This window comes from Gilliamella sp. B14384G10 (genome assembly GCF_016101685.1).
Taxonomy (GTDB): Bacteria; Pseudomonadota; Gammaproteobacteria; order Enterobacterales; family Orbaceae; genus Gilliamella; species Gilliamella apis_A.
Genome location: NZ_JACFQA010000002.1, coordinates 692,057 through 749,727, shown reverse-complemented (window position 1 = coordinate 749,727; position 57,671 = coordinate 692,057). Strand labels below are relative to the sequence as shown.

The window sequence follows — 57,671 nt, the reverse complement described above, 5'->3', positions numbered from 1 at the left end:
CCACAACAGATATTCACTAAATATCCTAAACTTGCCATAGTTATGGTGGACCGGACACCATTTAGTGCTCTTTATGATATTATAAAGGATCATTCTTTATATGGTGCTACTTTAGCTACCAATTATCTCATTGAACAAAATTATAAAAAGATCGCGTGTATTACTGGGCCATTGAATAATAACCAATCTCAATTGCGTTTAAAAGGCTTTAGAAATGCTCTGCAAGCCGCTAATATAACCATACTTGACGGCTATGAAGTACAAGGGGATTTTCACTTTTCATCTGGCGTGATTGCTATGCAGCAATTATTAGATTTACCGATTCCGCCGGAAGCGGTATTTTGTTTTAATGATGCCATGGCAATTGGTGCTTACCAAACTCTATATCAAAATGGTCTTGAAGTTGGCAAAGATATCGCTATTATTGGTTATGATGATATTGAAATTGCGCAATACATGACTCCTTCTTTGACAACTATCCATCAACCAAAAGAAGAATTAGGCCAGTTAGCAGTCGAAACTTTACTAAATCGTATTCAAAATCCTCAAGAGTCGCGACAAATATTGACTTTAACTCCTACATTAATTAAACGTTTTTCAGCGTAAATAACATCTAATTGATATATTGAGAACAAAAAAAGCGTCCTCCAAAGAAGACGCTTTTAAATAATCCTATAATATGGTTTTAGAGATTTAGACTAACTCATTCCATATTGTTTTAATTTTTTGCGTAGAGTACCACGGTTGATACCAAGCATATTTGCTGCTCGAGTTTGATTGCCACGAGTATATTGCATAACCATATCAAGGAATGGGTGTTCAACTTCAGCTAACACTAATTCATATAGATCAGTAGGATCTTCACCATTTAATTGTGATAAATAGTTTTTTAAAGCTTGTTTTACCGAATCTCGCAAAGGTTTTTGTGTTATTTGGTCTTGTGAGTTTACAGTTGTAAATTTAAGTGCTGCAGCTGTAACGCGTTGTTCTGACATAGTATATTTAACTCTTTTATTTGTTTCTAATTTGACTAAAAAATGCTTTTAGTGTTTTTACTTGCTCACATGAATTGCTAAGTACACTAAATAAGCGCCTGAATTGATCGCTGTCAGCATAGTTCTTGGTATACCAATTTACATGCTTTCTGGCAATCCGTAATCCTTTGTATTCTCCATAGAATTGATAAAGTTCTTCAAGGTGTGTTAACACTATTTGCTCAACTTCATCAATTGACTTATTTTTCTTTAACTGTCCGTGTGTTAAATAGAATGCAATTTCTTCAAATATCCAAGGTCGCCCTTGTGCCGCTCGGCCGATCATTATACCATCAGCTTGCGTATATTTAAAAACATCTTTTGCTTGTTCTGGGGTACAAATATCACCATTTGCAATTACCGGAATAGTTACCTTTTCTTTAACTGCTTTAATGGATTCATATTCAGCCTTTCCATTGAATAAGCATGCACGACTCCGCCCATGAATAGTAATGGCCTTTATGCCACAATCCTGCGCAATTTGTGCGATTTCAATGCAATTTCTATTATTTTTATCCCATCCAGTCCGAGTTTTTAATGTTACTGGTACATCAACAGCACCAACAACTTTCTGCAAAATAGTTTTTATTAGCTCTGGATACTGCATTAAAGCAGAGCCAGCTAATTTTTTATTCACCTTTTTAGCCGGACACCCCATATTGATGTCAATTAACTGAGCTCCATGTTTGACGTTAAATTCAGCCGCTCTCGCCATTTCGTCGGGGTCTGAGCCAACTATTTGAACTGCACGTATACCGACATCATCATTTGAAATCATTCTTAATGCTGATTTATCAGTATGCCAAACATCAGAATTTGCTAAAAACATTTCAGAGACAGTCATTCCAGCACCAAAGCGGTGACATAAATTCCGAAACGGTTTATCACTGATTCCTGCCATTGGAGCAGCAATCAGATTATTTTTTAAATTGACCTTGCCGATACTAAGCGAATTAAGGCCGGCTATATTACGCATTTTTTCTCGAAGTTAAAAGGGGTAATGTTAATTTTTTATAATTTTTTACCGGTTATACGGCACCATTCATCCTGTTCAATAACCGGATCAAGGACAAACTCAGTTTGATATGCTTCACATACGCTTTGCGATTGATTCGCTAAAATTCCAGATAGTCCAAGTTCTCCTGATGGCTTTACTAATTTACTAATCTGGGGTTTAAGTTCTTTCAACGGGCCGGCCAAAATGTTAGCTACTACCACATCCGCTTGTAAATTATCGGGAATATCTTTTGCCAAATAAAGCTCAATCTTTTCACTTACTTTGTTACGTTCAGCATTGTCACAACTTGCTTGGATTGCTTGAGGATCAATATCAATGCCTATAACTCTTGCTGCACCTAATTTTAACGCCGCAATGGCTAAAATACCTGAACCACATCCATAATCGATCACAATTTTGTTATTAAGATCGAGACTGTCTAGCCAAGTTAAGCATAAAGCTGTCGTAGGATGAGTACCTGTACCGAAGGCTAAACCTGGATCTAACATTACATTAACCGCATTGGGATCGGGTATTTCACGCCAGCTGGGGCAGATCCACAATCGTTTACCAAATTGCATTGGATGGAAATTATCCATCCATTCTCGTTCCCAGTCTTTATCTTCCAATTGTTCGATTTTATAAGAATATTGCTCAAGATTTAAAATTGATTTTAACTCGTCAATATCTGTTTCAGCATCATATAATCCGACAACATCGGTATTCCCCCAAAGTTTTGTTTCACCAGGTAAAGGTTCAAAAACAGGGTTATCAAAAGTATCTTGAAAAGTGACTGACACTGCCCCTGATTCTTCTAATTGTTCGCTAATACTTTCAGCTAAATCACTAGTTGTGTTAATTCTGAGTTGAATCCAAGGCATAATATTTTCCCGTCTGGCCAAAATGATTGGCAATAATAAATATAACTAATCCAATAAGTAATGATGGCACTATTGGATGGAAAGCATAAATTTTAATGTTATAAACAGCAAGTAATGTGTAGCTTATAGCACCAGCAAACATCGAGCAAAAAGCACCTGTTGAATTAGCTTTTTTCCAATATAATCCTAGTACTAGAGGCCATAAGAATACTGCTTCAAGTCCACCAAAAGCTAATAAATTAAGCCATATGATCATTTTTGGTGGGTTCCATGCAGCGACAATTAATAAACCACCAAAAATAAAGGTGATGATAATTGATATGCGAGTAAGCATTTTATCACTAAATTTAGTATTTGGTCTCATCGTTAAGAACAGGTCTTTAATAATTACAGATGAAACTTGTAATAATTGTGCATTAATGGTGGACATAATTGCTGATAATGGTGCTGCCAAAAAAATTCCTGCGGCTAAAGGAGGTAAAACCTTTATAATTAATGTTGGTACAATTTGGTCTGGAATGGTTAAATCACTTATTATTGCTCTTCCAAGTGCGCCAGATAGATGCATTGTTAACATGATGATTGTCACAACAGCAGTACCAATAATAATGCCTTGATGAACAGCCTTACTATCTTTATAAGCCATACAACGAACAGCGGTATGAGGTAAACCAACAACTCCAAAACAGACTAAAACCCAGAATGATGCCATAAATGGAAAGTCCATAAAATTGTCAGGGCCTTGAGGTGTTAATAAAGCAGGATCGATCTGATTTAAACGATCAACTATATTTGTAATGCCACCGCCAGCATAAATAATGGCAACTAATAACAAAATGGCGCCAATCATCATTACCAACCCTTGAAATGCATCATTTAATATGCTGGCTCTAAATCCGCCAAAAGCTGTGTAAATTACGGTACCAATACCAAAAATAAGTAATCCTATATCATAGGGAATACCTACAGATGATTGTAGTAATCGGGCTCCACCGACAAATTGTACGGTCATAGCACCAATAAAAGCCGCAATAAGCGCAATACTGGCAAAACATACAATTAGTTTGCTTTTATAATGAGAATAGAGCATATCACTTAGCGTTATTGCATTGTATTTACGCGCTAAAATTGCGAATTTTTTGCCAAGAATACCAAGTGATAATAATACGGTAGGAACTTGAATCATCGACAACAGAACCCAACCGAGACCATATTTATAAGCAGCACCTGGACCACCGATAAAAGAACTGGCACTAATATAAGTTGCAGCTAAAGTCATTGCCAGTAAAAAACCGCCCATAGTCCGATTACCAATAAAATAATCAGTAAATTGGTTTACTTTTTTTCGTTTTGCATATGCATAAATTGATAATGCAAATACAAATATAAGATAAATAACAAGAGGAAGAATAATATCTAATTGCACGGTTTAATGACCTATTCTAGTGAAATATTTTTAAATTGTTTTTTTACTATAACAAAACACAACAAGATAAAACCCAATGGTACAAATATACAGGATAGTTCAAACCATAATGGTAAACCCAAAAATCCGGTTTGATTTTTGACAATATAAGCAGTAATTACCCATGCAGCGAAGTAAATGATAGTCAGTAGCAATGAAAGTTTTGCTTCTTTATTAGCTTGCTTGTAACGAGTATCCATAATAAATAAATGGTTAAGTTATCTGGGGTGGCTTAGAGTAAAAGAAAGTAGTTAACTTAGCAAGTATATTGCAATTTATGCAACATAATATTCTAAATATATCAATTTCCGCAATTATGCTTTTACGGTATAGTGCATACAACTTAATTATCAGAAATTCAACTCATGGAGAGAATAATGTCAAATTATTTTAATACACTAAATTTACGCGAAAAATTAGAACAATTAGGTCAATGTCGTTTTATGGCGCGCGATGAATTTGCATCAGAAGCTAATTTTTTAAAAGGTAAAAAAATTGTCATCGTAGGTTGTGGTGCACAAGGTCTTAACCAAGGGCTAAATATGCGTGATTCTGGTTTAGATATTGCTTATGCATTACGTAAAGAAGCTATTGATGAAAAAAGAGCATCATGGAAAAAAGCTACTGAGAATGGTTTTAAAGTAGGAACTTATGAAGAATTAATCCCAACAGCTGATTTGGTTATCAACCTTACTCCAGATAAACAACATTCTGCTGTGGTACAAGCAGTACAACCATTAATGAAAAAAGATGCGGCATTAGGTTACTCACATGGTTTTAATATCGTTGAAGTTGGTGAAAAAATCCGACCAGATATTACTGTCGTTATGGTTGCGCCAAAATGTCCAGGAACAGAAGTTCGTGAAGAATATAAACGTGGATTTGGTGTACCAACCTTGATCGCTGTACATCCAGAAAACGATCCGAAAGGTGAAGGTCTAGCAATTGCTAAGGCATGGGCGGCAGCAACAGGTGGTCATCGTGCCGGTGTGTTACAATCTTCTTTTGTTGCTGAAGTTAAATCAGATCTAATGGGTGAACAAACTATTTTATGTGGTATGTTACAAACTGGATCATTACTTTGCTTTGATAAATTGGTTGCTGATGGCGTAGATCCAGCATATGCGTGTAAATTATTACAATTTGGTTGGGAAACGATCACTGAAGCATTAAAACAAGGTGGTATTACCTTAATGATGGATCGTTTATCAAATCCAGCTAAGTTACGCGCTAATGCGTTAGCTAAAGAATTAAAAGTAATTATGACCGATCTTTATCGTAAACATATGGATGACATTATTTCTGGTGAGTTTTCATCTACTATGATGAAAGATTGGGCTAACGATGATGTTAACTTATTGAAATGGCGTAAAGAAACAGGTGAAACTGCATTTGAAAAAGCGGCAGAATACCAAGGTAAGATTGATGAACAAGCTTATTTCGATCAAGGAGTTGTAATGGTTGCTATGGTTAAAGCTGGTGTTGAACTAGCATTTGAAACCATGCTTGAGTCTGGAATTTTACCTGAATCGGCTTATTATGAATCATTACACGAATTACCACTTATCGCAAATACTATTGCCCGTAAACGTCTGTATGAAATGAATGTTGTTATTTCAGATACCGCTGAATATGGTAACTATTTATTTGCTAATGCAGCTGTACCATTGTTAAAAGAGAAATTTATGCCAATGTTACAAGCTGGTGATTTAGGGAAAGCAATCCCTGAAGGAAGTGTTGATAACGCACAACTACGTGATGTTAATGAAGCTATTCGTCATCATCCAATCGAAGTTATTGGACGTAAACTTCGTAGCTATATGACTGATATGAAACGTATTAATGTTGCAAGTTAATTCTATTAACTGATTATAAAAAGGTGCTAAATAGCACCTTTTTTTATGCTAAAAATTTGTTATTTATAATTATATATACATGCTATTTTCATTAAAATTAAATTTGATTCGAAAGGATCATTAAGATCTAAATTTAGATCTAACTTAGATCATTTTGATCTTGAGTGGATCGACATAAAATTTTTAAAAATTAAATAATTAAAATTTTCTTATTTTAAATTTTTATTTATTTTTTATATAAATTATGATATATTTTGTTCAAATTTAGTTCAATTTGAAAGGATGAAATATCAATGAAAATGGCTTTTCGACCAACAGACAGCTGGCGTTGGTATTTTGATAATGAATATGATAGTTTAATGCTTGAAATTTCATCAGAAATGCTATTTCGTTGTAATTATGCTAGCAAAATATTAATTCCAGATGTATTTAATGAGTTTTCTTTTTCAGTTGATGATGCAACAGCTTATTACCAGTTTTATGATAGCTGTCAATCGTTGGCGTTAACTGACTCTCAAAAAATTGAATTATCCATTAATGCAATTGTTGCAGCAAATTTTTTAAAGCCACAAATGCCTAAAAGCTGGTATTTTTCTCAACAGCCAATGTTTTACCAACCTAAAGTAGCTGATGTTGTTAGCGTAAATATGCAAGAGAATGGCCAAAAAGTATGTTTATTAGTTGTTGAAGCGGGTGAAAACGCCTCACTTTGTATTATTGCACAACCAACATTTGTAGCGATGAATAAAACTTTTTATTTTTCAGAAGCAATCAAAGTGATGAATGACAGATTAGCTTTAGTTAACTCATTAGCAAAAACAGAAAATTCAGTAGTTTCTGAGAATGAGCAATTAGCATTAAAAGCTATTTCTTAATTAATATAATTTTATTCTAAATGAGTAGCAAGTTTCTACTCATTTATTAATCTATTCTCTTTTAACTTAACAATTCCGTTTAATAAAATAATTTTACTTTCAATTTAATATTATTGAGAAAAGTTTAAATCGCTGCGTTTACTACGATTCAAAATTAGTCTCAGTTCAGCTGAGCTATGACCTTGTTTGGCTGCTTTTTCAAGTAAATCTACCCCTATTTCATACAATGTTGTATGTTCAATAAACATTGAACCTACTTTGTACTGGGCCTCCATATCACCATTATCTAATGCACGTTGTAATTGAGGATCTTGTTTTAATTTATTTAAAGCAATACAACTTCCCCATGTATATCCATCTTGTTCATCGAAACAGTATCTTTGATGCCAGTAAATTGCTTTGTCATAATTTTGAGTTACATAATCGCCTTTCATATACATTTCGGATAATGTTTGTTTAGATGAAAAACTACCCGCATTTGCAGCCGCTTCTAACCAATAAATTTTTTGATCAAGATTTGAATCATCGTCATACTTGAAAGCAATCTTTTCCATGATTTTAGGACTTTTAACATAATTCACGTACTTGATATAATTTTTCAATATTTCTGCATCTTTTTCGGAGGTAAAAAGCTCTGTTTTAGGATATAAATCAGCTATATGAAGGAATAATTGAGGATTGTTATCAGCAACATGTGAATAGAAATAAATTGCAGCTAAATACTTGTGATGTGATTCACACCATTTAGCAATGGCAATGGCTATTTCAGGATCAAGTGTATCTTTATCAAATTTTTCTAATAAAGTGTAAAATTCTCGATTTTCTGAAAGCTTGAACTGTAACTGATACATTTCACATGCTCGTGAAGACGCTAGTGAGCAAGCTTGATTAAAATACATCAAAGCTTTACTTAGCTTTACTTCGTTTACATAATATTTGCTCAAATAAAGTAGGGATTTTATATTGCCTCGAGAAGCTTTCTCTTGAATATTTTCTAAGGTATCTTTATCAATTATTTTGTTTTCATGTTTATAATCTTCGTCACTAAAACTGTATTTATTATCTAATAAATCCTCAATTAGCTTTTCAATTTTAGCGTAAGCAATAAAATAGGATAAAGATGGATCATCAATGTCTGTTGCATTAGCAAATTGTTGCAATGCGCTTGTTGGATCAATCTGTGGGGAGGTAAGATACTCTTGCCCAATTAAAAATGATGCATATTGATTAACATTTATCTCATTATCTGTTTTTAAACATTCAATTAAATTAATGACATAACCGTATGGTATTTTATCTGAATCTTTTAAATCTATTAATAATCTAACTGCGTTTAAATCACCATTCAGGATTGCTATTCGAATTAGTGATAATCCTTTATCCACTAATTTAGGTTTAATAAAATAATTTATGTCTGCATAATCTACTTTTTTACATCTATATGATAAGGAGTCATTATATTCTTTTTCCTCATCATATTCGTTATAGTAGATATCTTCGGTCAAAACAAAATGATCCTTCCAACTAGACACCAACTCATTAATTTTGTAAAGTTTTTTACAATTTTTTAAGCTAAAATTATGCGCTAATTCGATATAATTCATACCTAATTGTGAAAGGGTACTGAGGTTTGTTGTATTGCCTTCATTTAGTTCTTTAAGAATTTTAGCTTCTTTTCCTTCCTTTATATCATCAAACACCATTTTATAATGATCCAAAGAAAATACAGCTGTAGAAAGCGAACAGAGAAATATAAATAAAAATAATTTTCTAAACATCCATGATAACCTTTTATCTTTCTTATAATTTTAATAAATTTTACGTCCTGCAATAAAAGTTATTTTCATTTTACCAATTCTATCGTGATATCCCCTTTAGGTATACAACTACAAGCAAGAATATGTTTATTTTGTTTGACCGCTGATTGAGTTAAAGATTTTACATTTCCTTTTTTTAATAATACTGAGCAACGGCCACATACGCCAGCTCGACAAGAATTAGGGAGTGAAATATGATGTTGTTCGAGTTGTTCTAAAATTGTTTGCTGATTATTACCGACAATTTTTTTATCTTCGAATGTAATTGTACAAAGTTGAGAGTCTTTTGTTGTTTGTTTAGGGAAGTTTTTTATGTAATTTTTAGCAGGTTGCCGCTCAAGTATCTCAATGTTATCGCCAATAGATACACTGCCATGATTGCGAGCAATCATATTTATGCCAAAATCGATTTTCCCTTCTAAATCAGCTCTAAAGTAACCTAAAGTTCTTAAAGGTTCATTATTCGGTAATGCTTTGGCCGAATTAACATTGAAGGTGGTTAGTACACAACGGGTACAAGGTTTAACGATATCAAAAATTACTTCGCCTATTTTAATCGTTTTCCATCCATCTTCAGCAAACGGAAGAGCACCATCAATAATAATATTGCCACGAAATTGCTGAATATCCAATGTTTCAGGACATTGCTGTTGCAGATAATTGAATGAAGCTTGATTTAATAATAAATAGGGATAACCATCGGCAAAACTTACCGGTACGTCTGGGTAGCGTTTAGTTCTTCTGGTTAGTTGTTTGCCTATCCAGCGCATTTGTACATCTTTTTCGAGAATATGACTAAAAAATTGATTAACTTTTATTGGTGCAATATGTGAGGTGAAGTGATTTCCCCAGACCTCTGTGGCTTCATTGCTTAATGAAAACTCATCAAAATCAATAGTTATTGATTGGTTAGTTGGCAGCGAAACCCTTATTTTATTATTTTGTAAAGTAGTTTTAAGTTTTAAAAGTACTGGATATTGTCTAGCCGTAATAAAGGTGCCATCTGGTTCACTTATCATCAAAATACGGTCATATTCAAAACCACCATCAATACTATTGGCGGCTGTTAATGCTATACCTTGCATCGATTTAATAGGATAGATAAATAGTTGGTTAACTTTGATCATTATGTTTAAAAACTTAAATTTATTATTAAATAAAATTATATAGCCAATTTCTTATAGTGGGAGAATAATATGGTAAATTATTTTGGTTTGCTTAATCATCTTATTTTTTTATAACTGATATCAACAATAACATAATATGTTTTACCATTTGGTGTTAAAACTGATATTTCATCATCAATTTTATGACCTATTAAGGCTCTAGCAACAGGACTATTAATTGATATCCAATTTTTTTTCGGATCAAATTCATCAGCACCAACAATACGATAAATATGTAATTCTCCAGATTCATCTTCAAGTTTTACCCATGCGCCAAAAAAAACCTTACCTTCTTGACGTGGATCTGGATCAACGATGGTTAGCGTCTCTAAACGTTTAGTTAGAAAACGAACTCGTCTATCAATTTCGCGTAACCTTCTTTTTCCATAAATGTATTCGGCATTTTCACTACGATCACCGAGTGCTGCGGCATCAGATACTGCTTGAGTTACTCTAGGTCTTTCTTCTTTCCATAAATATTTCAACTCACGATCGAGTGCCAAGTAGCCTTCTCTTGTTATATAATTAGCTTTTTGCATGATGAATATAAATTCCGTTAATCGACAAGATATACAGAGATACCATGATAAATAATCAAATAAGCCATATTATAGCGGGTGAATTAACCGTAAAACCAGAACAAGTTTTAGCTGCCATTCAATTATTAGATGATGGCAGTACCGTGCCATTTATTGCTCGATATCGTAAAGAGGTAACGGGAGGACTGGATGATACTCAGTTACGTACTTTAGATAGCCGTTTAAGTTATTTGCGAGAACTTGAAGATCGTAAACAAACGATTTTAAAATCAATTGAGGAACAAGGTAAATTAACCTCTGAATTAAGTCAAAAAATTACCAATACCCTTAGTAAGACCGAATTAGAAGATCTCTATCTCCCTTATAAACCAAAACGTCGTACTCGTGGGCAAATTGCAATCGAAGCAGGTCTTGAACCACTTGCTGATGATTTATGGCAACGCCCGGATCTCAATCCAGAAGCAGAAGCTGAAAAATATATTGATCCAGAAAAAGGTGTAGCTGATACTAAATCAGCATTAGATGGTGCTCGTTATATTTTAATGGAGCGCTTTGCCGAAGACGCCGCTTTACTAGCTAAAGTTCGTCATTATCTTTGGAATAATGCCCACCTTGTTTCTCAAGTTATTACCGGTAAAGAGGAAGAAGGTGCTAAATTTAGAGATTATTTTGCCCAAAGTGAACTTATTTCCAAAGTACCATCACATCGAGCTTTAGCGATGTTCCGTGGTCGAAATGAAGGATTTTTACAGTTATCATTAAATGCTGATCCACAGTTTGAAGAAGCACCTAAAGAGAGTTATTGCGAGCAGATTGTTACTGAACATTTAGGTGTGCGCTTCAACGATCAGCCAGCTGATAAGTGGCGAAAAGCAGTGATCAACTGGACATGGCGCATTAAAATCTTAATGCATATGGAAACTGAACTTATGACTACGCTGCGAGAACGAGCTGAAGAAGAAGCTATCAACGTTTTTGCGGCTAACCTTCATGATATGTTAATGGCCGCACCGGCTGGTATGAAAGTTACCATGGGTATGGATCCGGGTTTACGTACCGGTGTTAAAATTGCTGTTGTTGATGGAACAGGAAAATTAGTTGCTACCGAAACTATTTATCCACACACCGGTCAGGCGGATAAAGCGGCAATGGTTGTTGCGGCGTTATGTATAAAATATAAAGTTGAACTTGTCGCAATCGGTAATGGTACGGCTTCACGAGAGACAGAACGTTTTTATCTTGATGTACAAAAGAAATATCCAGAAGTAAAAGGTCAAAAAGTGATTGTAAGTGAAGCTGGTGCATCTGTTTATTCGGCTTCAGAACTTGCTGCACAAGAGTTTCCTGATTTAGATGTATCAATTCGGGGAGCAGTTTCAATCGCTCGACGCTTACAAGATCCATTAGCTGAATTAGTGAAAATTGATCCAAAATCGATAGGTGTTGGTCAATATCAACATGATGTAAGTCAAACTCAATTAGCTAAAAAACTTGATGCAGTAGTTGAAGATGGGGTAAATGCGGTAGGGGTTAACTTAAATACAGCCTCTATGATGTTACTTGCTCGTATTGCTGGCCTTAATAAAGTGATCGCCCAAAATATTGTCGATTGGCGTAACCAAAATGGTCAATTTACTGATAGAAAACAATTATTAAAAGTGTCACGATTAGGTCCCAAAGCTTTTGAACAATGCGCCGGTTTTTTAAGAATTATGGAAGGTGCAAATCCGCTTGATGCATCAGCGGTTCATCCGGAGGCCTATCCTGTTGTTGAAAGGATTTTAGAAAAAAATCATAAAGCCTTAAAAGATATTTTAGGTGATTCGAATTATCTTAAATCACTAAAAGCTATCGATTATGTTGATGGCCATTTTGGTGTGCCGACAGTAACTGATATTATTAAAGAATTAGATAAACCAGGACGAGATCCAAGGCCTGAATTTAAAACAGCGCAATTTGCCGATAACATTGAAACAATGGAAGACCTAAAAATCGGTATGGTTATGGAAGGGGCTGTAACTAATGTGACAAATTTTGGTGCTTTTGTTGATATCGGTGTGCATCAAGATGGTCTAGTTCATATTTCAGCATTATCAGATCGATTTGTTGATGATCCGCGAAGCATTGTAAAAGCAGGCGATATTGTTAAAGTGAAAGTAATAGAAGTTGATATTGCCCGAAAACGTATTGCTTTATCAATGCGTTTAGATGATACAGCTACGCCGAAACAAGATAGTAGCAGATCGGCTAACAATAAGGTATCTAATAAAAATCAATCTGCTGCAACGCTGACTAACAGTGCTATGGGTAATGCATTTGCTGCCGCATTTAAAAAAGGCAAGTGATTATATATCAAATTAAAAAGAGGGGGAATTATCCCCTTTTTGATTATTGAGATATAACTTAATTAATATCATTACTTTTAAATTCTTCAATGAATTAGTATTAATAAACGGAAAATAATTTTTTTTTACTATTCCCTTATCAAAGTATAATCATATATAATAATACTATTACTAAATTTGAATTAATTAGTAACTGTTTTCAAATTCAGTTTCTTTATTGAGTCTTACCTTTACAGCTTTTCCAAATTTTGTCTGATGTTCTTATTTTACAAGTTTTAAAATTTAGGATGTTACGATTTAAGTCTTAAACAACAAACAAATTGTTGTAGTCAAATTATTTTGTTCGAGCCGTATATTAGATATGGATGAATTTCTGTTAGAAAAATAACGATTTTAATTGTCTTAGCTCTGATATTAACGGGTAACAATTTTTGAACAACTTATAAAAATTGTTAATTCACTAATGCTTCAAATCAATAATCTTATTCGAATAGGCGGAGAAGTTTATGAGTAGAGGAGTAGCGATGAATAATTGTACTGTTGTTTTAAAAAAAATTTTTTTGAAATTATTTTTCAAAAAGAGATTATTGCTATTAATGTTATTGATTTTTTCCAATAATCTATTTGCAATTTTATCATTATCCGTGACTACGCAAATGTATATTCATGGTAATGCTCCTGAAATTAAAATGTCAGGTAGTACAAAAGCGCTTAATGGTATTCAACTAAAATTGCAGGTACCAAATAATGCTCCTCTAGTTATTACCCCAGGTTCGTCTAATGAAATATCTGTTGCCTATGATACCTCACCCAGCATGTATTCATTTGATGTTGATTTTTCAGCCATGAACGATGATGATATTATTGATGTTGATGGTGATTATTTGGGAAGTAGCAAAAATTTTAAAGTGGATAGTGTAACAGCTGAATGGCGTGATAGTAAAAATAATATAATTTCTTCTGATTCAACAGCTCCATTAGGTAGTAATATTTGTAATTCAGCTACTTATAAAGGTGATTCAACACTAAAACTTACTTTTAGTATTTCTGCTAAAACTCAGTATGGTGTTCCAACTGAATCTCAGCCTAAAGAAGTTTCCAAAATATTTACCGTAAAAGCTAACGATGGTATTTGTTTTATAAGACCTGGCGTTTTAGCAGTTAACACCCTTTATCCAACTGGCTGGCCGGAAGGCAATAATAATGCATGGTGGGGGAGTAACGTTGTTAATCGAGCCGATCCTTATGATCCAAATCAATTTGTTAAAGGTACTGGTTTTATAGCCTCGGCTGTTGATGCTTCCGGTAATCATTTCCCAAGCACTGCATTTCCATATGCTCGCTTCAGAATTGTGCCAGTTAATTCGATATCACAATATACATACAAAATACTTAAAAATCCAAATTCATCCCTAAAAAATGTACCACGCAGTTCGGTTGCAGACTCAAAAAGTGAATTTATCTTTACTAATAATGTTCCTAGTAAAGGAGATAAATTTGTAATTCAACTTACCAACACGCAAACAAACGCAACCTTCTTCTATCAATTCTCGATACAACATTGGTTTTATGTACATAAAGGCAATCTTGGCTTCATCTCTTTCAATAATGCGGAAACCTTATGCCGAAACAGTGGTGACCGCTTACCAACGCGAGCAGAACTAACTAATTCACCTCTTGCTTATGATAATAACACTAATACCGAATGGTATCTCCAAGGAAATGGATATAAACGTGCTATTGGCAATAGTTTAATGGGAGAGTGGGGTAAAATTTTCTATTATGCGCCAATAAATGGTGACTTGCGCGATATGATGGCTGGTATCAGTGATTCTGATTACGAAAAATTATTTAATTATGATTTTTATTTCACCAATGAATTGACTTCTGTGGTTGACTCCGATGGATTTATCCATCGCTATAGTGTAGGAAATTCTGAGGGTAATGTCATTGTCGAACCAGATAATGCCTATACAATGTGTACCAAATATTAATTAAAATTGATGATTTGCTAAAGTTGGTAAAAAATATTACCAACTTTCAGCAAGTTTATTTTGTCAGGAAGGATAATTATGCTTATCAGTCGTTTCGTATTGATTAAAGATAATTATTTTTGCATTTGCAATATGACTACCATCACAATTACCGGTTAGCAAGTACCTGTAAATAATCCGACCTTATAATTAATGTGACTATAAAGATATTATAAATAAACACTCGGCAAAGTAATATTCTGCAATCCATAATGTTTTAATTCAGCAGCAAAAGATTCGATTTGCTGTTGTGTTGCCAATGGCCATGTTTTGGCTACGCCATGTACGCCGTGATTGTGGAATGCATTTATTCTGACTTTAATTTCTGGATTGAGTGTTATTAGAAAATTAGCAAGTTGTTTAGCACTGTTTTGCAAATCAGTATGCTCGGGAATCACTAAAAATCTGACTTCATATAGTTTTTCTATTTTGGCTAGATATTCAATGGTCTGTTTGACGCGATCATTATCCCGACCTGTGAGTTTTTTATGAACTTGAGTATCCCAAGCTTTTAGATCGATCATCGCACCGTCCATAACCTTTTCAACTTTTTGCCAGCCAGTTTCAGCTAAGTAACCATTACTATCAATAAAACAAGTCAGGTGTTTTAAATCATCTGCTTGTTTAATTACTCGAAATAATTTTTCAATAAAAGGTAATTGTAATGTCGCTTCACCACCGCTAATTGTAATGCCATTTAGAAAAGGTAAGTATTTACGAATTTCGAGTAGAATATCTTCAACATTGTAGTTATAGGTCATTGGTGTGGATTGATAACTACAAGTATTAATACAGGTATCACATTGCTGGCAATTTGAAGATTGCCAAATCACTTTGTTATTGATAAATGTTAATGCTTGATGTGGACAGGTAGTAACGCAATCACCACAATTCTTACACCGTGAAATGGTGTAAGGATTATGGCAATTTAAACATTTAAAATTACAACCTTGTAAAAAAATGACTAACCGGTTTCCCGGTCCGTCAACACAAGAAAAGGGTAAAAGTTTATTAACGATTGCCCATGACTTGTTCATGACTAATTACTCGAGGTGTTCGGCATAAGTAACTATTGTTATCGGTATCTTCGGCTGCTTCACTACCTAAAAATGTGGTATTAATTCGTGAACCTTCTTGTTTATATTTTTTGATATCTGACAATCTCACCATATAGCCAGTTACACGGACCAGATCATTGCCACTGATATTAGCGGTAAATTCACGAAAACCAAATTTAAATGCCGCCTTACAAATCTGTACTAAGGCTAATGGGTTATTTTTAATCGTTTCATCAATGGTTAAAATATCACTAATGCCAGAGGTATAATACTTATGGTGTTTGAATAATGCCATAATATGGGTTACTGGATCTGGTTCATGACCATAAGGAATACGTAAACCTGGCGTAGCGCCTCTATCTGAACTGATGCCAGATTGAGCATGTAACATTGCTTTACCTTTCCAAGCATGCTTAATTGTATGGCTGTCAATAAAGTCAGCTAGCTGTTTAGAAATGGTTGTTGCCAATTCATTCGCATCTTCGTCAACACCATAACGTCCGGTTAAGTTAGATTTTTCTTGTAAAATATTGACTGCTTCAGCCATGGCATAAATACCGAACATTGGTGCAAATCGGGTAGCGTCAATTAATCCTTCCTTCACTAAAAAACTATTTTGGAAGAAATTAGATTTTTCATAAAGGAATTCCGATCTTGCTTTGATCAAATTTAATTGCAATTGACAATAATAAGGTAAAGTATTTTGTAAAAAGTCGGTGATACTTCTACTTTTTAACGCAACCTCTTTTAAATTGATTCTTGATAAAGTGCTACCACCACCAGCCACAGGAAGAGAGTTATAACAACTCACAACACCATAACCTTTTTCATCAAAATCTTTTTTAATCATCATATTATTAGCAATATGTGGTTTTGCTGTTTCACAAATGTTTCCAATTGCGGTATTTAGTAAAGATTCTGGTGTGATATCTTCATCATAAATAAAAGTTAAATTAGGGGCAACTTGTTTAAGTTCGCGATCAACACGTAAAATAACCCGACAGATCACATTATCGGTTGGCCCAATATTGGCATGCATAAATGCATCAGGAAGATTGCGATCCAGCATAATCCAAAAACGCTTTAATCGTGGATAAAGTTCTTCTTCTGTCAAATCACCAACATAAGGAAGTAACACTTGATCTAAACAGCCTAAATAAACCGGCATACCAGTGACCGAAGGTACGTGATGATAAGCAATAGTGAGCATATTTAATGCATCATCAAAGGTTTTTGCTGGTTCGAGTTCTAAGTATTCAGATCCTTGTTTAAGAAATTTTGCATAATCAGGTAACACATAACGAGGTTTATACGGTGCATGTCCTTCGTACATATCACAAATTACCCGTTCATTGAGCGCATTTTGCGTTTCACTATCTAAATCAACATAAGGTAAATTATTTTCTGCGGCTAATGCGAGAAGGTTCGCTTTTTGTTTGGGTGACAAATTGGCATCGGTCACTATATCGTAACAATTTTTTTGAAATTCTGTCATGTTCATAAATACCTCTATATTACCTATATGCTGAAAGCAAAGATTAAATCTTTATGTCTAATCATTTAGTTATTAGCACTGAGAATTATGATTATCAGTGCCATTAGTTTTTATATTTCTGTTTTAAAACGTGAAATTATTTTTCTAAAATAAAATTAGACGGTTGATAATCGGCTGCATTAATTGGTGAATGCGCTTCAAAATATTGTTTTACTGCGTCCGCATCTCGATAACCTGTATCTACATAAGTTGGCGAGTTGTTGACGATAGGGTAACCATCTCCTCCAGCGGCTAAAAAGTCTAATGTTGCGATTCGATATGATTTTTGCAAATCAATTGGTTCATTATTAATTTTAATGTCGCTGATAGTATCGCTAGTTTTAGTTAGGCTAATATTTTTTAAATGAGTATAACCACCCGAACCCGGTTTTTTACCTAATGCAACCTTAAGATAATCGATTAATTCATTACCCGTTAATTCAAAGTAAACAACACTATTACCAAATGGTTCAACTTTCAAAATATCACGATAAGTAATATCGCCTTCTATAAGTGAGTCACGGATCATACCTCCGGACATAATACCAATATCGGCATTTGTCTTTTCAATAAAGGCGCTAAGTAATAATTGTCCCATATTACTTTGTTGATATCTAACTACGTTACGATCGCCCTCTAAACGACCGGTTAACTCACCGCTTTTAATGAGTAATTGTTGTTTACCTTGTTCTTGATAAGGTTTTAGTGTTTCCAACAGTTTTTTATTCTGTTCGATTTCACTGGTGTAATATTCAAGACGTTTGGTATCGTTACCGTTATCAACTTCTTTTTTCAAATTAATTGGAATTAACTGATAATTTTTGAGGCTAATTTTACCATTTAAGAATACGAAGTCAGCACGACCAACATATTTCCCCCATTCATGAGCTTGAACAATCCACGTACCATTTTGTTGATCTGGAGCACAAGGTGTTCCTGGGACATATTCGGTAATACGTTTGTTAGGACTAGCCATACATACTGGGTTTTGTGAGTGGCCACCGACGATCATATCTAATTCACCAGCTTTTAATCCTCGGGCTAGTTCAACATCACCTGGAGCCATTGAACCATGCTCACCATTTTCATAATGCCCCATATGAGTAACCGCAATAATCATATCTGGACGTTCATTGCTTTTAATTTGGCTAATGACTTTTTCCGCTTCTGGTAGTGTTTTACGAAATTCAACACCATCGGTATTTTTAGGCGAAGCAAGGAAAATAGTGTCATCAGTAGTTAAACCAAATACTGCAACTTTAATACCATTTAAATCAAATATTTTATAGGCATCAAAAACACGATTATCGGTATTTTTGAAGTAAGTATTTGCTGATAAAAATGGAAAATGAGCCCATTTTTGTTGTTCACGAATAATCGCTAACGGATGATCAAATTCGTGATTACCTACTGCCATTGCATCATAGCCAATTTCATTCATACCAATAAAATCGGGCTTTGCTTGTAACACATCGGATTCAGGAACACCAGTATTAATGTCTCCGCCAGAAAGCAGAAGTAATTTTCCGCCTTTTTCTGCTACTTCTTTTCTTATTTGGTCAACAACTGTTTTTTGTGCTGCTAACCCATATTCACCAATATCATTTTGCCAAAAACGGCCATGATGATCGTTAGTATGTAAAATAGTAAAAGAATAGGACTTGTCTTTTTCCCAAGCAGGTGCCGTAGACTGTTTGGTAGCAACAGCTGCGAATGAATTGACTGAAAACAAACTTAAAATAACAAGTAGTGACAGTTTTTTGTTTAATTTTAAACGATGCATGATGTCTCCTGAATCCGTATTTATTAAAGCTATTCCGTAATTACTTTAAAAATTAATTGTGGCTGTTCAGCGCTATCACTAATAGTAATATTGTCATATAGTTTTTGTTTTATTGTATCAATACGATCACTACTTGCGTGAATAGTTAACAGTGTTTCACCTACTTCAACTTTATCACCTACTTTTTTATGTAGTACGATACCAACAGCAGGATCGATAACATCTTCTTTAGTTGCTCGACCTGCACCCAGTTGCATCGCTGCAATACCAATTTGGTCAGCAATAATGCGTGATACATAACCTGCTTTTTGCGCTGGTAGATCAATTTGGTAAGGCGCATTAGCTAATTTCTCCGGATGATCAACCACTGAACTATCACCACCTTGAGCTTCAATTAATGTTTTGAATTTTTCAATGGCCTTACCATTTTTAATCACTTCTTGTAGTTTTTCTCTTGCTTCATCTAGTGTTTCAGCTTTATTCGCTAACACCACCATTTGACTGCCAAGTGTTAATACCAGTTCAGTTAAATCAGCAGGACCATGGCCGTTTAATGTATCTATGGCTTCTTTAACTTCTAACGCATTACCAATCGCATAACCTAAAGGTTGAGACATATCAGAGATAATCGCCATGGTTCTACGACCAATTTGATTACCAATATTAACCATTTCATGAGCTAATTTTTCTGAGTCTTCCATGGTCTTCATTAAAGCACCGTCACCTGTTTTAACGTCTAAAACAATAGCATCTGCACCAGCTGCGAGTTTTTTACTCATAATTGAGCTAGCAATAAGAGGAATAGAGTTAACCGTACCTGTTACGTCACGTAATGAATAAAGTTTTTTATCGGCAGGGGTTAGGTTGCCGGATTGACCAATAACAGCGACACCTTTTTGATTAACTTGATCAATAAATTCTTGTTTATCTAATTCAATTTTAAAACCCGGTACTGTTTCAAATTTATCAGTCGTTCCACCAGTATGGCCTAATCCACGACCTGACATTTTAGCTACTGGAATATCTAATGCAGCAACTAATGGTGCTAACACTAAAGTAGTTGTATCACCCACACCACCGGTTGAATGTTTATCAACTTTAATGCCTTTAATTGATGATAGATCAACGGTATCACCTGAATACATCATCGCACTAGTTAAATCAGCACACTCTTTTGAAGTCATGCCTTGATAATAAATCGCCATAAGTAAGGCACTGACTTGATAATCAGGAATAGAACCATTGGTATAGTTAGTTATAAAAAATTGAATCTCTTCGGTTGTTAAAGCATTACCATCACGTTTTTTTTCAATAATATCTACAAATCTCATTACACTTCTCTCTTAATATTAATAAAGCAAATTAGTATTATATTCTTCTCATCCAAAATTTGGACTGATGAGTGAGCTGATCTTGGTTAACTATCATCAATCGCTATTTTTCTTTTTCAATATGTTAAATTATATTGTTCAACAATAAAATTAATCTAAATCACTTTGTGAAAAACACCAAGGCAACAATTCACCAACAGTGGTTTCTTGGATTTTCCCTTGCATATTGATCAAAATCACTGGCATATCTTTAGCACAAAGCTCAATAATTATTTTACGACAAGCAACATAAGTTGAGATTGGTTCTTTAGTATAATCAGTCACAACAATCCCATAGGAAGTATTTTCAATGTTACAACCTAAAATTGCTTCGTCATCTTCGATTATTAATACCACACCTACTTGAAATTTAGGATAGGGTACATAAGCCTTAAAGTGAGCTATTTTTGCTTGTTCGATTAATTATTCAATTTGCATAGTCATAATCCTTGTCATCATCAAGATGTTATTGTTTTTTAGATTGTAAATTTATTGGTGCTTGTAAATTAAGTTGATAGACACCAAAGCCTAAATTATCTTTTTCAACAAACTTAGTTGGATACAATGAATATGTTTCGATATAGGTTTTAGCTTCATCAGTTGGTGATGATTCGAAACGAATATCCAATTTAGTTTGGCTGGTAATTGGTGCAATTCGCCAGTTATTATCAACAGTTACATCAACTTGTCCCTGTTTTTTAGTGTAATTAGTAATGTAAGCTGAAAGAATAACTCTTAAATCATCCGGTGAATTAAATTTAACATTTTTACCACCTGTACCAGGGAATGCACCGGTATAAGCACGATAGTTGTTAGTAGCAATTAAAAATGCTTGATTTGGATCAATTGTTTTTTGTTGATAGGTTAAGTTTATAATACGTTCTGATTCAGGATTAATTAATTGACAACTACCATCGTAACGTGCTGGTTTAGTGATATCAATTTCATAACTTACGCCATCGATAGTATCAAAATTATAAGTTCTAAATTTATCCCAATTAATCAAATATTGTGGTTTTGAGGAATTGATGTCAATTTGATTATAAACACCAGCCGAACATTCCAACCACTCTTTAACCTCTTTTCCAGTAATTTTTACGGCAGATAAAATATTAGGATAAAGATAGATATCGGCTGCATTCCTAAATGATAAATCACCTTTTTTCACATCAACATAAGCTGTAGGATCATTTTTGCGACCGCCAGCTTTAAATGGTGCAATAGCCGATAAAATTGGTAACCCATCTAGATCAGGATCACCTTGAACAAATTGTTTTACATAATCAATTTGGGCATCGCTAATAATCTGTAAAGCAGATGTATCTTCGATTAAGGCTAAATAACTATTGATATCCGTTGATACCTTACCAATTGGCTTACCAACAAATTCACGGGTACCTTCATGATCATCTTTTAATACCTTGGTTATATTTTTATCTGCATCAACTAGTGCTTTTTTATTTTTACTATCGAAGATAGGGCGGGCTTGTGATTTACCAGAAACTACTTTCCAGTTAGATTTGTCTCCCTCAATCACTAAATCGACTACCCCTAAATGGCTTCCCCATTGTCCGGGCATCACTGCAGGAATATTGTTAATATTTCCGGTATTAATATCGGTATTAGGTAGCGATTTAAAATCCTCACTTGGGAATACGCCATGAGAATGGCCAAACATAATGGCATTAATACCTTCAACTTGAGTTAAATAATAAACAGAGTTTTCAGCTAATGCTTTATAAGGTTCCGCAGAAACACCGGAGTGAGGAATAGCAACGATGATATCAGCGCCTTGCTCTTTCATTTCTGGTACTAATTTTTTGGCGGTTTCAGTGATATCTTTAACTATCACTTTACCTTCCAAATTAAGTTTATCCCATTGCATAATTTGTGGTGGTACAAACCCAATATAACCAATTTTTATAGAGTGTTGCTTACCCTCTCTATCAACCACTTTTTTATCTAAAATAATATATTGCTTAAAGAAAGGCTTATTGCTCTTTGCATCATAAACATTGGCATTAACATAAGGAAAATTTGCCCCTGCTAGACTTTTTTGTAAAAAATCCAAACCAAAATTAAATTCATGATTACCAATATTACCAACAACATAATCAAGGGTATTAAGGGCTTTGTAAACTGGATGAATATCACCTTTATTTAGTCCTTTATTAAGCGCATAGTCAGCCATTGGACTGCCTTGAATCAGATCACCATTATCAACTAATACGCTATTTTTTACCTCTTCCCTCGCTTGATGAATTAAATTGGCTGTTTTAGCTAAACCAAAGGTATCAATATACTGATCTTTAAAATAATCGTAATTCATCATATTGCCGTGCAGATCAGTCGTTTCAATAATTCTTAAATCAACCGTTGCAGCTTGCAGTGTTCCAGAAATTAATAGGGTCAGTAGGCTTAGGGATAATCGAGTTTTATTCATATTTATTTCCTATTTTTCTGATATGGTTATCCATTAACATGTTGTAATAATAAATCTTGGTATTTTTTTAATCTGGCAATAATAGCCGGATGATACTGCTTAGCATTAATTGCTTGTTGTAAAGATTGCTTATCATTGTCGTTAAAACAAGATAGAACCTCCTTGAGTAAACGTGATTTTTCGTTAGACTCAACGAATGCGGCATCAATTCCACAAAGGGTAATATCAAATAATTCCAAACGTGAAAAATGAAACGCTTGCTCGGCTAGCTGATACTCTTTTTCGATATCGGTACCAAAAATACCAGCATCATCGGTATTAAGGGTAATTCTTACCCCTTTATCATAAAGTTGTCGAATTGGGTGATTATGAATATCACCATGTAAATTATTGACTAAAATACGATTACTGGTAAGAGCTATTTCTAACGTGATTTCATTATCAACTAATTGTTTAATCAAGCTATCATCTTCAATTGCCGCGATACCGTGTCCGATTCGATTTGCACCATGTTTTAAGGCTTGAATAATACTTTCAGCCGAATCAATTTCACCTGCATGGTAGGATTTTTTTAAATTTAATTTTTCAGCAAGTTGATGAGCTTTTTCAAAATCATCAAAATGCCCAGCTTTTTCATTACCTGCAATATTAAATCCAGTAATAAATGGATGCGGATTATTTTCGATAAATTGCAATGTATCGTATACTACATCGGCGCCAAGATGGCGTACACCAATAACATGATATCGTACGGTTATATTATGCTCTTTTTGAACATCTATGATTGCTTTATCCATTTGATTTAGTGTTTGTTGAAATCTTGCTTGATCCCAAACAACTTTACCTTGGTTTTCTGTTGCACAAATATGATAAGGTGACAAAAATAATTCGCAATAAATTAACCCTTGTTTAGCATTTCTACTTAAAAAGTCATAGGTAATTAGGTAATAATCGTCAGGACTTTTAACAAAGTTAGAAACAGTATCATAGGTTTGGATAAATGAAACAAAGTCAGATTCATCATAATTATATCGACCATTTTTATACTCGATCTCATTATAATCGCCGATTTGATAACACAATGAATCAGGAAAAGGTAAATGATTTTTATCGGCTAGTTTTTTAGCCATAAAGGGAGTAATACTGCCTTCTACATGCTCATGAAGTATAACTTTTGGGATTATTTGTTTATTCATCTAGTTCTAATCTGTTCAATTATGCTTATAGGGCACTTGTAATAGTCATATTTCGGTAATTGATTTAAGTAATAAAAGCCGAATTGAAGCCCTATTTACAAGCGTTTTATTCTACCTTGATAAGACACTTATTTTCCATACATTTTGTGTGACTTATCAAATTTCTGTGAGGCTGGTAACATTTTAGCCTAGTTAAGAATTAGGCAACTATTTAACGGTTGCCTAATTGTTGATGTTATCAAGTTATTAACGAATAATCTGATTCAACTATTTACTATAATATTAATTGAATATTTCAAGTCAAAGAAGGTTCTTTGACTTGAATTTTATTTTAGTTAACTGCTAATGGTTTCTGTTTTTTGCTGAGCGGTATCATTTTGGAAAATGAAAACAAAAATAATTGCAAGCACTAATGAATAACCTGCAAAGACAAGCCATACATTATGCCAATCAATACCCGCTTCTGAAGTATAGTGATCAACAACAATACCACTAATCATTGAACCTAAATAAGCACCAATACCGTTAGTCATTGTCATAAATAAACCTTGAGCACTGTTACGGATGTTAGGTGATACTGTTTTTTCAACATACATTGAGCCAGAAATATTATAGAAATCAAAGGCACAACCATAAACGATCATCGATAACAGTAACAGCACAAAGCCGAATGGTGATGGATCGCCATAAGCAAATAAACCAAAACGAGCAACCCATGCCAGCATACTGATTAACATGACATATTTAATACCAAGTTTTTTCATAAAAAATGGTACAAATAAGATAAATACAACTTCCGAAATTTGTGAAATAGATAATAACACTGATGGGAATTTAACCACTAAGCTATCAGCATATTCTGGTACTTTGTCGAAGTCATGAAGAAACGGATTACCAAAAGTATTAGTAATTTGTAAAATCCCACCTAATAATACAGCAAATAAAAAGAAGATAGCCAATCTAGGTTGTTTTAATAATACAAATGCATCTAAACCTAATGAACTTACAATAGACTTTTCTTTGCCATCATTTTTTGCAACTTCAATTAAAGGTAAGGTTAATGAATAGAGACTTAATAAAACTGAACTACCAGCTGCAATATAAAGTTGCATATTACTGAGTTCTAACTGCATAAAACTAACCATCCACATTGCTACGATAAAGCCGATAGTGCCGAAGATTCGAATAGCAGGGAACTGTTCGATAACGTCTAGTCCTTGTGATTCTAAACAAGAGTAAGAAATTGAATTAGAAATGGCAATAGTTGGCATAAATGCAAGGCAATGGATAAGCATCACAATCATCATTAAAAATGGCGATGTGATAGATGCAGCGATAAATAAGGTTACTGCGCCAACCAAATGGCATAACACATATAAGCGATTAGCAGGTATCCATCTATCAGCTACGATACCAAGCAGACTAGGCATAAATACTGAAGCAATACCCATGGTGCCATATACGGCGCCAACTTCAATACCAGTAAATTTTAATTTAATCATCATATAGGAGCCTAAGGTAATTAGCCAACTCCCCCAGATAAAAAATTGTAAGAATAATATAACTTTCAGTTGTAGCTTGGTATTCATTTCGATTCCTTATTAAATGAGATCTTTCTAACCTATTAGATAAAAATTAATGAATAAAGATAAAATTTTGTTATTACTATTAATTACCTAGTTATAACGCTCAACAACATTTACCGTTAATTATAACGTCAATGTTAAAACTATTGGTTCCTCTTTTTGAGTAACCAAAAAAAATGGCAGATATTCTGCCATTATTTATTATGAATTAACTAATACCGATTCTAAAGCAACTGTAATCATCTCTTTAAAACCCAGCTGGCGCTGTTCAGATGACATAGCTTCGCCTTTGCGAATATGATCTGAAACAGTACAGATCGCTAATGCTTTAGCTCCGTATTCTGCTGCTACACCATAAATACCAGCGGCCTCCATTTCGACACCTAAAATATTGTATTTTTCCATGATATCGAAAAGATCTGGCTCGACGCTATAAAATAGATCAGCAGAAAAAAGATTACCCACTTTCACATTAACATTTAATTGTTTAGCAGCATTAACTGCATTACAAATTAAACCGAAATCAGCAATCGCAGCAAAATCATGATCTTTAAAACGTAACCGATTGACTTTTGAATCAGTACAGGCACCCATACCAATAACCACATCACCAAGATTGACAGCGGGGCTGATGGCGCCACAGGAACCGATACGAATGATGTTTTTAACACCATAAAATTTAATCAGTTCGGTTGTGTATATAGAACAGGATGGAATGCCCATACCATGCCCCATAACAGAAATTTTCTTACCTTTATAGTCACCGGTAAAACCTAGCATTCCTCTAACATTGGTTACTTCTTTAGCATTCTCTAAAAAAGTTTCGGCAATAAACTTAGCGCGTAATGGATCGCCGGGCATCAAAACCGTTTGAGCGAAAGCGTCATCGGCGGCGTTAATATGTGGGGTAGGCATTTAACTCTCCTGATTTATGTCTAAAATACGTTACTACACTAACAAAAAAACAGTTTACTATTTGCGAATAAATGACTCACCATAATCCATCGGTGATAAATCAAAATAATCCGCAACACTTTGCCCGATATCAGCAAATGTTTTTCGATGACCTAATGACCCAGCAGGAACACTATTACCATAAACTAAAACAGGAATATGTTCACGAGTATGATCTGTTCCCGGCCAAGTAGGATCACAACCATGATCGGCACTAATAATTAATAGATCACCAGGTTGAATCAGTTCTAACATTTCAGGTAAACGACGGTCAAAATATTCTAATGCTGCAGCATAACCAGCAACGTCACGTCTGTGGCCGTATGATGAGTCAAAATCAACAAAATTGGTAAATACAATAGTGTTGTCTTTAGCTTGTTTAATTTCATCAAGTGAAGCATTAAATAGTGCTTCAATGCCAGTTGCTTTCACTTTCTTTGTGATACCTACCTCGGCGTAAATATCAGCAATTTTACCGATTGACACAACGTTACCTTGTTTTTCATCAACCAATTTTTTAATCATCGTCGGTGCTGGTGGTTCAACAGCTAAATCATGACGATTACCAGTACGCACGAATTCACCTGGTTTATTACCTAAAAATGGTCGAGCAATAACTCGGCCAATGTTATAATCGCCTTTATTAAGTTCATCACGAGCAATTTCACACACTTCATAAAGCTTATCTAAACCGAAAGTTTCTTCATGGCAGGCGATTTGAAACACAGAATCAGCGGAAGTATAAAAGATAGGTTTACCAGTAGCCATATGTTCAAGGCCAAGTTCATCGAGAATCACTGTACCTGATGAATGACAATCGCCAAGATAACCAGGCAACTTGGCGCGTTTAACGATATTATCTAATAATTCTTGCGGAAAGCTATTAGTAGTATTAGTAAAATATCCCCAATCAAATAGCACAGGAACACCAGCGATTTCCCAGTGACCTGATGGTGTGTCTTTACCTGATGAAATTTCACTGGCATAGCCATAAGCACCAATAACATTACCTTCAGTAGCCATTCCTTTTGGGTATGAACCAGTTGATTCGTAGGCAGCTTCAATTAAACCTAACTTTCCTAAGTTTGGTAAACTTAATGGTCCATGACGGCCGTTATCAGCTTTACCTAAAGCACAAGCTTCGGCAATATGACCTAATGTATTAGAACCTTCATCACCATATTTTTTTGCATCTTCTGCACCACCGATCCCGAAGGAATCAAGGATCATAATAAAAACTCTTTTCATATTTTCCTCTAAATCTCAACTACTTTTTAAATATAGCAACAATTCTAAATTATTAAGCCATCTAAAGCCATGATCTTTAGAAAATAGGATCAATGACTGATTTATCAGCTTTTTAAAAACCTTTTAATAATAACGTTTACCATTAGTTTGAGTAAAATAGATTTTAACTCAATTTATAAAAAAGATCGCTTGGCTGACTATAATACATGATAAAAAAAAACAAAAAAGAGATCGATCTACATTACTTGATTATTTGCTTAATCTTTTGGCACTTTTTTGCTCAAGTAACTCATTAAGATCTGTAAAAAAATTTTAATAAATAAAAGATCGTTTTGCATTGTGCTAAAATAGTAACTAAATGAAGAGTAAATACAATTGCATAAAGAAGCTATATCATATATGCAATTGATAAAGCCATTAATTTGATGTTTTTAAACGCTAAAACTAATCAAACAAATGGAATAATTCATAAAAATGCCAAATAAGATTGGTTTAAACGAAATTAAAAGTATGTTTTTATAAAAGGTCGTTATTAATGAATCAAAAAATTCCTAACACTTTTGCATTAGATGTTTATGCTAAACAAGTTGAAACTATCACAACAGTTGAACAACTAATGCAAGTTTGGAAAAACAACCCCAATAATCAACCAATCATGATGATTGGGCAAGGTAGTAATACGTTATTTACTGAAAATTTTGTTGGAACAATCATTGTTAATCGAATTAAAGGATTAACGATTACTGAAACGCAAACTCACTGGCATTTAAAAGTTGGTGCCGGTGAATATTGGCATGATCTTGTTGCTCAAACTATTAACCAAAATATTTCTGGACTTGAAAACTTAGCTTTAATTCCTGGCTGTGTTGGTTCTGCACCAATCCAAAATATTGGTGCTTATGGCGTTGAATTTGAAAAAGTAGCCGATTATGTTGAATTGCTTGAATTTGCGACCGGTCAAATTATTCGCATTACTGATGGTCAATATGGTTATCGTGAAAGTATTTTTAAACAAAAATACACCGAAGGTTATGCGGTTGTCTATGTAGGAATTAAATTACCAAAACAATGGACCCCCGTGCTAACTTATGGGGAATTAAAAAATTTTGATCCGCAAAATGTTACATCCCAAATGATCTTCGACAAAGTATGTGAGATCCGCCGTAGTAAATTGCCAGACCCAAAAGTACTCGGTAACGGTGGTAGCTTTTTTAAAAATCCCGTGGTAGATAAAAAACTTGCTGATAAACTACTTGAAAAATACCCATCAATGCCTATATATCCTCAAATAGATAATCAAATAAAATTAGCTGCTGGTTGGTTAATTGATCAGTGTGGTTTAAAAGGTTATCAAATTGGTGGTGCAGCAGTGCATCAACAACAGGCTCTGGTATTAGTCAATAAAGATAATGCTACAGCGCAAGATGTAGTTGCGTTAGCGCGTTATATCAAAGATGCAGTATTACAAAAGTTCTCGGTGCACCTATCGCCAGAAATTCGATTTATGGGCTCGACAGGTGAAATTGACGTGGATAACTTTTTATAAAGTGGCAAACGCTTTATAGATAATAAAACTACTTATAAACAATAAAACTATGAAACATTCGTATTCATTTCCTATTTTATTAACAAGTTTATTATTTGTTACCATTGCCTTATCGGCACTCAATACGCAAGTGCCGCTTTGGCTAGTCCGTGAAGATTTTTCGCTTGGACAGATAGGTTTAGTTGGTTCAAGCTATTTCACTGGTAACTTGCTTGGCACGATTATGGCAAATTGGTTTATTAGCCGATTTAACGCCAGATTTACTTATACCTACAGTTGCATAATTTTTGCGATTGCCACAATTGGTTTAAGTTTCTCTATGGATTTTTACAGTTGGGCAATATGGCGTTTTTTTATTGGTATTGCCTGTGCTGTCACTTGGGTTGTGATTGAAAGTTGTATTTTAGTCACTGGTACAGTACGCACCCGAGGAAAAATGCTTGCTGTATATCTAACTACCTATTACTTAGGTACTGTATTAGGACAAGCATTGCTACAATATTTTCCGCAAGACGTACTCTATTTTGGTTTAGTGATTACCGTACTAATGGGATTAGCCATCTTATTTATATTGCTAACCCACTATAAATTGCCGAAAAAGAAAAAAAGCAGTTTTAATATTATGCCAATGATATTATACAAACCTTCTCGAGTTGGTTTAATTGGTTGTGCTATTGCTGGTATGTTAATTGGATCACTTTATTCACTAATGCCTGCTTACTACTCTCACTTAGGTTATACTGATAATCAAGTAGCAAATTGGATGGTATTGCTGATACTTTCAGGTGTTATTGCTCAAATGCCTGCCAACTGGTGTGCTGACAAGTTTGGAAGGCGTATAGTGCTACTGGTCGAATCAATCTTAATGATGTTTGCTTGTAGCTTGCTGATATTTAATGTTTGTGGCGTATTAGCCATTATTTTATTAGGTTCAACCATTTATACTATTTATCCAATATCTATGGCGTGGGCTTGTTCGTGTGTACGCAAACAAGAAATTGTATCAATGAATCAAGCGATGTTATTAACTAATACTCTTGGTAGTTTAGTTGCACCAGCGGTTATAGCCTTTATAATGGATAAGTTAAGCAATACTTATTTATTCATCAGTTTTGCTATAATTTCACTATATTTTGTTGTTTTATTGTTAGTCAAAAAGTGAGGGATTTAATGCGCAGTAACCAAAATCCATTGAAGCTGATTAATATATTAGCTGATGGAGAGTTTCATTCTGGTGAAGAGTTAGCTAATCTATTTGGTATTACTCGTGCGGGTATCAACAAATATATCAAAGTACTAAGAGAGTGGGGGATTACCTTATCTTCTGTACAAGGTAAAGGTTACTGCTTAGCATCACCTATTGACTTACTCGATAAAACTAAAATCGATAACTATTATGGCGCAGATAGTCACGTCGAAGTGTTGCCTATCATTGATTCGACTAACCAATATTTATTAAATAATATAGAAAGATTAACAACGGGTGACAGTTGTGTTGCCGAGTTTCAATCCAAAGCCCGAGGCAGGCGAGGGCGTCAATGGTTCGCACCATTTGGCAGTAATCTTTATTTTTCGATGTATTGGCGACTCGATCAGGGCATTGCTGCTGCTATGGGACTGAGTTTAGTGGTTGGTATTGTAATGGCTGATACGTTAAGGGCTATTTCTGGTCAAGATATCAAAGTTAAATGGCCTAATGATTTGTATCTAGATGATCAAAAACTTGCGGGTATATTAGTTGAACTTGCTGGTAAAACAGGTGACTGTGCTCATGTTGTTATTGGTATTGGTGTCAATTTAATGATGACTAATCCCGATCCTAATATTGTTAATCAGAAATGGGCTAACTTAGGTAAAGTTGACCGCAATTTATTAGTGGCCAAAGTGGTCAAGAACTTAACATCAAAACTTACTGACTTTGAACAACATGGTTTAGCACCATTTCTTGATGATTGGCTACGACTCGACAATTTTGTTGATCGTCCAGTTAAATTATTAATTGGTGATAATGTCATTCGTGGTGTTGCTAAAGGAATAAATGAACAAGGTGCATTAATCTTAGAACAAAATGGTAAAACTAATACTTTTATTGGTGGGGAAATTTCATTAAGAAGTGATGACTAGCACTGTATAAAATAGCCCCATTTAATTGTAATGGGGCACCATTTAATTGTTTGTTATTTTTTAACTCTTAATAATCTCAAGGCATTAGCGGTAACAATCGCGGTGGTACCCGAATCGGCTAACACAGCTAACCAAAGTCCAGTTACGCCAAATAAGCTGGTGATTAAAAATATCAGCTTAATACCTAATGCAATAGTGATATTTTGTTTAATATTACGATTAGCAAAACGGGCTAGGCGTATTAATATTGGCAAACTTAATAAACTGTTTTTAGTCAGTGCTGCATCAGCAGTTTCAAGTGCAACATCAGTACCACTGCCCATAGCTATTCCGACAGTTGCAGCTTTCATTGCCGGGGAATCATTAATTCCATCACCAATCATCGCAATTGAAGTATTGCGTCCAATCTCCTCAATTTTTACTAATTTATCAGTTGGCAGTAACTCTGCACGATAATCGATGCCCAATTGACCTGCAATTGCTTTTGCTGCTCGTTGATTATCACCGGTTAACATTAAGGTTTGTAAACCAAGTTGTTTAAGTTCACCGATAGCTGGCAAAGCATCATTTCGTAGTACATCTTGTAAAGCAATAATTCCCAATAATCGTTGGTCAGTTGTGACGACTACTACAGTCTTACCATTATCTTCAAGTTGGTTGATCGTTTGCAGATCTTCAATACTTAGTGCGTTTGCTACTGTTTCAATCTTATTTGGTGACACGACAAAATAAGTTTGTTGATCAAGCTCTCCCTGAATGCCAACGCCAGCAATTGCCTTACGATTATTTGCTTCGTAAAAAGGGATCTGTTTTTGCCTCACATAATCAATTAAAGCTTTCGCAAGCGGATGATGTGATCCGCTTTCAATAGCCGCAACAATAGATAATAACTGTTCTATGGAACATTGATGGTTAATTACATCTGTTACTTGTGGTTTACCTTCGGTTAAGGTACCCGTCTTATCGAATGCCAGCATTTTGATTGAACCAATATGTTCAAGTGCGGCACCACCTTTTATCAATACCCCATATTTAGCCGCGCTAGATAAGGCAGAAGTAATAACTGCTGGTGTGGAGATGACTAATGCACAAGGACAACCAATTAATAATAATGTTAATCCTCGATAGATCCATGTATACCAGTCTGCACCCATCAATAATGGTGGAATTATTACCACTAATAAAGCAAATAGTGTAATGCCTGGAGTATAATAACGACTAAATTTATCAATAAACCGCTCAATTGGCGCTTTACGATCCTCTGCATCTTCAATTAATTGCAAAATGCGATCGACCGCATTTTGTCCTGATTCCGAAACTACCTTAAGTTGAATGGTATTATCTACCACTAACGAGCCAGCTAAAATTTTGTCACCACTTAAGTAATTAACTGGAATTGATTCACCAGTTAAAGCGCTCTCATCAATACTGGCTTGTTCACTAATCAAAACAACATCAGCAGGTAATCGTCCACCAGAGGAAATTTCGATTATATCATCAGGTTTTAATGTATGACTGGCAACGGTTTTTCTTTTACCATCAATGATAACCACTGTTTCATCAGGCATTAATTCTGCCAGTGACGAAATTCCTTTTTTGGCCTTACTAGTGGCGAAGCCTTCAAGCATTTCACCTATCATAAATAAAAAGATGACCATGGTGGCTTCTTCGGCGGCACCAATAAACAGCGCACCAATCGCCGAAATGCTCATTAAAGACTCAATAGCAAACGGTGTACCACTACGGGTTAACACCATAGCCTGTTTCAAAATTGGGATTATCCCAATAACAGCTGTCACTATAAACGCATACTCTCCAACTGTATGGTTCATCAACAAAATAAGATAACTAATAACAATTAATATGCCTAAAATACCTAACGGAATAAATGCTTTTTTATCAAAATTATGTGAATGCTCGTGGTGATGAACATGGTTAGGGGTTGATTCAAAAATTGGGGTATATCCCAATTCCGTGACTTTGTCTTCAATCATTTTTATTACTGCATCATCATGCTTAGGAACAAAAACAATTAACTTTTCAGTAGAAAAAATAATTTTGGTTTGATTTATATTAGGTAGTATTTTTACACCGTTTTCGATTTTACTTGCGCAATGTGCGCAATCCATACCCTGAATTTTCCAGGTAAGCTTAACATCTTGACTGCTCCGTTCAGGATCTTCGGGAGGATCTTCAATTTCACACTGTTGTGATGAATTATGATCATGCCCATCACAACAATGTTCTATAGCCTGTTCATGATTTGTTTCATGAGTATGTTGGGAATTATGTGTATGATTATGAGCAATATTATGACAATCTCCATGACAATGGTCGTGATTATTATGGTGAGTTTTGGTGGATTTGTTATTATATAACATAACGTTACCTCTTTTTGTGGATGATTTTGATTGTACACTCAAAAAAACAAAAAGAAATCTTTTTTAACTAAATTTGTAAAACATAATAAAGAAAATGGAATAGTAATTTTGAAATTTATTTACATATCTTAACAATTTTTTTAAAACTAAAATTGTAAAAAAAAATAAATTATTTATACTAACCAGTACAAAAAAAGGTATTTTTGTTAATTAACATGGATGTTCTCTAACCAAAGATTGGAATAATCATGAATTTTTGTTGTTGTCGAGATATTTTCTGTTGAAATTGTTTATGAATTTATTCAGGATCTGTCAATAAAATTGATTTAAATCAATTCGATTAAAGTAAAAATTTGCTAACTTATTGTTGATAAAGAGATTACTATCAATCTATTGGTTTCATACATGGTTTAGTAAATACTAGATTAATTGAATAATAAAAAATAATTCAATTAATAATATATTTTCTGTAATTTACCCAGTTTATATATTATTTTAGTTTTACTAAACCATGTCGCTTACCTATTTATTCAATGATGATTAAGATACCGAAATTTCTTTGTCTCAAATTTTTTATAGAAATAATGTTTAAAAAATTTTGAGGAACGGGGATTTTGAAAGATTAAAAATATTAAATTTTTTCTATTTTTCTAATTAAAATTAGGAACTTTTCTCAAAAAACTCGTTTGTTATCCTTTATTACTACAATTATTTAATCATCAAAGAAAAAGTCATTCTATAGTAGAAAAGAAATCTAAACCTAAGTCATGAGGATTTAAATTTGCTGGCGACTTTGCTCAAGTGGTTATTTAGTTTGGCGAAGATCCAATGATATAAAAAGCTAATGGCAGTGCAATAACAATTGTTTTCTCTGCGTTTGATGGCAAGCTTAATGGTATTGCCCGTTTAATTTAATGGTGAAAAATGATTAGCACAAATTTATTTTATTATTAATATTAACTATTGCTTGAATAATTAGCTAATGATCTAACTTAAGCCTATATTCACACTACTTTTAGGGATATAATTATCACACATTATCAAATTGTTAAGTTCCTATTATGACTTCTTCATCTCTTCGAAAATCGGGCGTAATTTTTGGCGCTTTTTTAGTGACTACATTTATTATTGGTGTGGCTGGTGCATTGCAATCACCCACCTTAAGTCGTTTCTTATCATTTGAAGTGGGTGCTGATCCTCGTTTGGTAGGTATCTTTTTCTCAATTAATGCATTAGCTAGTATTATCGGTAGTTATTTGTTAGCCAAATATTCAGACAACAAAGGTGACAGACGTAAGATTGTTATTTTTTGTTGCTTGATGGGATTAGCAAATAGTCTGATTTTTGCTTATTCACGTAACTATTATGTATTAATTACATTAGGCGTATTTTTTGCAGCGTTAGCTTCGGCTGCCATGCCACAAGTTTTTGCTATGGCGCGAGAATATGCTGAAAAAAGTGGCCGTAATGCCGTTGCATTTAATTCATTGATTAGAGCGCAATTATCTTTGGCATGGGTTATTGGTCCGCCATTATCATTTGGTTTAGCTATCCATTATGGTTTTACCTCAATGTATTTATGTGCGATGTCGATGTTTATCATATCCATGTTTGTAGTAGCAGTTTTTTTACCACCAGTAGAAAAGAAGTCAATCAGCTCACTTAGTCCTGGTCAGTTAGCTACCGCTAATCAATCAATTTTTACTAATCGTAATGTGATGTGTTTGCTACTTTCTACTATTTTTATGTGGACTGCTAATATGATGTATATTATCGATATGCCAATTTATGTTGAAAAGGTATTGCATCTTTCTGATTCATTACCTGGTGCGTTAATGGGGCTGGCTGCAGGGATTGAGATTCCAGTAATGATAATTGCAGGGTATATGGTACCAGCATTAGGTAAGCGCAATCTATTTTTTATCGCTATCATTTGCGGAATTTTATTTTATGTTGGTATGATTTTATTCACTGACCCAACCATGTTATATGTATTGCAGATTTTTAACGCACTATTTATTGGCATCGTTGCCAATATTGGTATTATCTATTTCCAAGATTTGTTACCAACTCGAATGGGGGTTGCTTCAACTTTATTTAATAATGGCATTATTTGTAGTGTTATTTTGGCTGGGATTATTCAAGGTTTTGCATCACAAGCGTATGGTCATGAAATAATTTATTGGATTGGTTTAGTGATGGTTACTATTTCTTTTGTCTTTTGTGCATTGGTTAAGAAATAATTTCAAAAGCTTTATATTTATATTTTACGTCTTCCTGATTATTTAGCTAATCAAGGAAGACGCAATAATTCCATCAAACAAAAAGTTAAACATTAAATGTAGCTTTTATTTGTTGATAAAAGTCGTAATCAGTACGTTCATAATGTAATGGCGTAATCGCGATATAGCCATTATTGGCTGCATCGAGCTCTTTATCATCATCAAGCACATTTTGATTGCGTTGTGCTCTAAACCAAAAATATTCATGTCCTTCAGGATCTTGTGTTTCAGCAACCACAAATTTGCTAACATCAGCAGTCCCTTGTTTGGTGATTTTAATTCCTTTTATTTGCTCTGCTCGGCAATTAGGAAAATTAATATTAAAACAAGTATTCTTTGGTGTCGTTAGGGATAGTAATTGCCTTATTACTGACTCAGCAAGATGAGTTGAGCAATGCCAATCTGTTGGTATATTGTCCTCACTACTCACTTGACTCAATGCTATTGCTGGCACACCGAGTGTCATAGCCATCATTGCTGCGCCAACTGTTCCAGATAATACAGTTTCAAAGCCTAAGTTTGAACCATTGTTAATCCCAGATAGAACCAAATCTGGTAATTGTGCTGCCATTAATGATTTGATGGCAAATAACGAACAGTCAGCCGGTGTGCCATAAACTGCATATTCTGTTTGGTTACGTTTTTGTACGCGAAATGGTGATTTCAAACTAACTGAACAAGAAACACCACTTTGATCGACAACTGGTGCAACTATCCAAACTTCGTTGGCAATATTTTCAGCAATACTTTTTAAAATTCGGATCCCTGGTGCATCAATTCCATCATCATTAACTAATAAAACTCGATTGACTAATTTTTTCGACATACTTATTTCCTTTTTAATTTCCTTATTGAATAAATGTATTGCACTGATCAATTGCTCCACTATCAAAACCACGTTTAAACCAACTATAACGTTGTTTTGATGAACCATGAGTAAAACTATCAGGAATTATATAACCATTATTTTGCTGTTGTAAGCGATCATCGCCAATTGCTTGTACGGTATTTAGGGCTTGTTCGATATCACCCATTTCTAAAATATTCTGTTTTTGCATGGCATTTCCCCATAATCCAGCATAACAATCGGCTTGTAATTCAAGTTTGACTGATAACTGGTTATTGGTCTCGTTAGATTGATTTTGCCTTAATTGTTCAACCTTAGCAAAAATCCCAAGTAAGTTTTGTACATGATGTCCTACTTCGTGAGCAATCACGTAGCCTTGAGCAAAATCACCACCGCCTCCAAGGCGTTGTTTCATCTCTTGATAAAATGATAGATCAAGGTAAACCGTTTGATCGAGATTACAATAAAATGGTCCCATCATTGCTTGACCTGTGCCACAAGCAGTTCGAGTTGCACCACTATAAAGTACTAATTTAGGTGCAATATAGGTTTTACCTAATTGTTGAAACTCTTGACTCCAATAATCTTCAGTACTGGCCAAGATAATTGAGGTAAATTTAGTTGCATTATTATTTATAGAACTATTATCAACAGGCAATGTTGATGATATGGATGTGGTATCGTCTAAATCAATCAGATTGCTATTCAGTAAGCCAGTTAAATCAACGCCGTAATAACCAGCAACTAACACGACAATAAATAAAATAATTTTACCTTTACCACCAATTGGAATCCTTGTTCCAATATCACTTCCTGATTGTGAGCGGCGATCTTCAATGTTATCACTCTCTCTTTGGTTTCTCCAACGCATAGGGAATACCTCATCAGTTTAAGTTATATTATTTTAAAGGATTATAGATAAGGTTACTAGCAATAGACATCCATTACTTGATTAAAAAAGTAAATGATAAAATAGTATGATAAGAGCGTTATTTTTGCTGATTTTAGGTATATAATTTTGGTTATACTCTTTGGAGTATTATTCGTATAAACAAAACTAAATTTGCTATTATATGTGATTAAAGTTTTGTCTTAATTCTTTATCTAGTCACTTAGATAACTCTAATTATTTGTCAGTGTTACTTATTATACATTTTTACAACTTTACGATTTTATCTTTTTTACTGTATCAATCATTGTGATATGGTCTTCTATTAATAATAATCGTACACTTTCAACAAAAAGTAAGTCAAGTCGGGTAATGATAACTACTGCTGTTTGGCATAGTAGCTAATTAAAGTTAATTATTTGGATTTAAATCTTGATATTGATTAATTTAAAAGGCGGTATTTTATGGCAAAAGTGAATAAAACGAATAATAAACCGTTAGACATTACTGATATTCCCATTATTGATGATAATCAATTAAAAAAAGCGACTTGGGCATCGGCTTTTAGTAATGCTATTGAATGGTATGATTTTGGGGTTTACAGTTTTTTGGCTTATATTATCGGACAGATATTTTTTCCTCATGTATCTCCTAGTGTGCAAATTATTGCTGCATTATCCACTTTTTCGATTCCCTTTTTCATTCGCCCATTAGGTGGCATTATTTTTGGTTTAATTGGTGATAATATTGGCCGTCAAAAAGTGTTATCGATTAGTTTAGTGATAATGTCATTAAGTACGTTTGGTATTGGCCTTATTCCCACTTATGAAACTATTGGTGTTACCTCACCAGTTCTGTTATTAATTGTTAAATTAGCTCAAGGTTTCTCAATAGGTGGCGAATATTCAGGTTCAGCAACAGTTGTTGCTGAATATTCACCAGATCGTAAACGAGGTTTTATTGGTGGCTGGCTTGATTTTGGTTCAATGGTTGGATTTATTTTAGGGGCAGGTCTAGTAGTATTTTTGTCTATGCTACTTAGTCAGTCGGCTTTGTACAGTTGGGGCTGGCGTATCCCATTTTTAATCGCTTTACCTTTAGGTATAATTAGCTTTATATTGCATCATATCTCAGAAGAAACCCCAACTTTTCAACAGCACTTTGAGGCTAGGCAATCAGCTGACATAGCTGAAACATCATCAACTACTGCGCTAAAACAAATTATTAGCCAATATTGGCGACATATCTTAATTTGTGCTGGATTGATCATTGTGACTAATGTGTCTTTTTACTTATTATTAACTTATATGCCAAGCTATTTAGCACATAACCTAAATTATGATACTGAGCACGGCTTGCTAATTATTATCGCTATTATGGTTGGGATGTTAATTATTCAACCCATAATTGGCTTATTAAGTGACAAAATAGGTCGCAAGCCCTTTATATTGATTGGTAGTATTGGCTTACTTCTTTTATCTTATCCAGCATTTGTGTTAATTAATAGCCAACATATTCCACTCGTCTTTTTAGGAGTATTTGTTTTAGCGTTATTCATAAACTGTTTTACTGGAATTATCACTTCAATATTGCCGGCAATGTTTCCAACTAATATTCGCTATAGTGCCATTGCCAGTATTTTTAATATTGCGATTATTGTTGCAGGGTTAACACCAACACTAGTGGCATGGTTAGTTGAATCAACCGGCAATTTATTTATGCCAGCTTATTACTTAATGATGATAGGTTTTATTGGTGTTATTACTGGTCTTGCAATGCACGAAACAGCTAAAAAACCATTGCACGGTACGACTCCAACTGCGGCTAATCGCTATGAAGCCAAAGCTCTCTTATCTGAACATTTTGATTCTATTGAAGATGAAGTAGAAGATATTGATCAACAGATCGAAGAACTACAAAATAAAAGACAAGAACTGGTTGATCAGCATCCAAAATTGGATTAGAAAGTTTTATTCCCAAAAAATATAAAGATATGCAAAATTTTTGTATTTACTTAATTATTCTGGTTGATTAGGAATTTGCAGGAATAAAATGCTTTAATCCTATAAATGTACAATTTTATATTTTCTATAATGCAATCGTATACAGTTAATGAGTCCTGTTAGTGCAAAATTTATTTACTGGCCTTTGCTCTTTAGTGCTTGTTAAAATTAAGTTAATATAAAAAATTAAAAACTGGATGATTCAATAATATGGAATACAGGGCTATTAAAACTAAAGAGATAGGTATTATTTATGGCAGAGATGCTATTTATTTGGATGAATTTAGACAGATATTTGGTACAGAATATTGTTGTATTTTTAAAGGTGAATTTAGCTCCTCATTGACGGGTATAAATTCTGACAAACATTTTATTCCATATATTTTTTCTTTTTCTGGTGTTATTTATTATCAGTGTTGCGAATTAGATCTTTATATAAATGAAAAAAAATTAGATTCATCTTTTGATTTAGTTTGTAATTCTAGTTTAATTCAAGAGTTAAAAAACGGCAGCATATCCTCTAAGATAAGCGAAGATCATAAACACTATGTATTACAAACATATGATTATGTTTTTGATATTATTGCAAAAGATTATAAACTCGTGATTGAAAATGAATAATTCAATTTTATTAAGATGAAATTGAAAGTGATGGCGTGTTCTATTCGCTTTGTAAAGCATTTCGGATTATAAGATAAACTACGTTGTTCTAGTATTTTTTATACTTGATTTTTGATTCTATAATTTAGTGTTAAGATCCATTTACTAATAAAATGGATCTCTTATTAAATTGTAGATAGTGGTCGTCATTGGTGGCAAACTATTTTTTAACAGATTAAAACAGAGAATCTTTATGCCAAATATAATGATCTATAGGTAACCATTGATCTTTTTGTAGATGATACCAAACTGTTAAATTTTCTTCAGCATTAATTTGCCAAGTTATTTCGGTTATTTTAATTTCCTGCTGCTCAATTTCGTCTGGTTTGAAAATATTTAGCAGCCTTATCCTAAATTCTGTTATTGGACCTTCATCAGTTCCTAAAATATATGTTTCTTTTTCATAGGAAGGAAATTTTTCTAGTGCATCATCTAAGGATAAATTTTTCACCATTTCATAAGAAATATATTGAGATTGAGTATTTTTTTCTGGCACTACTGATGTTTCTTTAATAGGATTTACATCAATAGTTTTTTGTTCGGCAATTGCAGACTTACTACTATAAAATAGAAAAAAGAAAATAATCAATAAATAAAGTTTTTTCATCATATTATTATAAAATTTAGTTATTATATTCCCAACCATTCAATATTTATTTTAAATTTTAATATATTAAATAGTTAATGTACAAAGAATTAAATCTGAGTTAATCTTCTTGTTCTTTTCAAATTTTTATCCTCAGCAATATTTATAATTGCTTCTTCTCTATCTATATTAGAATCTAAGGCTTTTTTCTATCAATATAAATCTGCGTTTAACTTTTTACTTTTAGGTGTGCTTGTTTCAACAATTTGTTTGCGAAGAGTTATTTGATACATTGAAGTAATTCGTTATTGACCGTCTAATAACGATAATGTCGATTCAATTTTTGCTTTTTCAGGTGATCATTCAATTATTCGGGGTTTAAATCCTACTTGTCCACTGATATATAAGGTCATTAATGTCCCAATCGGGAACAAACGAGATATTGAAGCGATTAAACTTTCATTCTATCTTCATCTCATATCTATCTTCTTTAAAATCAGGTGATTGTAATTTTCCTATGTGATATTTATTAAGTGAAATTGAAAGATCAAGATGATTAGTTTGAAATGATAGCCTGTCTATTGATAAAAGCGATTAAACTATATTTTTTAATTATGAAGTTATGAAATCTATAATACAACAATGTTTAAATTATCTGCATAACCTATATAATATAATTGGAAAAAATTAAATGATTTTTCTAATGAAATACAATCTAAAATTATCTAATTTATATGCAAATTTTATACATTGTTGTATGCTTATTTTCAGTCATCACTTAAGAATATAGTGACAAAGGAATGTTAAATTTGAAAAGTGTTTTTTTATTTCTCATGCTATTTTTGCTGACTATCACAGATAGCTATGCAGCTGTAGTATCAACAAGATTTTATACTATTAGGGGCAATAGTGAACAGGTATTTTTCTTTGTTTTTTCTGAATTTTTAATCATATTATTTGTTATTATGATTAGTATTGTTGGCGTTATTGAAAATCGAATACAAAATAAAAATATTAGAAAGCCAAAGAAACCGAAAAAAATATTCAAAACAGATGTACCATTAATAAAATCAGTTCAAGAATTTAAAAAACTAAAAAAGAATAGTAACCAACACCGTATATTTGCTTTTTTAGGAAAGTATTTTTATCGACTAAAAGAATTTTTTAGCAAAAAAAGTTGAGGAACGCTATTTTTAAAACTCAAAAATGTATGCATTGTTCAATAAAACTTTAATCTTCATTCTTTATACCACCTCTATACACTAATAATTATCTTTTATTTTTATTCCTTTTAGCTTTTTGTGTCAGTTTTGTCCTTTCTCTCTGTAAAGTGTAATGTGCTCTTTTCAATAAATTTAATTGGTTATAATATGATCAGGAAGAGTTGAATATTTGTCTAATTCTAATTTAAATAAGGGAACCAAAATGACAGTGAATAATAGTACATCAGGCCTTGTTGAAAAGTTAAAAAGTATTGTTGGCGATAAATATACCTTAACTGATCCAAGTCGTACTTTACCTTATCGCCAAGGTGCGCGTTTTGGCCTAGGGGATGCATTAGCGGTGGTTATACCTGGCACACTATTAGAGCAGTGGCAAGTTTTAAAAGCTTGTGTTGAAGCTGATGTTATTGTAATAACTCAATCAGCTAACACTGGTTTAACAGGTGGTTCAACGCCAGATGGTAATGATTATGATAGACCGATAGTTATTGTAAGTACCCGTCGATTAGATGGTATTCAAGTAATTGAAAATGGCGATCAGGTTGTCTGTTTGCCGGGTAGTACGTTATTTCATTTAGAAAAAGAACTAAAAAAATATCATCGTGGACCACATTCAGTGATTGGCTCGTCTTGTATTGGTGCTTCAGTATTAGGTGGCGTTTGTAATAATTCGGGTGGTGCGTTAATTCAACGGGGCCCAGCTTATACTCAAATGGCAGTATTTGCTCAATTGGACGAGCAAGGGCAGTTACATTTGGTTAATCATTTAGGTATTGAGTTAGGCGATACGCCTGAAGATATTTTACAAAATCTACAAAATCGTGTTTATACCGATAAAGATGTTAACCCGAACGCAGGTTTAGGGCATGATCACCATTATTGTGATCATGTGCGACAAATCGATGCTGATACGCCGGCTCGATATAATGCAGATCCAGCTCGTCACTACGAAGCGTCAGGTAGTGCAGGGCGGTTAATGGTATTTGCGGTGCGATTAGATACGTTTCCATTAGAAGAAAATACTGCAGTGTTTTATATTGGCACGAATAATACCAATGAACTGGATGATATTCGTCGTCATATTTTAGGACAATTTAAAAATTTACCAGTATCTGGTGAGTATATTCATCGAGATGCGTTTGATATAGCTGCAGTATATGGTAAACATCTATTTTTAGCGATCCAAAAATTGGGCACCGATAACATACCTCGCATGTATGCTTTGAAGAATTTTGTTGATCGAATAATGAGTAAAATTCCCTTCATTTCGGGCAGTTTTTCCGATAAATTTGCCGTGACTGTTTGTAAATTGTGGCCAAATCATTTGCCAAAATCGATGCGTGATTATCGTGATCGTTATGAACATCATTTGATTTTAAAAATGTCTGATGGAGGCATAGCTGAAGCTGAGGCATTTTTGCAGGACTATTTTGCTACCAGTTCAACGGAAAAACGTAATGGCAGTTATTTTCGTTGTAATGATAAAGAGGCAGAAGCCGCAATGTTGCACCGTTTTGCCGTTGCTGGTGCGGCGACAGTTTATCGTAATGTGCATACTAAAACGGTTGAGGATTTAGTCGCGTTAGATATCGCTCTGCGCCGTAATGATAAAGATTGGTTTGAAACCTTGCCTGAAAGTATTAGTCAGCATTTTATTCATAAGTTATATTATGGTCATTTTTTCTGTTCAGTGTTCCATCAAGACTATTTGGCAAAAAAAGGTACTGACTGTGCTAAAGTAGAAGAGGAGATGTTGGTGATACTTGATCAGCGTGGAGCGCAATATCCAGCTGAACATAATGTTGGCCATTTGTATCATGCTAATTCAGATTTGAAAAACTTTTACCATGAGTTAGATCCAACTAATAGTTTCAATCCAGGTATTGGTAAAACCTCCAAGAAGAAATTTTGGAAATAATTCAAACCAAAATTCTAAAATTATCACCGCCACTATTAATTTAATGGCGGTTTTTGATTAATTTACTATCATTGTTGATTAGTTAAAGTAATTTTTTTAATTGGTAAATGGTTTCTAACGCTTGTTTTGGTGTTAGTGCATCAGGATCGATCTGTTGTAGGGCTAGTTCGACTTCTGATGGTTCTGCATCGCCAATAAAGGTAAGTTGTGAGCTTTCAACATAGCTATTAGCTGATTGTTTAGAAATGACTTCTAGCTCTTTTAGTTTTTGTTTGGCGCGTTTTAAGATGGTTTTAGGTACTCCTGCAAGTCCTGCTACCGCTATACCGAAACTCTTGCTTGCAGCACCTTCTGAGACTTCATGAATAAAGGCGACAGTATTATCATGTTCTATTGCATCAAAATGGATGTTATAAACACCTTGCATCTGTTCTGGTAATTGAGTTAGTTCAAAATAATGAGTAGCAAATAGAGTCATCGCTTTGATTTGATTAGCCAAATTTTCAGCACATGCCCATGCTAATGAAAGACCATCATAAGTTGAAGTTCCACGTCCAATTTCGTCCATTAAAACTAAACTATTTGGTGTTGCATTATGCATAATATTAGCTGTTTCAGTCATTTCGACCATAAAGGTAGACCGTCCCGAAGCTAAGTCATCTGATGCCCCAATCCGTGTGAAAATGCGATCAACAGGGCCGATGATTGCTTCAGAGGCAGGAACGAAACTACCAATATAAGCAAGTAGAACAATTAACGCTGCTTGACGCATATAGGTACTTTTACCACCCATATTTGGACCAGTTATAATTAGCATTCTTCTATTAGGTGATAATGATAATGAATTGGCAATAAATGGTTTTTGCAATACCTGTTCTATTACAATATGTCGGCCATTCTTGATTTCAATACCTGCTTGATTGGTTAAGGTTGGACAATAATAATTAAGCGTCAAGGCTCTTTCAGCAAGGTTGGTCAGTACGTCAAGTTCCGCAATTGCATCAGCACTGATTTGCATATCAGCTAATGATGGTAACAGTTGATCGAATAGTTGTTCATAAAGTTGTTTTTCTAGAGCTAAAGCTCGACCTTTAGATGTTAAGACTTTATCTTCGTACTCTTTTAACTCAGGAATAATATAGCGTTCGACATTTTTTAGTGTTTGTCTTCGCGTATAATGGATTGGTGCTAAATGACTTTGCCCACGGCTAATTTGGATGTAATAACCATGAACCGCATTAAAACCAACTTTCAATGTATCAATGCCTAAAGTTTCACGCTCGCGAATTTCGAGCTGTTCTAAATAGTTGGTTGCACCATCTGCTAAATCACGCAGTTCGTCCAGCTCTTGATTATAACCGCTAGCAATGACACCTCCATCACGAATAATTACTGGTGGTGATTCAATAATTGCTCGATTTAATAGATCGGCTATTTGATCAAATTGATTGATTTTAGCACGCAATGCAATGAGTGCAGGTGCCTTAAATTCTGACAATGATTGCTGAAGTTGTGGTAAAAGGTTGTAGGCATCACGTAATCGAGCAAAATCACGCGGACGTGCACTTCTTAATGCTAATCTTGCCAAAATTCGTTCAAGATCACCGATTTGTTTTAATAACGGTTGTAAATCGATAATATTATTTTGTAATTCACTTATTGCTTGTTGCCGATTGTGTAAGATAGATAGATTGCGTATTGGTGAATGCAACCATCTTTTGAGCATTCGACTACCCATAGCGGTTTGTGTTTTATCTAAAATGTCGGCAACGGTATGTTCAGTGCCACCCGATAAATTTTCAGTAATTTCTAAGTTTTTTCTGGTAGCTGCATCTAAGACTACAAAATCAACAGGCGATTCTTTAATTATTGATCGAATATGAGGCATAGCCGTACGTTGGGTATCTTTGACATATTGCAATAAGCATCCCGCTGCACATAATGCATAATGACAATTCTCAACTCCGTAACCAACTAAATCATTAGTACCAAATTGTAAATTAAGTTGTTGTTTTGCCGTTTCAAGATCGAAATCCCATATAGGTCTTCGCCTTAAACCATGACGATGTTCAATCAAAGACATCGATTCGAAATTTTCTGGATAGAGTAATTCGACAGGGGCGGTCCGTTGTAATTCTGCTTGTATTGCTTCGGGATTATCACATTCAAATACAAAGAAACGTCCAGAACTCATGTCTAAAGTTGCATAACCAAAGTGCTCTTTTTGTTGCCAAATACAAGCAAGCAAATTGTCTTTGCGATCTTCTAACAATAATTCATCACTTACAGTACCGGGAGTAACAATACGGACAATTTTACGTTCAACCGGTCCTTTACTTGTTGCTGGATCACCAATTTGTTCGCAAATTGCGACTGATTCACCAAGTGAAATGAGTTTGGCTAAATAACTTTCAACCGCATGGTAAGGTACTCCTGCCATCGGAATAGGTTGACCATTTGATGAGCCTCGTTTGGTTAGTGAAATATCCAAGAGCTGTGAACCACGTTTAGCATCTTCATAAAACATCTCATAAAAATCCCCCATACGATAAAATAGCAAAATATCAGGATTTTCAGCTTTCAACTTTAGATACTGTCGCATCATTGGTGTGTGGTCGGTAAAATCTTGGTTATCAGTCATAGTGTTATTTCTTTAATATTTAAAATTCTATTTGTCAAATCTATTGCAATTTCAACTTCTATCGCAGAATCTAATAGTTAGACAGCCAAATGGCTTATGATAGTAAAAATTTGTAACTAAGCTAGCATAAATTATTGCTAGGATAATATATATTAGGTTTATGGTCGATAAAATCTTCGCTATCTAATTGTTACTTAATTTGAAGCGGTATCATTCTTATAATCCAACTTATTATAACGAATTATTTTTACTTAATGCAGTGGTTATTTTTATGCTGAGAGTAAAATCTTTCATTACATTAATTATTTGATTTTATTTAATATTGTCCATAATTTCTTTTATGGTTAAAAACTATTTGATTAATTCGTGCCTAATTATGTGTAATGGTCTTGAATAAGACCCCAAAATTTGGTAGTTTACTGCAAGTTATTTTTATCATTTAAAACAAAAAGAAGGTAATTGTTATGACAATCAAAGTAGGTATTAATGGTTTTGGCCGTATCGGTCGTATTGTTTTCCGTGCTGCTCAAAAACGCTCTGACATCGAAATCGTTGCTATCAATGATTTATTAGACGTTGATTATATGGCTTATATGCTTAAATATGATTCAACTCACGGTCGTTTTGACGGTACTGTTGAAGTTAAAGACGGTAAATTAATCGTTAACGGTAAAACAATCCGCGTTACTGCTGAAAGAGATCCTGCGAACTTAAAATGGAATGAAGTAGGTGTTGATGTTGTAGCTGAAGCAACTGGTTTATTCTTAACTGATGAAACTGCTCGTAAACACATCCAAGCTGGTGCTAAAAAAGTTGTTTTAACTGGCCCATCTAAAGACAATACTCCAATGTTTGTTATGGGCGTTAATGATAAAGAATATGCAGGTCAAGATATCGTTTCTAATGCTTCTTGTACTACTAACTGTTTAGCGCCTTTAGCTAAAGTAGTTAATGATAACTTCGGTATCGTTGAAGCGTTAATGACTACTGTTCACGCAACTACAGCAACTCAAAAAACTGTTGACGGTCCATCTCACAAAGATTGGCGTGGTGGTCGTGGTGCTGCTCAAAACATCATCCCATCATCAACTGGTGCAGCTAAAGCTGTAGGCAAAGTTATTCCTGAATTAAATGGTAAATTAACTGGTATGGCTTTCCGTGTTCCAACTCCAGACGTTTCTGTTGTTGACTTAACTGCACGTTTAGAAAAACCAGCTAAATACGAAGACATCTGTAAAGCTATCAAAGCTGCAGCAGAAGGTCCAATGAAAGGTGTTCTTGGTTATACTGAAGATGACGTTGTGTCTACAGATTTCTTAGGTGAAGTTTGTACTTCTGTATTTGATGCTAAAGCTGGTATCCAATTAAGTGACAACTTTGTTAAATTAGTTTCTTGGTATGATAACGAAGTTGGTTACTCAAACAAAGTATTAGACTTAATTGCAGTTGTTGCTAAATAATTAGAAGCAGTTGTAATTGCAAAAAAGCGACCTTGTGTCGCTTTTTTTAGTTCTAATAAAGAAATTATATTCTACCTTAATAAAAAAAACGCCTATTTCGAGAAATAGGCGTTTTGTTTTTATTATTTAATTAAAGTTTAATTAGATAACAACTACTTCAGCCGCTGCTGGTCCACGAGGGCTATCTTGGATAGCAAATTCGACTTGTTGTCCTTCAGCTAAGGTTTTAAAGCCATCACCAGAGATTGCAGAAAAATGTACGAATACATCTTTGCTGCCATCGGCTGGAGTGATAAAACCGAAACCTTTACTTTCGTTGAACCATTTTACTTGGCCTGTTTTTTTATTCATTTACTAGACATCCTAACAATAATTAATAATTTGCCTTATCGGCAGTTTAGGCATTAACTAAACATTAATATACCCACTCATAAACTAATCTAACTAGTCTGGTACTAAATTAGAAAGTTAATCGTTTTCATAAAAATGCTTCTTGTTGTTAGCCCGTTACTATTACCTCACAATTTAAAATCGAAAGCAAGATGTTAATGACAATTTTTTCATCTTAGTGCGCGGTTTTATATAAAATTTTTATATTAAATAGTGTAATTTGATAAATGACAAATTGTAGTGGTGCTAAGTTATTGAAGTTATTTCGAAAGTAAAAAAAAGTTTAAAAACTGAATCATAAAAAATTTTTCTTATGACTCAGTAGAAATGATTACTTTTTTGAATAATTTAGGTAGGATTACTTCTGTTTGGCTCTTTCAAAAGATTCAATTATTTCTTTACGAGCTGCTTCTGCATTATCCCAACCATCAACTTTTACCCATTTACCTTTTTCAAGTGCTTTGTATTGTTCAAAGAAGTGTTTGATTTGTGATTTTAATAATTCAGGTAAATCGTCTACATCTTTAATATGGTCATATTCTTTTGATAGTTTAGTATGCGGTACTGCAACTAATTTAGCATCAGAACCTGCTTCATCAGTCATTTTCAAAACACCAACTGGACGACAACGAATTACAGAACCTGGTTGTAATGGGTATGGAGTTGGAACTAATACGTCAACTGGATCTCCATCAAGTGATAAAGTGTGATTAATATAACCGTAATTACATGGATAAAACATTGCAGTTGCCATAAATCTATCAACAAATACTGCGCCTGTATCTTTATCGACCTCATATTTAATCGGGTCAGCATTCGCTGGGATTTCAATCACAACATAGATGTCATCTGGTAATTCTTTACCGGCTGGTACGTTTAATAGTCCCATTTTTGTATCCTCTATCTTTTATTAGTTAGTAGTATTTAATCATAAATATAAAGCGAACATTATAAAAACTTACTCTGTTTCGCACAATTCTTTTAAATATTGAAAAATTTGTCTGGCTGTTTTTGGTGGTTTATTTGCAGCTAGCTCTTTTTTAGCTGAACGCGCAAGTGTGCGTAATTGCTGTCTATCTGCGGTAGGAAATAACTCCATAATTGATTCAGCATCGCCAGTTTCTATCAATTCATCACGTAGTTTCTCTAATCGGTGAAACATGGCAACTTGCTGATTATGGCGATTTTTGAGTTTATCCAATGCCTGTGTAATCGGTTCAATATCACGATTTCTAAGTAATTTACCTATGTATTGAATTTGTCGACGATAGCCTTCTTTTTTTATTTTTTGAGCTAATTCAATAGAATATAATAAGTCTTCATCAAGTGGGATTTTACTTATTTCATTTTTGCTTAAATTGACAAGTTCGACACCTAATTTTTTAAGCACCTCGGCATCTCTTTTGATTTCACTTTTACTAACGTAAATAATTTCATCATCTTCTTGATTTATATTGAAGTCGGGTTCTAGATTTGGCTCTTGATTGTTATTCATGCTATTTCTTTTGTTAACTAAAATTAAATTCTGGCATATTATAACGTATCACTAGCAGAATTGTAGAAAATAATAAAATGAGTATTGAACAAATTAAAAAAGATGCGATAAGCCAACAACAACATCTATCCGCTATTGTTGCCGATGCTATCAAACAAGCACAAGCTCGGGTCGATTCAGTAGAGGTGTCGATTAATCAATCTACTGGTATTAGTGTCAGTACTAGAGAAGGTGATACTGAAAATGTTGAATTTAATAGTGATGGTGCATTAGGTATAACCGTTTATCAAAATCAACGTAAGGGTAGCGCATCTACTAGTGACTTGTCACCACAGGCGATCAACCAAACAGTGGATATGGCTATCAATATTATGCAATATACTTCACCTGACCCATGTTCTGGTTTAGGCGATCGTGAGTTAATGGCATTTGATATTCCTGATTTAGATCTTTTTCATCCAAGTGATTTAAATGTTGATAATGCAATAGAACAAGCAAAACAGACGGAACTAACAGCGCTTGCAAAATCTTCATTAATAAGTTGTGATGGTGGTTATTTTAATAGCCGTTATGGTGTATATGTTTATGGTAATAGTTTAGGAATGTTACAAGGCTATTGCGCCAGTTCACATTCGCTTTCTTGCTCGGTTATTGCTGAGCAAAATGGGCAAATGGAGCGTAATTATGCCTATACTTCATCTCGAGACGTTAATGAGATGCAATCACCAGCATGGGTCGGAAAACTCGCCGCTGAGAAAGCTGTTGCCCATTTAGGTGCTAAACAAATTCCAACCATGCAAGTACCTGTCCTTTTTTGTTCTGAAGTAGCCGTGGGTTTAATAAGGCATTTAGTTGCTGCAATTAGTGGTGGTTCGATTTACCGAAAGTCTTCTTTTTTGTTGGATAGTGTAGGAAAAGCAATTTTTCCCGCTTGGCTGACAATTTTGGAAGACCCATATATTTTAAGAGGAGTAGGTTCTTCACCATTTGACAGTGAAGGGACGAGAACTGTTAAGCGCAATATTATTGAACAAGGTATTTTGCAAACTTATCTGTTAAGTAATTATTCCGCCAAAAAATTAGGTTTAAAATCTACCGGACATGCAGGTGGTATACATAATTGGTTAGTCTCACCAAGCCAAACTGATGCTGATTTCACTGCAATGTTAAGAAAACTAGATAAAGGCGTTGTTATTACGTCATTAATGGGACAAGGTGTTAACAATGTGACCGGTGATTATTCGCGTGGAGCTACAGGTTTTTGGGTTGAAAATGGTAAAATCCAATATCCAATTAATGAAATTACCGTTGCCGGTAATCTTAAAGAAATATATCAGAATATTGTAGCGATAGGTAATGATATTGAAACAAGAAGTAATATACAATGTGGTTCAATATTGATTGAGAAAATGAGTATAGCAGGAAAGTAATTAAACATGGGAAAGTTTACTAATAGTGCATTATTCCAAAAAATCATTTTTTGGATGCCTGGGCTGATGAGTTTATTGCATTATAAGCGAGAATATCTCAATTTTGATATTAAAGCTGGATTGTCAGTAGCTGCGGTTTCGTTACCAGTTTCAATAGCATATGCTGAACTGACTGGCGTGGGAGCAATTGCTGGCTTATATTCGACCATCTTGCCACTGATTGTGTATGCACTATTTGGTTCTTCTAAACAATTAATCGTTGGGCCAGATACAGCAACTTGTGCAGTTGTAGCCGCTGTAGTTTTCCCTTTAGCTGCTAATGATCCCGTTTTACGTTGGCAATTAGTTGTATTATTAACCATTATGATTGGTATTTGGTGTCTAATTGCCGGTAAACTTCACCTAGGGGCTTTAGCTGATTTATTAAGCCAACCGATTTTAATTGGTCTTTTAAATGGTATATCAATTACGATTATGGTTGATCAGCTCGCCAAAACATTGGGATTTCAGTATGACTACTCTTATTTGATTGAGCGGATTGTTTATTTTCCTTTAAAGATATCACAAATTCATATATTAACTGCGTTAGTATCATTTTTTACTTTAGTAATATTGGTAGCTTTAAAAAAATTTAAACCACGTTATCCAGCACCACTGTTTGCGGTCATTATTATGACTTTTTTTTCATGGCTGTTTAATTTTGAACAATATAACGTTCGGATTATTGGTAGCGTGACCAGTGATTTCATTCCAGCAGAATCATGGTTAGATTTTGATAAAGGCTTAATGCGAAATCTAGTCGTTCCTTCTCTTAATATTGCCGTTATCTGTTTTGTTAGTATGATGATAACGGTACGTAGTTTTGCTTCTAAAAATAATTATGAAACCAATGCCGATGTGGAATTTAAAGCATTGGGTATGGCCAACATAGTTGCTGGGTTATCCCAAGGATTTGTTGTTAGTGGTACTTCATCTCGAACAGCTGTTAATGATGCTAATGGCGGTAAAACCCAATTAGTGTCAATCATAGCAGCTGTTTTAATTGGTTTTGTAGTGTTGTTCTTTTTATCTCCATTACAATACATTCCTACCTGCGTATTAGGCGTGATTCTCATCTATTCTTCGTTGTCACTTATTAATTTTCAAACCATTATTCGGTTTTTTAAATTTGATCGCGATGCATTCTATTTAAGTTTAACTACACTTATTTCAGTTTTAGTTATTGGTATTATTCCGGGGATGGCGCTGGCGGTTTTATTAGGATTATTTTTATTTTTACGTCGTGTTTTTAGACCGAATGATCAACTATTAGGTGTTGATGATGGTGGTCGAATTCATTCAATTGGTTCAGATGTCAAACCATTGAGTAATACTATGATTTATCGATTTAATTCGCCACTTACTTATTTTAATATTGCCTATTTTAAGCGTAGAATCATCAATTATATTGATGATTCTGCTGATCCGATCAATTATGTCATTGTCGATGCGATACCTTGTTTTACTTATAAAGATGTTAGTGTGTTGACGGGTATTGATGAATTGGTAAATTCATTAAAAGTTAGAAATGTTGTGCTAATTTTGGCTGGTCGACGCAAAACATTAAAAAATTGGTTTAAACAGATGAATCTTAAATTAGATAGTGATTATATCGAATTTGCTTATGACCTCTATTTTGCTGTGCGATTAGTGCAAAGTAAGGAGCATATGGATAGTAAAGAGGATGAAGAAGTTATTAACTAAACATTGAATAATCATTTTTAATTAACTAAGGGTAATTATGGCTAACATCAAAGATCGTATTAAAATTGAAATGCTTAGTACCGGTGATGAAGTTTTATATGGTCAAATTATTGATACTAATGCTGCATGGTTATCTGATTTTCTGTTTCAAGAAGGTATTATCATTACTTCTCGTCATACAGTAGGGGATAATTTATCAACGCTGATTGATACTTTGCAAGAGCGTAGTTTGCAAAATGACATTTTAATTGTCAATGGTGGATTAGGGCCGACTAGTGATGATCTTAGTGCTCAAGCAGCCGCACTGGCTAATAATGAATCGTTAGTTTTACACGAAGAATGGCTTAAGTCACTTGAGCGTTATTTTCTTAATCGTGGTAGGGCGATGCCTGCAAGTAATATTAAACAAGCCATGTTACCTCAAAGTGCGACGTTAATTGATAATCCTATTGGTACCGCATGCGGTTTTAAAATGAAGCTGAATAATTGTCTATTATTCTTTACTCCTGGTGTACCTTCTGAATTTAAACAAATGATTCAAAATGAGATTCTCCCCGAGATCAAGTTAAACTACCCGCTGACTGATAGCAAACTTTGTTATCGATTAACAACAATGGGCCGAACTGAAAGCGATTTAGCACAAGAAATTGACGCCGTACTCGAGATTCCAGAAAATATCACGATTGGTTATCGTGCTGCAATGCCTATTATTGAATTAAAAGCAATGGGTCCTGAAAGCCAAAGAAGTGAAATGGATAAGCTATGGCAACAAATTAAATCGATTGTTAATGCTAATTTGCTTTATGAAGGTGTATTAAATCAATCAGATGAGTCAGGATTGGCTCATGTGGTATCAAAATTATTGCACGATAAAAATCAATCTGTCGTTATTATTGAACAGCAATCAGTGGGGATGATTAGTTATCAATTGCTCGAAGCTGATGCGCCTGTCATAAAATCAGAGATTGTACCTTTATTATTGGATGATCCGAGCAGTTATTTCACAAAATTATTAAAAGAACATGGTGCTAATATTGCGATCGGTATTATCAATTTTCAAGAAAAGAATAGTCAATTTACTTTAATTATTGCAACATTAAAAAAAGTATTGCATTTCAACTTAAAGTATATTGGTCGAAGTCAAAGCAAAAGAACGCAGCAACAAGTTTTGGCAGCAATTGCGTTGGATGGCTTACGACGTTACCTTTTAGATATGCCTATAATAGGTGCTAATGTTTGGCTAGAGGTAATGGAATAGATATTTATTATTTTAATTTATCTAAAATAGTGAATTTTGCATAACATAGTAATATTAGTTATGGACAATTCGCTACAAAATTAAGTAGAATAGCGGATCTTTCAATTGAAGCATATAAGTTAAAATATTAGAGGTAAAAATGGCTCGTGTAACTGTCCAAGATGCAGTAGAAAAAATTGGTAATCGCTTTGATCTCGTTTTAGTTGCCGCAAGACGTGCTCGTCAATTACAAGTCGAAAATAAATCGCCACTAATTCCAGAAGAAAACGATAAAGAAACTGTGGTTGCTTTACGCGAAATTGAAGATGGACTTGTCAATAAACAAATTCTTGATACTGCTGAATTCCAAGCTCGTCAAGATGAAGAATCAGAAGTGCGTACAGCCCTTCATGAAACGGTACTTTTAGAAAATACTCCTTCATACGAATAAACATTGCTGAGAATTGCCCATGCAATATTTTGAAAGCTTAAAAGAGGTAGTTGCATCTTATCTTCCTGTCAAGCAAGTTGAATTGATCCAAGCTGCATATCTCTTTGCTAAGCAAGCACATGAAGGGCAATTCCGATGTAGCGGTGAACCATATGTAACCCATCCAGTTGCTGTTGCAGCCATTTTAGCTGATATGCGGCTAGATTATGAAACCATCATCGCTGCACTTTTGCATGATACTATCGAAGATACACCGGTAACCTTCCAAGATATTACGCAGAAATTTGGTAAGCATGTTGCAGTTTTAGTGGAAGGGGTTTCAAAACTTGATAAGTTAAAATTTAGAAATCGACAAGAAGCTCAAGCTGAAAATTTTCGGAAAATGGTTTTAGCCATGACCGAAGATGTGCGAGTAATTTTAATTAAATTAGCTGATAGAACGCATAACATGCGTACTCTTGGTGCTTTAAGACCAGATAAACGTCGCCGTATTGCTAAAGAAACTTTAGAGATTTATGCGCCATTGGCTCATCGTTTAGGCATTCATCATATTAAAACTGAGCTTGAAATACTTGGTTTTACTGCTATGCATCCTAATCGAGCTAAGGTTCTTAAAAAAGTGGTTAAAATTGCTCGAGGTACCAGAAAAGAACTGATCCAACAAATTCTCTCCGAAATACGAAGTCGTCTAGCAGATGCAGGTATTGATGCTCAAGTAGAAGCGCTTGAAAAGAATATCTATGCGATTTATCAGAAGATGCAACTGCGTGAACAACATTTTCATTCAATTATGGATATTTATATTTTCCGAATTGTAGTGGAAGATGTTGATGCTTGTTATCGTGCACTTGGTTTAGTGCATAATTTATATAAACCACGCCTTAATCGTTTTAAAGATTATATTGCTATTCCTAAAGCTAATGGTTACCAATCATTGCATTCATCATTAATTGGTCCGCATGGTACCCCGGTAGAGGTTCAAATACGAACTGAAGACATGGAACAAATGGCGGAAATGGGCGTTGCTGCGCATTGGATTTATAATGAAAATGATGAGTTAAACAATACCACCACTCAGATTAAAGCCCAACGCTGGATGCAAAGTTTGCTAGAACTTCAGCAAAGTGTTGGTAATTCATTTGAATTTATTGAAAATGTTAAATCAGACCTTTTTCCAAAAGAGATTTATGTTTTTACTCCAAAAGGTCGTATCGTCCAATTACCTGAAGGCTCAACAGCAGTTGATTTAGCTTATGCAGTGCATTCTGATATTGGTTTCCAATGTATTGGTGCGTTAGTTGATCGTAAACCTTATCCGCTTTCTCAACCTTTAAGTAATGGCCAAACTGTCGAAATTATAACTTCGCCAGAAAGTCGTCCTAATGCTAGCTGGCTAAATTTTGTCGTTAGTGCTAAAGCACGATCTCGTATTCGCCAAGCACTAAAAACATTAAAAAGAGAAGATGCAATTGAGTTAGGGCGTCGTCTACTTAATTTAGCGTTAATTAAATCAGGTGGTATTGAATCGTTAACACTCAAACAGAAAGATCGTATTGTTGAGTTAACCAAGTTAACATGCTTCGATGATGTATTAGCCGAAATTGGTCTTGGTAACATCATGTCCCATTTTATTGTTAAAGGTTTAGAACATAAAGCGCTTTTATCTAATCAATCTGATACCAATAAAACCCTAGTTATTACCGGTAGTGAAGGCGTTTTAGTGACCTTTTCAAAATGTTGTCATCCTATTCCTAATGATCCGATTGTTGGCCATGTTAGCCCTGAAAAAGGTTTAACCGTTCATCATGAATCATGTCGCAATATTAGTGGTTATCAAAATAACCCAGAAAAATATATTGCACTTAAGTGGGCACCAAATATCGAACAACTATTTGTTGCTGAGATTTGGATAGATATTATTAATAGTCAAGGCACTTTAGGTCATATTCTTTCGATTATTAATGACGAAAAAGCTCATATTCAGTGGTTGAATACCGAAGAAAAAGATAGGCAAATTTATACAATTATTTTGCAGCTTGAAGTTAAAAACTCACAACAATTAAATGATTTAATTAGAAAGTTATCACTACAACAAGATGTAGTGAGTGTGATACGTAATATTAATTAATTATCATGTCTGATCGTTTACTAAACCATATACCACTAATCAAATTAGCTGGTATTG

At 34.2% G+C, this 57,671-nt stretch carries 45 protein-coding genes and 1 pseudogene (2 of these 46 running past the window's edge); 20 read left to right on the top strand and 26 right to left on the bottom strand.

What is annotated here, in order from left to right; all coding sequences use genetic code 11:
* On the top strand, window positions 1-606 hold the 3' portion of the coding sequence (locus tag H3T54_RS07655; protein WP_198199179.1) for a substrate-binding domain-containing protein. It extends 387 nt beyond the left edge of the window; only the last 606 of its 993 coding nucleotides appear in the window; the start codon falls outside the window, past its left edge; it ends in the stop codon at window positions 604-606.
* Window positions 607-698: 92 nt separating this feature from the next.
* On the opposite strand, the gene fis is transcribed toward H3T54_RS07655, so the two are convergent.
* Genes fis through H3T54_RS07630 form a run of 5 tightly spaced genes read right to left on the bottom strand, consistent with a single transcriptional unit; the run spans window position 699 to window position 4,577 of the window.
* On the bottom strand, window positions 699-995 hold the full coding sequence (fis, locus tag H3T54_RS07650) for a DNA-binding transcriptional regulator Fis (RefSeq protein ID WP_034883623.1): 297 nt from the start codon (window positions 993-995) through the stop codon (window positions 699-701).
* Between the two features lie 16 nt (window positions 996-1,011).
* Complete coding sequence (gene dusB, locus H3T54_RS07645) at window positions 1,012-2,010, bottom strand: tRNA dihydrouridine synthase DusB (protein WP_110448279.1); 999 nt, start codon at window positions 2,008-2,010, stop codon at window positions 1,012-1,014.
* 35 nt (window positions 2,011-2,045) lie between these two features.
* Window positions 2,046-2,912 carry a 50S ribosomal protein L11 methyltransferase gene (gene prmA, locus H3T54_RS07640; RefSeq protein WP_198221837.1) on the bottom strand — a complete coding sequence of 289 codons (867 nt, stop codon included), beginning with the start codon at window positions 2,910-2,912 and terminating at the stop codon, window positions 2,046-2,048.
* Window positions 2,887-4,338: a sodium/pantothenate symporter gene (panF, locus tag H3T54_RS07635; protein ID WP_198221835.1), complete on the bottom strand. Its 1,452-nt coding sequence runs from the start codon at window positions 4,336-4,338 to the stop codon at window positions 2,887-2,889. The genes prmA and panF overlap by 26 nt, the downstream gene beginning before the upstream one ends.
* Window positions 4,339-4,349: 11 nt before the next feature.
* Complete coding sequence (locus H3T54_RS07630; RefSeq protein ID WP_110448276.1) at window positions 4,350-4,577, bottom strand: YhdT family protein; 228 nt, start codon at window positions 4,575-4,577, stop codon at window positions 4,350-4,352.
* A 177-nt stretch (window positions 4,578-4,754) separates the two neighbouring features.
* On the opposite strand from H3T54_RS07630, the gene ilvC reads away from it, so the two are divergent.
* Window positions 4,755-6,233, top strand: coding sequence for a ketol-acid reductoisomerase (gene ilvC, locus H3T54_RS07625; RefSeq protein WP_065614117.1), 1,479 nt, complete (start codon window positions 4,755-4,757; stop codon window positions 6,231-6,233).
* A gap of 293 nt (window positions 6,234-6,526) precedes the next feature.
* The gene (locus H3T54_RS07620; RefSeq protein WP_198221833.1) at window positions 6,527-7,108 is read left to right on the top strand and encodes a cell division protein ZapC; all 582 of its coding nucleotides are present in this window, start codon (window positions 6,527-6,529) and stop codon (window positions 7,106-7,108) included.
* 110 nt (window positions 7,109-7,218) lie between these two features.
* On the opposite strand, the gene H3T54_RS07615 is transcribed toward H3T54_RS07620, so the two are convergent.
* The 3 genes from H3T54_RS07615 to greB form a co-directional block, all read right to left on the bottom strand.
* Complete coding sequence (locus H3T54_RS07615) at window positions 7,219-8,886, bottom strand: tetratricopeptide repeat protein (protein WP_198221831.1); 1,668 nt, start codon at window positions 8,884-8,886, stop codon at window positions 7,219-7,221.
* A gap of 65 nt (window positions 8,887-8,951) precedes the next feature.
* Complete coding sequence (locus H3T54_RS07610; RefSeq protein ID WP_198221829.1) at window positions 8,952-10,052, bottom strand: YcbX family protein; 1,101 nt, start codon at window positions 10,050-10,052, stop codon at window positions 8,952-8,954.
* A 95-nt stretch (window positions 10,053-10,147) separates the two neighbouring features.
* Window positions 10,148-10,630, bottom strand: coding sequence for a transcription elongation factor GreB (gene greB / locus H3T54_RS07605; protein WP_198221827.1), 483 nt, complete (start codon window positions 10,628-10,630; stop codon window positions 10,148-10,150).
* A 44-nt stretch (window positions 10,631-10,674) separates the two neighbouring features.
* On the opposite strand from greB, the pseudogene H3T54_RS07600 reads away from it, so the two are divergent.
* Together H3T54_RS07600 and H3T54_RS07595 are read left to right on the top strand one after the other, a co-directional pair.
* Window positions 10,675-12,840 (top strand): annotated as a pseudogene (locus tag H3T54_RS07600) (Tex family protein); the annotation flags it as partial.
* Window positions 12,841-13,481: 641 nt separating this feature from the next.
* Complete coding sequence (locus H3T54_RS07595) at window positions 13,482-14,969, top strand: hypothetical protein (protein WP_198221823.1); 1,488 nt, start codon at window positions 13,482-13,484, stop codon at window positions 14,967-14,969.
* A gap of 209 nt (window positions 14,970-15,178) precedes the next feature.
* Here the strand turns inward: H3T54_RS07595 and H3T54_RS07590 are convergent, their stop codons facing one another.
* The 10 genes from H3T54_RS07590 to H3T54_RS07545 form a co-directional block, all read right to left on the bottom strand.
* Complete coding sequence (locus tag H3T54_RS07590; protein WP_198199197.1) at window positions 15,179-16,045, bottom strand: YjjW family glycine radical enzyme activase; 867 nt, start codon at window positions 16,043-16,045, stop codon at window positions 15,179-15,181.
* Window positions 16,020-17,567, bottom strand: a complete 1,548-nt coding sequence (locus H3T54_RS07585) for a YjjI family glycine radical enzyme (protein ID WP_198221821.1) — start codon at window positions 17,565-17,567, stop codon at window positions 16,020-16,022. Before H3T54_RS07585 ends, H3T54_RS07590 begins: the two co-directional genes overlap by 26 nt.
* 130 nt (window positions 17,568-17,697) lie before the next feature.
* Entirely contained in the window at window positions 17,698-19,383 is a 1,686-nt protein-coding gene (gene ushA / locus H3T54_RS07580) for a bifunctional UDP-sugar hydrolase/5'-nucleotidase UshA (RefSeq protein ID WP_198221819.1), read from the bottom strand.
* A 29-nt stretch (window positions 19,384-19,412) separates the two neighbouring features.
* Window positions 19,413-20,714, bottom strand: coding sequence for a pyrimidine-nucleoside phosphorylase (locus H3T54_RS07575; protein WP_198221817.1), 1,302 nt, complete (start codon window positions 20,712-20,714; stop codon window positions 19,413-19,415).
* 150 nt (window positions 20,715-20,864) lie between these two features.
* Window positions 20,865-21,110: a hypothetical protein gene (locus tag H3T54_RS07570; protein ID WP_232351538.1), complete on the bottom strand. Its 246-nt coding sequence runs from the start codon at window positions 21,108-21,110 to the stop codon at window positions 20,865-20,867.
* 109 nt (window positions 21,111-21,219) lie between these two features.
* Window positions 21,220-23,196 carry a bifunctional 2',3'-cyclic-nucleotide 2'-phosphodiesterase/3'-nucleotidase gene (locus H3T54_RS07565; RefSeq protein ID WP_198221815.1) on the bottom strand — a complete coding sequence of 659 codons (1,977 nt, stop codon included), beginning with the start codon at window positions 23,194-23,196 and terminating at the stop codon, window positions 21,220-21,222.
* Window positions 23,197-23,222: 26 nt separating this feature from the next.
* Window positions 23,223-24,392: an adenosine deaminase gene (add, locus tag H3T54_RS07560; protein ID WP_198221813.1), complete on the bottom strand. Its 1,170-nt coding sequence runs from the start codon at window positions 24,390-24,392 to the stop codon at window positions 23,223-23,225.
* Window positions 24,393-24,727: 335 nt separating this feature from the next.
* Window positions 24,728-25,981 carry a nucleoside permease gene (locus H3T54_RS07555; RefSeq protein WP_110448264.1) on the bottom strand — a complete coding sequence of 418 codons (1,254 nt, stop codon included), beginning with the start codon at window positions 25,979-25,981 and terminating at the stop codon, window positions 24,728-24,730.
* A gap of 198 nt (window positions 25,982-26,179) precedes the next feature.
* On the bottom strand, window positions 26,180-26,893 hold the full coding sequence (gene deoD / locus H3T54_RS07550) for a purine-nucleoside phosphorylase (protein ID WP_110448263.1): 714 nt from the start codon (window positions 26,891-26,893) through the stop codon (window positions 26,180-26,182).
* A gap of 57 nt (window positions 26,894-26,950) precedes the next feature.
* Window positions 26,951-28,180 carry a phosphopentomutase gene (locus H3T54_RS07545; RefSeq protein WP_198221811.1) on the bottom strand — a complete coding sequence of 410 codons (1,230 nt, stop codon included), beginning with the start codon at window positions 28,178-28,180 and terminating at the stop codon, window positions 26,951-26,953.
* A 535-nt stretch (window positions 28,181-28,715) separates the two neighbouring features.
* Here H3T54_RS07545 and murB point away from each other — a divergent pair.
* Genes murB through birA form a run of 3 tightly spaced genes read left to right on the top strand, consistent with a single transcriptional unit; the run spans window position 28,716 to window position 31,850 of the window.
* Window positions 28,716-29,726 carry a UDP-N-acetylmuramate dehydrogenase gene (gene murB / locus H3T54_RS07540; RefSeq protein ID WP_198221809.1) on the top strand — a complete coding sequence of 337 codons (1,011 nt, stop codon included), beginning with the start codon at window positions 28,716-28,718 and terminating at the stop codon, window positions 29,724-29,726.
* Window positions 29,727-29,775: 49 nt separating this feature from the next.
* The gene (locus tag H3T54_RS07535; RefSeq protein ID WP_110448260.1) at window positions 29,776-30,888 is read left to right on the top strand and encodes an MFS transporter; all 1,113 of its coding nucleotides are present in this window, start codon (window positions 29,776-29,778) and stop codon (window positions 30,886-30,888) included.
* Window positions 30,889-30,896: 8 nt separating this feature from the next.
* Window positions 30,897-31,850, top strand: a complete 954-nt coding sequence (gene birA, locus H3T54_RS07530; RefSeq protein ID WP_198199219.1) for a bifunctional biotin--[acetyl-CoA-carboxylase] ligase/biotin operon repressor BirA — start codon at window positions 30,897-30,899, stop codon at window positions 31,848-31,850.
* Window positions 31,851-31,903: 53 nt separating this feature from the next.
* Here birA and H3T54_RS07525 read toward each other — a convergent pair whose 3' ends face one another.
* The gene (locus H3T54_RS07525; protein WP_198221807.1) at window positions 31,904-34,231 is read right to left on the bottom strand and encodes a zinc/cadmium/mercury/lead-transporting ATPase; all 2,328 of its coding nucleotides are present in this window, start codon (window positions 34,229-34,231) and stop codon (window positions 31,904-31,906) included.
* A gap of 1,061 nt (window positions 34,232-35,292) precedes the next feature.
* On the opposite strand from H3T54_RS07525, the gene H3T54_RS07520 reads away from it, so the two are divergent.
* Window positions 35,293-36,474: a sugar efflux transporter gene (locus H3T54_RS07520; protein ID WP_110448257.1), complete on the top strand. Its 1,182-nt coding sequence runs from the start codon at window positions 35,293-35,295 to the stop codon at window positions 36,472-36,474.
* Window positions 36,475-36,559: 85 nt separating this feature from the next.
* Here H3T54_RS07520 and surE read toward each other — a convergent pair whose 3' ends face one another.
* Both surE and H3T54_RS07510 read right to left on the bottom strand, forming a co-directional pair.
* Entirely contained in the window at window positions 36,560-37,339 is a 780-nt protein-coding gene (gene surE / locus H3T54_RS07515) for a 5'/3'-nucleotidase SurE (protein WP_181414685.1), read from the bottom strand.
* Between the two features lie 22 nt (window positions 37,340-37,361).
* A complete protein-coding gene (locus H3T54_RS07510; protein WP_110448255.1) occupies window positions 37,362-38,231 on the bottom strand; it encodes a neutral zinc metallopeptidase in 870 nt (289 codons plus the stop codon).
* 482 nt (window positions 38,232-38,713) lie between these two features.
* Between H3T54_RS07510 and proP the strand changes: the two genes are divergently transcribed.
* Window positions 38,714-40,213 (top strand): glycine betaine/L-proline transporter ProP, encoded by a 1,500-nt coding sequence (gene proP / locus H3T54_RS07505; RefSeq protein WP_198221804.1) that lies wholly within the window; start codon window positions 38,714-38,716, stop codon window positions 40,211-40,213.
* A 249-nt stretch (window positions 40,214-40,462) separates the two neighbouring features.
* Window positions 40,463-40,873 (top strand): hypothetical protein, encoded by a 411-nt coding sequence (locus H3T54_RS07500; protein ID WP_198221802.1) that lies wholly within the window; start codon window positions 40,463-40,465, stop codon window positions 40,871-40,873.
* Window positions 40,874-41,087: 214 nt separating this feature from the next.
* On the opposite strand, the gene H3T54_RS07495 is transcribed toward H3T54_RS07500, so the two are convergent.
* Complete coding sequence (locus H3T54_RS07495) at window positions 41,088-41,519, bottom strand: hypothetical protein (RefSeq protein ID WP_198221800.1); 432 nt, start codon at window positions 41,517-41,519, stop codon at window positions 41,088-41,090.
* A 788-nt stretch (window positions 41,520-42,307) separates the two neighbouring features.
* Between H3T54_RS07495 and H3T54_RS07490 the strand changes: the two genes are divergently transcribed.
* Window positions 42,308-42,679 (top strand): hypothetical protein, encoded by a 372-nt coding sequence (locus tag H3T54_RS07490; protein ID WP_198221797.1) that lies wholly within the window; start codon window positions 42,308-42,310, stop codon window positions 42,677-42,679.
* A 244-nt stretch (window positions 42,680-42,923) separates the two neighbouring features.
* Entirely contained in the window at window positions 42,924-44,639 is a 1,716-nt protein-coding gene (dld, locus tag H3T54_RS07485) for a D-lactate dehydrogenase (protein WP_110448250.1), read from the top strand.
* 82 nt (window positions 44,640-44,721) lie between these two features.
* On the opposite strand, the gene mutS is transcribed toward dld, so the two are convergent.
* Complete coding sequence (gene mutS, locus H3T54_RS07480) at window positions 44,722-47,280, bottom strand: DNA mismatch repair protein MutS (protein ID WP_198221795.1); 2,559 nt, start codon at window positions 47,278-47,280, stop codon at window positions 44,722-44,724.
* 464 nt (window positions 47,281-47,744) lie between these two features.
* Here mutS and gapA point away from each other — a divergent pair, with 464 nt between their 5' ends.
* Window positions 47,745-48,740, top strand: a complete 996-nt coding sequence (gene gapA, locus H3T54_RS07475) for a glyceraldehyde-3-phosphate dehydrogenase (protein WP_086363477.1) — start codon at window positions 47,745-47,747, stop codon at window positions 48,738-48,740.
* A 141-nt stretch (window positions 48,741-48,881) separates the two neighbouring features.
* Here gapA and H3T54_RS07470 read toward each other — a convergent pair whose 3' ends face one another.
* The 3 genes from H3T54_RS07470 to yjgA all read right to left on the bottom strand — a co-directional run bounded on the left by H3T54_RS07470 (window position 48,882) and on the right by yjgA (window position 50,625).
* Window positions 48,882-49,091, bottom strand: a complete 210-nt coding sequence (locus tag H3T54_RS07470) for a cold shock domain-containing protein (protein WP_025315032.1) — start codon at window positions 49,089-49,091, stop codon at window positions 48,882-48,884.
* A gap of 397 nt (window positions 49,092-49,488) precedes the next feature.
* The gene (ppa, locus tag H3T54_RS07465) at window positions 49,489-50,019 is read right to left on the bottom strand and encodes an inorganic diphosphatase (protein ID WP_065578025.1); all 531 of its coding nucleotides are present in this window, start codon (window positions 50,017-50,019) and stop codon (window positions 49,489-49,491) included.
* A gap of 69 nt (window positions 50,020-50,088) precedes the next feature.
* Window positions 50,089-50,625, bottom strand: coding sequence for a ribosome biogenesis factor YjgA (yjgA, locus tag H3T54_RS07460; protein WP_198221793.1), 537 nt, complete (start codon window positions 50,623-50,625; stop codon window positions 50,089-50,091).
* Window positions 50,626-50,702: 77 nt separating this feature from the next.
* Here yjgA and pmbA point away from each other — a divergent pair, with 77 nt between their 5' ends.
* The 6 genes from pmbA to recG form a co-directional block, all read left to right on the top strand.
* On the top strand, window positions 50,703-52,055 hold the full coding sequence (gene pmbA, locus H3T54_RS07455) for a metalloprotease PmbA (RefSeq protein WP_198199253.1): 1,353 nt from the start codon (window positions 50,703-50,705) through the stop codon (window positions 52,053-52,055).
* 6 nt (window positions 52,056-52,061) lie between these two features.
* Complete coding sequence (locus H3T54_RS07450; RefSeq protein ID WP_198199255.1) at window positions 52,062-53,798, top strand: SulP family inorganic anion transporter; 1,737 nt, start codon at window positions 52,062-52,064, stop codon at window positions 53,796-53,798.
* Window positions 53,799-53,835: 37 nt separating this feature from the next.
* Window positions 53,836-55,056 carry a CinA family nicotinamide mononucleotide deamidase-related protein gene (locus H3T54_RS07445; protein WP_198221791.1) on the top strand — a complete coding sequence of 407 codons (1,221 nt, stop codon included), beginning with the start codon at window positions 53,836-53,838 and terminating at the stop codon, window positions 55,054-55,056.
* A 139-nt stretch (window positions 55,057-55,195) separates the two neighbouring features.
* Complete coding sequence (gene rpoZ / locus H3T54_RS07440) at window positions 55,196-55,486, top strand: DNA-directed RNA polymerase subunit omega (protein ID WP_034903119.1); 291 nt, start codon at window positions 55,196-55,198, stop codon at window positions 55,484-55,486.
* 19 nt (window positions 55,487-55,505) lie between these two features.
* Window positions 55,506-57,614 carry a bifunctional GTP diphosphokinase/guanosine-3',5'-bis pyrophosphate 3'-pyrophosphohydrolase gene (spoT, locus tag H3T54_RS07435; protein ID WP_198221789.1) on the top strand — a complete coding sequence of 703 codons (2,109 nt, stop codon included), beginning with the start codon at window positions 55,506-55,508 and terminating at the stop codon, window positions 57,612-57,614.
* A gap of 5 nt (window positions 57,615-57,619) precedes the next feature.
* Window positions 57,620-57,671, top strand: the beginning of a protein-coding gene (gene recG, locus H3T54_RS07430; RefSeq protein WP_198221787.1) for an ATP-dependent DNA helicase RecG. It continues 2,042 nt past the right edge of the window; the window shows 52 of its 2,094 coding nt (coding positions 1-52); it begins with the start codon at window positions 57,620-57,622; its stop codon lies beyond the right edge, outside the window.

Excerpts from the sequence above, each read along its gene's own strand:
- H3T54_RS07610 (WP_198221829.1), bottom strand. The coding sequence starts at position 10,052 with ATGATCAAAGTTAACCAACTATTTATCTATCCTATTAAATCGATGCAA.
- fis (WP_034883623.1), bottom strand. The coding sequence starts at position 995 with ATGTCAGAACAACGCGTTACAGCTGCAGCACTTAAATTTACAACTGTA.
- proP (WP_198221804.1), top strand. The coding sequence starts at position 38,714 with ATGGCAAAAGTGAATAAAACGAATAATAAACCGTTAGACATTACTGAT.
- H3T54_RS07565 (WP_198221815.1), bottom strand. The coding sequence starts at position 23,196 with ATGAATAAAACTCGATTATCCCTAAGCCTACTGACCCTATTAATTTCT.
- H3T54_RS07595 (WP_198221823.1), top strand. The coding sequence starts at position 13,482 with ATGAGTAGAGGAGTAGCGATGAATAATTGTACTGTTGTTTTAAAAAAA.
- ppa (WP_065578025.1), bottom strand. The coding sequence starts at position 50,019 with ATGGGACTATTAAACGTACCAGCCGGTAAAGAATTACCAGATGACATC.
- prmA (WP_198221837.1), bottom strand. The coding sequence starts at position 2,912 with ATGCCTTGGATTCAACTCAGAATTAACACAACTAGTGATTTAGCTGAA.
- H3T54_RS07590 (WP_198199197.1), bottom strand. The coding sequence starts at position 16,045 with ATGAACAAGTCATGGGCAATCGTTAATAAACTTTTACCCTTTTCTTGT.
- H3T54_RS07470 (WP_025315032.1), bottom strand. The coding sequence starts at position 49,091 with ATGAATAAAAAAACAGGCCAAGTAAAATGGTTCAACGAAAGTAAAGGT.
- H3T54_RS07555 (WP_110448264.1), bottom strand. The coding sequence starts at position 25,981 with ATGAATACCAAGCTACAACTGAAAGTTATATTATTCTTACAATTTTTT.
- H3T54_RS07445 (WP_198221791.1), top strand. The coding sequence starts at position 53,836 with ATGGCTAACATCAAAGATCGTATTAAAATTGAAATGCTTAGTACCGGT.
- rpoZ (WP_034903119.1), top strand. The coding sequence starts at position 55,196 with ATGGCTCGTGTAACTGTCCAAGATGCAGTAGAAAAAATTGGTAATCGC.
- mutS (WP_198221795.1), bottom strand. The coding sequence starts at position 47,280 with ATGACTGATAACCAAGATTTTACCGACCACACACCAATGATGCGACAG.
- H3T54_RS07500 (WP_198221802.1), top strand. The coding sequence starts at position 40,463 with ATGGAATACAGGGCTATTAAAACTAAAGAGATAGGTATTATTTATGGC.
- birA (WP_198199219.1), top strand. The coding sequence starts at position 30,897 with ATGCGCAGTAACCAAAATCCATTGAAGCTGATTAATATATTAGCTGAT.
- murB (WP_198221809.1), top strand. The coding sequence starts at position 28,716 with ATGAATCAAAAAATTCCTAACACTTTTGCATTAGATGTTTATGCTAAA.
- yjgA (WP_198221793.1), bottom strand. The coding sequence starts at position 50,625 with ATGAATAACAATCAAGAGCCAAATCTAGAACCCGACTTCAATATAAAT.
- surE (WP_181414685.1), bottom strand. The coding sequence starts at position 37,339 with ATGTCGAAAAAATTAGTCAATCGAGTTTTATTAGTTAATGATGATGGA.
- pmbA (WP_198199253.1), top strand. The coding sequence starts at position 50,703 with ATGAGTATTGAACAAATTAAAAAAGATGCGATAAGCCAACAACAACAT.
- gapA (WP_086363477.1), top strand. The coding sequence starts at position 47,745 with ATGACAATCAAAGTAGGTATTAATGGTTTTGGCCGTATCGGTCGTATT.
- H3T54_RS07520 (WP_110448257.1), top strand. The coding sequence starts at position 35,293 with ATGACTTCTTCATCTCTTCGAAAATCGGGCGTAATTTTTGGCGCTTTT.
- H3T54_RS07585 (WP_198221821.1), bottom strand. The coding sequence starts at position 17,567 with ATGAACATGACAGAATTTCAAAAAAATTGTTACGATATAGTGACCGAT.
- H3T54_RS07495 (WP_198221800.1), bottom strand. The coding sequence starts at position 41,519 with ATGAAAAAACTTTATTTATTGATTATTTTCTTTTTTCTATTTTATAGT.
- H3T54_RS07575 (WP_198221817.1), bottom strand. The coding sequence starts at position 20,714 with ATGAGATTTGTAGATATTATTGAAAAAAAACGTGATGGTAATGCTTTA.
- H3T54_RS07450 (WP_198199255.1), top strand. The coding sequence starts at position 52,062 with ATGGGAAAGTTTACTAATAGTGCATTATTCCAAAAAATCATTTTTTGG.
- dusB (WP_110448279.1), bottom strand. The coding sequence starts at position 2,010 with ATGCGTAATATAGCCGGCCTTAATTCGCTTAGTATCGGCAAGGTCAAT.
- H3T54_RS07630 (WP_110448276.1), bottom strand. The coding sequence starts at position 4,577 with ATGGATACTCGTTACAAGCAAGCTAATAAAGAAGCAAAACTTTCATTG.
- add (WP_198221813.1), bottom strand. The coding sequence starts at position 24,392 with ATGAATAAACAAATAATCCCAAAAGTTATACTTCATGAGCATGTAGAA.
- dld (WP_110448250.1), top strand. The coding sequence starts at position 42,924 with ATGACAGTGAATAATAGTACATCAGGCCTTGTTGAAAAGTTAAAAAGT.
- H3T54_RS07525 (WP_198221807.1), bottom strand. The coding sequence starts at position 34,231 with ATGTTATATAATAACAAATCCACCAAAACTCACCATAATAATCACGAC.
- H3T54_RS07510 (WP_110448255.1), bottom strand. The coding sequence starts at position 38,231 with ATGCGTTGGAGAAACCAAAGAGAGAGTGATAACATTGAAGATCGCCGC.
- spoT (WP_198221789.1), top strand. The coding sequence starts at position 55,506 with ATGCAATATTTTGAAAGCTTAAAAGAGGTAGTTGCATCTTATCTTCCT.
- ushA (WP_198221819.1), bottom strand. The coding sequence starts at position 19,383 with ATGCATCGTTTAAAATTAAACAAAAAACTGTCACTACTTGTTATTTTA.
- deoD (WP_110448263.1), bottom strand. The coding sequence starts at position 26,893 with ATGCCTACCCCACATATTAACGCCGCCGATGACGCTTTCGCTCAAACG.
- ilvC (WP_065614117.1), top strand. The coding sequence starts at position 4,755 with ATGTCAAATTATTTTAATACACTAAATTTACGCGAAAAATTAGAACAA.
- H3T54_RS07620 (WP_198221833.1), top strand. The coding sequence starts at position 6,527 with ATGAAAATGGCTTTTCGACCAACAGACAGCTGGCGTTGGTATTTTGAT.
- H3T54_RS07535 (WP_110448260.1), top strand. The coding sequence starts at position 29,776 with ATGAAACATTCGTATTCATTTCCTATTTTATTAACAAGTTTATTATTT.
- H3T54_RS07545 (WP_198221811.1), bottom strand. The coding sequence starts at position 28,180 with ATGAAAAGAGTTTTTATTATGATCCTTGATTCCTTCGGGATCGGTGGT.
- H3T54_RS07615 (WP_198221831.1), bottom strand. The coding sequence starts at position 8,886 with ATGTTTAGAAAATTATTTTTATTTATATTTCTCTGTTCGCTTTCTACA.
- greB (WP_198221827.1), bottom strand. The coding sequence starts at position 10,630 with ATGCAAAAAGCTAATTATATAACAAGAGAAGGCTACTTGGCACTCGAT.